Here is a 57,671-nt window from a genome sequence, read left to right on the forward strand (position 1 = left end):
GACTCGACGCTCGCCCGGCTGAGCTTCACCACCGACCTCGGCGAGTTCGCCGACCGCGACCTCGTGATCGAGGCGGTCGTGCACCCGCCGTAGGAGCCGGAGCCGGAGCCGGAGCCGGGTCAAGGGTCAGTGCGATACGCGCCGCCGGGCGCCGCCACCGGCCAGCCGTCGGCGCAGACGCCCGCGCAGCCTGCGTACGTCGCGCACCCGCCGCGTCGTCCACGTCGGGTCGGGCCTGTTGCCGGGCAGCTCCGGCATCGGGCGGTGCTGCCCGTCGACGTCCAGGACGCACGTCGGCGCACCGTCCCGCCCCTCCTCGCGGCGCAGCGTCACCGTGAGCGGCTGCGGGGGATCACCGGGCAGCTCCCCGCTGAGCACGGTCGGGGACCCGGGCCCCCTGCCGCGCAGCTGCTGGTAGCCGACGACCTTTCCGTCCACCAGGAGCTCCGCCTCGCCAGGCGACCAGTGCGCCTGAACCGTGACGGAGTGGTCGCCCAGGTCCAGGTGGAAGCGGTGACTGCGGGCCATGACCCACCTCCCGTACCGCCGGATCACTGTCCTCCGAGGATACGCACGCCCCGGCGGGTGGCGCCCGGCCTGCCGGACGCACGGGGCGGGCCTGAGGGTCCGTGACTCCCGGCCGCGCAACCCGCTGACGCCCGAGGTCATCCTCGATGCGGCGGGTCCCGTACGGTGCCGCGGACCAACCGGAACCCGCGGGACCGCGCACCGGGGGCGGATCCTGCGCGCCTGAGCACGTCGGCGGACCCTCGCCGTGGGCGAGGTTCCGCAGGCCCGGCCGTCGCCGTCTGAACGGGACGGCGCGGATTCGCGTATCTGTTCTCGTGCCACACCGTCACGACCCGAGACCGTGAGGATGAGCCCATGACCGAATCCACCAACCTTCCCCTGCAGGCACTCCCGGACGGGGGAGCCGAACTACGTCTGGTGCTCCGTCTGCACTGGGAGGACGTCGCGGCGCTCGGACAGGAGGCCGGCCGGCTGGCCGCCCAACTGCGCCGGCCGGTCAGCCTCGACGAGGCCGCCAGTCACAAACTGCGCACCCGGTCCGCTGCCGCGGCGCCCTTGGCGGCCGTGCCGGAGCGGACCGATGCGGCGGCCTCGGGGGCGACGGTGTCGGCGCTGCCGCCCAGTACGTCAGGATCGTCGAGCGCGTCCGGCGCCGCCGCCGTGAGCGCGTCCAGGGCGGCCAGCGGGTCCAGCGCGACCGGTGCGCCCGCCGCGCCCGCCTCACCCACGGAGCAGGCCCGGCACGCGATAGACCGCATCAACGGCTTCGCGGGCAAGGAGCATCCGGCTGCCGCCTCGGTCCCCTCGGCCGCGTCCGCACGCTGACGCGCGCCTCCGGCGGCCGGTGCCCGATGACGATCGGCTCCCGACGGCCATGGGCTCCTGGTGGAGCCCGCGGCCCGGAGGCACGCGACGGCCCTGCCCCCACCGCCACACTCCGGCCGCTCACGGAGTCCGCCTCCCGCCCTCACCCTGACCGGTCGTCATCCGGGCGAAGCAGGTCAGGATCATCAACACGGCGCGGGACGTCCGGTGTTCAGGACTCCGATCCGATGCCTGCAGGGTCGGTGGGCGGATCGGCACGCGTACCCATGTCCGTACGCGCGCCTACCGGGGGGCGACCCCCTGCGGACCACTCGTGTTCGTCGTTCCCGCGCGGCCACGAGAGGCCCAGGGCCGCCCCACGACGTCCGGGGGCGCCGCGGCGTCAGCGCGGCGTCGGCACCGCCCCGCACTCCGCCCAGGTGACCTCGACCCCCGGCAGGCCCTTGACCCACCGGTCGGTGATCCCGGCGAGCCGGGTCGCGTCCGGTGGCGTACGGCCGAGGCCGATCGCGTAGCGGACCGACGCCGGGCCGGACTCGTAGGGGCGGGGCCAGGCATGGGCGTCGGGGGTGCCGCCTTCTTCCAGAGCGGTGAGCAGAGCCCGGACCCGGCCCCGGAAACGGCCCACGGTCCGGTCGAAGTCCTCACCCGGCACCTGATCGACCGACACGACCGCCCATGCCGCGTGACGGCGGTGCAGCGGCGGGGGCGACAGCAGTACGGGCCACGGGTCCGCTCCTGTCCCGGCTGCCGCTTCGAGAGTGTCCCACGCCTGGTACAGCTCGTGCGCCAGCAGGTCGCGGCCACCGGTGCCGACCTGCGCGGTGCACAGGCGGACCGGTTCGGTCGGGGTCACGACCGCCACCGGCTGTGGGCCGGATCCCGTGCTGCCGGGCCCGTCGGACGCTGCGCGCACCACGACGTCGGGTGTGAGCCCGACCGGCTCCCGCCAGTCCCAGGCGGCCCAGGTGGCGAAGAAGTGCCGGAGCAGATCTCCCGCGGGCAGGTGCCCCGAGTCCCGGGCCGTACGTGCCGCGAGCACCGACCAGCCGAGACCGGGCACGGTGCCGAACGGAGCCGAGTCCAGGCCCCGCGCCCGCGCCCACGCCTTGACCTGCCGGGCCAGCCGGGCGAACGCGGCCCGATGGCCGCCGGCCGCATCCACGATCGCGTCGGCGTCGCTGACCGCGCTGAGTGCGACGGCGCCCGCGTCGCCCAGCTCGGTGCGCAGGGCCACGGCGTCCTCGGGGGAGACCGGTCCGGTGGCGACCACGACCAGGTCGACGTCCAGGTCGTCGACGGTGAACCGCAGGCCCGGAACCCGTGCGCCGGTCACCTGCCGCATCCGGGTGGCGTCCGGCACCGCGGCCGTCACCCGCGCCTGTACGTCCGCCATGTCGACGGAGCCCGGCAGGGCGGCCACGAGGTCCAGGTCGGCGTGCGCCGATGCGCAGCCCATGCGACGGGATCCCACGACGTGGACGACGCCTTCGCCGAGCGCCTGCGCGATGCGCCGGGCGACCGTCGCGGCCCGGTCCGCCCGTGCCGGATCCTCCGCGGCCGGCTCACCCGCACGCTCCGCCACGGCGGCGGCCGACAGGCCCGCTCCGGTCTCCGACGGCTCCGGCAGCCACCCCCCGGGTCCCGCCTCGAACGGCTCCGACAGCCACGTCCCCGCCCCCGTCTCGGGGCGCTCGGGCAGCCACCGCACCTCGCCCGTGCCGAGCGCGACCGTGCCCCGCGGCCGCATCGGCCCGTCGCCGCGCCGGGACAGCAGCACGAGTTCACCGACCGTCGCCGTCATCGGGCCGAGACGGGCGGAGCACTCGGCGGCGAGCCGCCGCGGATCCCGGGTCCGGCCCAGGGACAGGTGCGGGGTGAAGCCCTGGTGGCGCCCACGGCACCGGGGGAAGCGCTCCACCAGCGCGCGGTACAGGTTCGCCCACGGTGCCGCGTCGCCCGCCGCGGGGTCGAGCCACACGGTGGCGTAGTCCCGGTGCCGGAAGCTGTGCACCCCGTGCAGCTGTGCCGGGAAAGCGGTCGTTTCGGCCGCCGCGGCGGCGAGCAGCGGTGCCGCACGCTCGAAGTCGGACTCCGGTACGAAGCCGAAGAGCACGTTGACATGCGGCGGCCAGCGGTGGATCTGCGGGTCGTGGTCCCGGCGGACGTCCTGGACGGGGGCCCACAGCTCCCGGGGCGGCATCCACGCCACCGCCGTACGCGCCGTGGGGGAGATGTCGAAGACGCCCGTCGGGTCGCTCCCGCCGGTCCCGGACCGTGTCCCGGCTCCGGATCCGGGGCCCGCATTCGGGTCCGGGTTCCGGTCGAAGCCCAGATGCGCCTCCACACCGTAATGATCCGACACGTACAGGCCCTCGGGCGTGGGTGTGTCGCCCCGCAGTACTGCCCCCGTCGCGCGCAGTCCACCCGCCCGCGCGGAGCTCGCGGGGCCGCCTCCCGCACGGAGCAGGACGCGGTCGAGCCGCGAGGCACGGCCGGAGAGCGACGAGACGGCGGCCAGCGGGTTGACGCGCGGGTCGAAGGTCGGGGTCGTGTCGCCCGCCCCGTGCACCTCCGTCCAGGCGTCGCGCAGCCCGAGCGCGAGGGACGGGCCGTCCCCGCCCTCGTTGAAGTCGCCCACCAGGACCAGTTCGCCCTCCACCCCGGCGAGGCCGTCGGCGAGCTGCGTCAGCTCCGCCTGCCGCCGTGCCGGACCGTCGTCGGAATGGTCGCTGGACAGATGGGTTGCGGCCACCACGACCGGCCCCGACGCGCACTCCACGGTGAGGGCGGTGACCGCCTTGTGCGGGCCCAGCATGTGCAGCCCCGCCTCGCGTACGGGCAGCCGGCTGAGGATCAGCAGCCCGGTGTCCTCGACGTCGCCCCCGGCGGGATCGGTGCCCAGGGTGTAGCCCGCCCGGACCCAGGGCGCCTGCATCAGCAGCGCGAGCAGTTCGATCTCGACCTCCTGGAGGGCGACGACGTCCGCGTCGGCGTCCTCCAGGGCCGCCAGCAGAAGCGGCCGCCGCCGTGCGGTGTCGATGAGGTCGCCGTCGTACCGGTCCCACAGCGTGTTCCAGGTCAGTACGCGCAGGTCCGTGGCGCCGGGGACGAGCCTCCCCGCATCGTCGTCACGAGCGGACGCGGGCCGTCCGCGTACGCCGCCCTTCCCGGGCCCGGGCCTTCCGCGCACCTCGGCCGCGGGGCACCACGCACCCACCGCCGGATCCCACGCGTACGGCGTCCGTGCCGTGAAGAACGGCGCCCGCAGCCGCCGGGGCTCCCGCACCCGTCCGGCCTCCGCCGTGTCGATGCGATCCACACCCGTGGCTCGGTCCCACACCACCTCGCCGTCCGCCTCCACGAACAGCACCCGGTGCCAGGGAATGTCGCCGCCCGGCACGAACACGGGCAGCGGAATCCGCTTGGGCGAGGCCCCCCGCTGGTGGATGCCCAGCACGAACCGCGCCGGATCGAACCGCGGGTCCCAGCGCACCCGGTGGTAGATCTCCTCGCTGGTACGCATCGGACTCAGCCTTCCTCTCCGTCCAGGGTGCCGCGGACGCCCGCGCCCCCGTCCGGGTCGCCGCCGATCCCGCACCCGCCCCCGTCGAGGACCGCGTCCCCGTCCAGGACACCGTCCACGTCCTCCACCGCGCCGCCTGCCCCGACGTACCAGGTGCGATGGGCCTGTCCGGGATACGGCGGCGAGAACCGCCGCGCCTGCTCCCGGAGCACCTGCGGCGGCACCGCATGGGCACGGGCGGCGTTGCGCCGGACCAGCTCGTCCTCCTCGACGAGCATGACCACGTGCGTGACCAGCGCCTCGCGCCGCTCGGCGACCGCGTGTACCAGGGAACGCTGGTGCTCGTTCAGGGACGTGGCGTCCCACACCACCGTCCCACCGTCCGCCAGCGCCGCGTCCAGCTGCGCCAGTCCGTCCCGCAGCACCGCTCCGTTCGCCCGCTGGTCCGCCCGGGAGCCGCGGGCCGCGCGCAGCTCGTCCAGCGACACGTACGCGTCGGCACCGGCGAGCCCACCACCGAACGAGCTCTTCCCGCTGCCCGAAGGACCGACCAGGTGGACCAGCCGCGCAAACGCGCCGGACCGCCAGCGCCAGCTCGCCGCGACGGCCTCGTCGACGGTGGTGACCCGGCCCCTCGCGTACGCCTCCCGCGCGGCCGCCCAGCACCGGTCCGCCGCGTCGGCACCGAGCCCGGCGAGTGCGTCGCGCAGCCCCTCCCGCAGCGGCTCCCACGGTGCTTCGCCGAGCAGCCCCGCGTCCTCGGCGTACAGCGCCGACCACTCGACCTGCTCGCGTGCCCCGTCGGCCTCCGCGTCGGTGCGCCCGGCGAGTACCGCCCCGGCCACGGCATGCAGCACGCCGAGGTCGGCGGCGACCGCCAGCCGCCCCAGCCCACTGCGCCGCTCCTCGTCCGGAAACGGCTGCTGCAGACGGGCGTGCAGCCCCACGAGATCCGCGACACGACGCGCCGACGGCATGCCCAGCGGACCCACCAGCCGCGGCGCCAGCCGGCCCCGCTCCCGCCGCATGCCGTGCAGCAGGGCGGCCAGCACACCCGCCAGCCGCGCGTCGCCGGTCCGCCCCAGCACATCGAGCCGCCCGGACACATCGGCCACGGCCGCCTCGGCGTCCGCGAGCCCCGTGCCCAGCTCGTCCGCACCGACCCCCACCGCGTCCGCCAGCGCCCCGGCATCGGGGACCGCCCCGGAACGCACGGCCCACAGCGCGGCGGCCGGACCCAGCCCGTTCTCCACCACCGGCGCGTGCATCCAGTGCGTATCGGTCTGCACATGACGGCGGCGCACCCACTTGGCCACCCGCCGCCCGAACTCCTCGCGCTCGAAGCCCTCGACGGTCCGTACGACGTACCCCTCCTGACGTGCGGTGTCCACCGTCAGCGCCCGCAGGGCCCGTTCGTCGAAGACACCCCGCCACAGCACCCGGGGCACCGGCACCCCGACCCCGCGCAGGAACCGCACGCTACGGTCCCAGTCCAGGCACCGTTCGCCGTCCCACACGGAGAACCCGTAGAACCAGCTGTCCAGACCGTCGTACGCGAGGGAGTGCCGCGCATGCAGATTCTCCCCGCACACCCGCCACCCCGGCGGAATCCCCGGGCCGATCCGCCCCTGCAGCCCCTTCACCCAGGCCCGCGACGGATGATGCCCCGAGTCCAACGACCGCGCGTGCACCCCGTCCGCGTACAGCGTCGTGTTCTCGCCGTCGAGCTTCTCGGTGACCACGACCTCCCGGCCCCGCAGCCCCGACAACTCCCCGACCCGCACATCGTCCGACGTCGCCCCCGGCGACCACGGCAGATGCGGAGTGCGGGGATACGGCGTGCGCGAATGGCGCGTACGCATGATGACTTCCCCCGTGACGATGTTGTGCTCCCGCCACTGTAGGAACGCGAACAGGCACGATCCATCGAATTGTTGCCCCGATGGCCGCCCCCGCCGTCGGTGAGTGGACCGAACCGAAGGCTGTCGGCTTCCGGTCCGGACGGGTGTACCCGTAACCCGGAAGAGTTCATCCTGCACCGGTATCATCGAACACATCGTCATCGCGGCCCGACGGGCTTCCGCTCCGCACCTGCGGAGTTACGAGGACACGCCCCCACCCGCACGAGTTGTTTCGTGCTGCCTGGGGGCTCTCCTTGTTGTTTCGTGCGTCTGCGAAGTCGACCGCCGCCAGCGCACTTGACGGTTCACTCTTCCTCCATCTGACTGAGCAGTTTGTCCGCATGCATGGCTACCGCCCAGGGAAGTCGGAAGCCCGCTCCTGGCAACGAATCATCCCCGCCCTGACGGCTGCCCTGAACGACGGGGGACTCGGCAGCGTCGAGGTCCTGATCGAGTACGCCCTGCCGCTGAACAGCAAGCGTGCCGACGCGGTACTCGCGGGGGTGCATCCCGAAACCGGCGAACCCTCCTACGTCGTGGTCGAACTGAAGCAGTGGAGTCAGGCCGAACCGCACGAGGAGGACCCGGCCCTCTGCCACGTCGACGCCTACCCGCACCCTGTTCTCAACCCGATCGAGCAGGTGCGCCGATACTGCCAATACCTCGTCAACTTCAACGGATCGGTGGCCGCGCACCGACACCGCGTCAGCGGTGTGGCCTACCTGCACAACGCCACCGAGTTCGGTGCCGGTGGGTTGAGGGAACTCGAAGTCGACGACTGCGGGCAGTTGTTCACCGCGGACAGCCGCGGGGCGTTCATCGATCACCTCAAGACCAAGCTGAGCGACAGGCACTCGGGAGCCGGTGCGGCCGACGAGCTCATCGAGGGCAAGGCCGTCCCGTCCCAGCAGCTGATGTCCGTCGCCGCGAAGGAGGTCCGTGAGCGCGAACAGTTCGTGCTCCTGGACCAGCAGCAGGTCGCGTACCGCACGGTGCTCAACGCCGTTCGGAAGGCCAAGCACTCCGATCACAAGGAAGTCGTGATCGTGACGGGAGGTCCGGGCACGGGCAAGAGTGTCATCGCGCTCCAACTCCTGGGCGATCTGTACCGACGCGGGGTGCCCGCGTTGCACGCAACCGGCTCGCAGTCGTTCACCAAGACCATGCGCAAGGTCGCGGGAGCCAGGAAACGGGAAGTACAGGACCTCTTCAAGTACTTCAACAGCTTCATGACGGCCGAGAAGAACAGCCTCGGGGCGCTGATCTGTGACGAGGCCCACCGCATCCGTGAGACCTCGGCCAACCGATTCACCCGTGCCGCGCACCGCACCGGCAGGGCGCAGATCGACGAGCTCATCGACGTCGCGTATGTGCCTGTTTTCCTTCTCGACGAACACCAGGTGGTGCGACCGGGCGAGATGGGAACGGTGGCCGAGATCAAGGCGGCGGCCGCCCGCAAGGGCCTGGCCTGCCAGGTCGTACCGCTGGACAGCCAGTTCCGTTGCGGCGGCAGTGACGCGTATCTGCGATGGGTCGTACGTCTGCTCGGACTTGAGCCGGGCGGCCCCTTGGCCTGGGACCCCGACGACCGTATGCGGCTCCTGGTGGCCGACAGCCCCGCGGAGATGGAGGCCTTTCTCGAGGCCCGCCGCGCCCAGGGGTATGGCGCCCGTATGTCAGCCGGATACTGCTGGCCCTGGTCGCCGGAACCCAAGCCGGGGCAACCACTCCCGGCCGATGTGGTGATCGGCACGTGGAGCCGGCCCTGGAACCTGCGCGGTGACCGAGGAGTTTCCGGCGCACCGCCGTCCGCGCACTGGGCCACGGACCCGGCGGGCTTCGGTCAGGTCGGCTGCGTCTACACCGCACAGGGATTCGAGTACGACTGGTCCGGCGTCATCATCGGCCCGGACCTGGTCTGGCGGGGCGACCGCTGGGTCACCAACCGTACGGCGTCCAAGGACCCGGTGTTCAAGAAGGCCACGTCCGATGCCGACGTGGACCGGCTCATCCGTAACACCTACAAGGTGCTGCTGACTCGTGGAATGGTCGGCACGGTGCTGTACTCGACGGATCCGGAGACGCGGGACAAGCTGCGTGAACTGGTAGGCGCGGCCCGCGAGATCGCCGCGGTCTGACGGCGCGGGACCAAGGGCTGCCCCAGCTGGCCGGTGGACGCCGCCCTCGGGTCCGTGGCCGACGGTGACGCACACTGACGTGGCTCCCACCCCCGACTCGTGGCTCGTCCGCGACGAGAGTGCTGACGCACCGGACACGCGCACCCACCCCCCTCCTCCGGCATGGTGGCCGGGGTCGCCGCGTCGGCCGGGTCAGTCGTCCAGGCCGCCGCGGGTGACGAGCCGGCGGGCGATGACGGTGCGCTGGATCTCGTTCGTGCCCTCGCCGACGATCATCAGGGGTGCGTCACGGAAGTAGCGCTCGACGTCGAACTCGGTGGAGTAGCCGTAGGCGCCGTGGATGCGGACGGCGTCGAGTGCGATCTGCATGGCCGTCTCGGAGGCGAAGAGCTTGGCCATGCCCGCCTCCATGTCGACGCGCCGTCCGGCGTCCATCTCGCGGGCGGCGTGCAGGGTCAGCTGGCGTGCGGCGGTCAGGGAGGTCGCCATGTCGGCGAGATAGTTGCCGATGGACTGGTGACGGTGGATCGGTTCGCCGAAGGTCTCGCGTTCCTGGGCGTAGCGCAGGGCGTCGTCGAAGGCGGCCCGGCCGACGCCGAGGGCGCGCGCGGCGACCTGGAGCCGGCCGGTCTCCAGGCCCTTCATCATCTGTCCGAAGCCCTGGCCCGTCACACCGCCGAGCAGCGCGTCCGCCGGGGCGCGGTAGTCGCCGAAGACGAGTTCGCAGCTCTCGACGCCCTTGTAGCCGAGCTTGGGGAGGTCGCGCGAGACCGTGAGGCCGGGGCCGTGCTCGGCGAGGAGGACGGAGATGCCGCGGTGCTTCGGCTCGGCGTCGGGGTCGGTCTTGCACAGCAGCGCGATCAGCTGTGAGCGGCGGGAGTTGGTGATCCAGGTCTTGGCGCCGTTCACGACGTACTCGTCGCCCTCGCGCCGCGCCACGGTGCGCAGGGCCTGGAGGTCGGAGCCGCCGGCGGGCTCGGTGAGGGCCATCGTCGCGCGGACCTCGCCGGTGGCCATCCTCGGCAGGTAACGCCTCCGCTGTTCCCCGGTGCCGAAGTGCACGAGCAGCTTCGTGACGACGGTGTGGCCGCCCATGGCGCCCGCCAGGGTCATCCAGCCGCGGGCGAGCTGCTCGGTGACCAGCACGAAGCAGGGGGTGGACACGGGTGTGCCGCCGTACTCCGCGGGGACGGCGAGCCCGAAGATCCCGAGTGCCTTCATCCGCTCGATGAGGTCCTCGGGGTAGGTGTCGGCGTGCTCCAGCTCCCGTACGACCGGCCTGACCTCGCGGTCGACGAAGTCCCGTACCGTTTCGACGATCAGCCGTTCGTCGGCGGGGAGGGTGTCGAGGGTGCTCACCGGGCCGCCGCCCTTCCGGGTCCGTCGTCGCGGGCCGAACCGGTGGTGTCGTGGTCCGTGGAGTCGACGACTCCCTCGGCGCGCAGGCGCTCGATGTCGGCCGGGGTGCGGCCCAGGGCCGTCAGGATCCGTTCGGTGTGCTCTCCGGCGGCCGGAACGGGGTCCATCCTGGCGGTCGTCCCGGCGAGGTCCGCCGGGGGCAGCAGCGCCTGTACGGGACCGGGGGCGCCCGGCACCGAGATGTCGCGCCAGCGTCCGCGCTCGGCCAGGACGGGATGGTCCACGAACTCGGCCACGGAGTTGACGCCGGCGTTGGCGACGCCGGCCTTGTCCAGGAGCTCCATCGCGTCCTCGCCGGTGAGTTCGGCGAAGCGCGCGGCGACGAGCGCGTCGAGCTCGGCGCGGTGGGCGACCCGGTCGTCGCCGGTGGCGAAGCGCGGGTCGTCGGCGAGCGCGGGGCGCTCCAGGAACGTGGCGCACAGGGCACGCCACTCGCGCTCGTTCTGGATGGACAGCATCACCTCGCTGCCGTCGCCCGAGGTGAACAGGCCGTACGGGGCGATCGTGGCGTGGCGCGCCCCGATGCGCGGGGGCTGCGTGCCGCCGTAGCGCGTGTAGTACGCCGGCTGGCTCATCCACTCGGCCAGGGCCTCGAAGAGCGACACCTCGACGGCGGGCGCCCGCCCGGTGGTGGCCCGTGTGTAGAGGGCGGAGAGGACGCCGCTGTACGCATACATCCCGGCGGCGATGTCGGCGACGGAGATGCCCACCCGCGCGGGTTCCTCGGGCGAGCCGGTGATGGACAGCAGACCCGTCTGGCACTGCACGAGGAGGTCGTACGACTTGCGGTGCGACCAGGGGCCGCTCGTGCCGTAGCCACTGATCGTGCAGGGGATGAGCCGGGGGTGCCGGGCCTGGAGTCCGGCCGCGTCGAGTCCCAGGCGGTCGGCCGCGCCGGGGGCCAGGTTCTGCACGAACACGTCCGCGTCGGCGAGGAGTTCGTGCAGGATGTCCCGGCCGGCCGTCGTTTTGACGTCGAGGGTGAGGGATTCCTTGGAGCGGTTCAGCCAGACGAAGTAGCTCGCCTGCCCGTGCACGGTGGTGTCGTAGCGGCGGGCGAAGTCGCCGCCGCCGGGACGCTCGACCTTGATGACCCGGGCGCCGAGGTCGGCGAGCTGCCGGGTGGCGAAGGGGGCGGCGACCGCCTGTTCCAGGCTGACGACCGTGATGCCGGCGAGCGGGAGGGGTGGTTCCCCGGCCGTGCGGGGACGCGCGGCCGCGTCGTCGGACGCGTGGGGGTGCCCGGCCGGGGCGGACGGTTGTTCCCCGGCCGCGCCGCGCCGCGGTTCCTCCGGTGTGCCGGGTCCCTGCGGCTCGGTCGCGCCGGGTCGCTCGGTCATACGGTGCCCTTTCCGGGAGGTTCCGCGCGCGGCACCGCGGCGCCGGCTCACCGGCCCGCCTCGATGCCCGGCGCATGGTCGTACCGCGCCCAGTGTGCACAGTCGCAGGGTGCGGCGGTCAATGGGGCAGGCCGGGGCCGTGACGTGGTGCCTTCCCGCCGCAGGCCCACGTCCCGTGGCCGCCGTGGCGGGCCGATGGCCGGCCGCAGCGGCGACGGGTGCGGCCCGGTGCCGATCGAGGCGGCCCGGGGGCGCGTGCGCAGCGGGCGTCCGAGGACGGCGAAGGGGGGGGGCGGGGACACCGGCCGCCGTCGACCGTGCCCCGCCCCCCCCGGTGCACATCGTCCCGGCACCGGACACACCGTGCCGGTATCGGACGCACCCTCGTGGCGCCTCCTGCGCGGGCGCACATTCCTCCGGTGGCGCCCGCGCCGGTGTCTACCGCTTCAGGGCCACCGTGAAGGCCCGGTCGAGGGACACCCGTGCGGTCTTCACCGTCGTCACCCCCGTCCCCGCGTCGTAGTACCACCCGGTACCGGCTGCCGCGAGGGCGTCCGCGGAGCCCGCGCGGGTAAGGAAGCGGCCGTCGTACGACACGCGGCGGGGTGCGTGGTCGGCGTGGACCGTGAAGCGGTAGGCGCGGGCGTCCGGCTTGCCGGAGTAGCTGCCCCTGCTCGCGCCGACGGAGACGGTGACACCGTGCTCGTCCGCGTCCGCCGTCACCCGCTGGGTCGCCGACGCGCCGGAGGCGAACGCCCGCGTCACGCCGTCGTCCTCGTACAGCGTGTACGAGCTGTGTCCCTGCGGGTGCACGTCCCAGTCCAGCTCGTGCCGGTCACGGGTCTTCCACGAGGTCGTGCCCTGCGGCCACATCGGCACGATCGCGCCCGCCTTGACGAAGAGGGGAAGGGTGTCGATGGGGGCGTGGTAGCCGTTGACCGTGGTCGGGCCCCGGTAGGTCCTGCCGGTCCAGTAGTCCGTCCAGACGCCCTTCGGCAGATAGATGCCGTCACGCGTGTCCGAGTCCTTGTAGACGGGTGCGACCAGGAAGTCGGAGCCGGCCAGGTACTCGTACTTGGCGTCGTCGCCGAGCGTGCGAGGGTCGTCGGGGTACTCCAGGTACAGCGGGCGCACCCCGCCGACGCCGGTCTTCGCGGCGTCCGCGGCCAGGGTGTACAGGTAGGGCAGCAGGCGCTCGCGGAGCAGCAGGTACTTGCGGTTGACCGAGGTGTACGGTTCGCCGTCCACCCACGGCTGCTGGTCGGCCTTCTGGTGGGTGGTCAGGTCGGTGGCCCAGCCGTCCATCGTCATGATCGCCGGGAGGAACGTCTTGGCCTGGAGGTCGCGCGCGTACATCTTCGCGTCGTGGCGGAAGATGCTGCCGACGTCACCCGTGTTGTACGCGATGCCGGACATCGTGGCGCCCGCGTACGTCGGGATCTGCCAGCGCACGTAGTCCCACGACAGGCTCTGGTCGCCGCTCCACAGGACACCGCAGCGCTGCGCGCCCGCCCAGGACACCGGCAGCCAGACGAACCCGCGTGCGTCACTGTTGTCCTCGATGCCGGACTTCGCCCGGTCGCAGGCGTCCAGCGCCATGCCGTAGCCGTTGCCGACCCAGGCGACGTCGAGCTTGGCGACCCGCTGGCCGGCCTTGACCTGCTCGGCGAGCTTGTCGAGCCCGTCCTGCGTCCACAGACCGAGCTGGGCACCGCGGTTCTGGAGCCCCCCGGCGGTCTCGGGGAGGTTCTCGTAGCCGCAGCCGTAGCCGTCGTTGACCAGCATCCAGCCGAGCGGCATCCCGTGCTGCACATAGCCGTCGGCGACCTTCAGCGAGTCGAGGGTGTGGCGCTCGCCCCGGTTGGCGTTGTGCAGGTAACAGTCGGAGTCGCCCGGCTCCAGCCCGTAGACCGGCGGCATGAAGGGCTTGCCGACCAGCGAGGTGTACGCGCCGATGACGTGCTTCGCGTCGCCGGTGAAGTAGTACGCGTCCAGGCGGCGCTCCTGCTGGCCGGTGTGCACGGAGGGGCCGAAGACGTACACACCGGGCGCGAAGGTGTTGCGGAAGACGCCGTAGCCCGCCGACGACAGATAGAAGGGCTGCGAGTTGTTGTAGCCGCCCTCGTTCCAGTCGAAGCTGTTGGCGACGTACATCGTCCTGTCGCGGTGCGAGAAACTGCCGTTCTGCTCGCCCCCGCCGAAGAACTGCTCGTCCTCGCCGCGGTCGAGGCTCTGCCGCATGCCGCCGGTGGACCAGCGCAGGGGCTTGTCCTCCTGCCAGACGCGCGTCCTGTTGTCGGCCTTGTAGAGGCCGAAGCGCAACGGCTTCTTGTAGACGCGCAGGACGGCCCCGGGGGCTCGGATGCCGTAGTACGCGCCCGCGTCGAAGGACGTCGTGTGCGTCTGCGGGGCGGGCTGCTTGCGGACGATCCGCGAGCCGGCCGGGTCGCTGAAGTCGCCGGACGGGTCGGCCTGGAGCCGCAGTCCGCCGCCCTCGAGGAAGTCGGCCTTCGCCCTGAGGCCACCCGCGGCCATGGTGTAGCTGCCCTGGCCGCCGGTGAAGGAGGTCAGGTCGCCGGCGTCGGTCGTCGCGGGCAGATAGGCCTTGCCGACGAAGGAGTCGTCGTGCACGTCGTACGGGACGACCACGACGTGGTACGTGCCGTTCGCCTTCGGGATCACCGTGGCCTCGGAGTCGGCCGTGCCGGCACTGGAGGCGACCTGCTTGCCCGCGTCGTCGTAGACGTACATGTCGAAGTCGTCGGCCGGCTTCTGCCATTCGACCGAGACCGGTACGCCGCCCTCGGGGTTGTCGTCCCAGTACCCGTCCGGGACCGAGACCTTGAGGTCGAAACGGTCGCAGACCTTGCCGTCCGGGTCCTCCGACAGGGGCGGGCACTTCGCCGGGTCGCCCACGGTCCCGGCGGCGTACTCCCGGCTCCGCCAGGTCACGCTGCCGTGCGCGGCGTCCAGCACGCCGCTCCCCGGCGTCGCCGCGCTCGCCTCCTGGGCGGGGGCCGCGAGGAGCGCGGCGGCCAGGGCGGCGGCCAGCCCCGCCGCGGCGAAGGCGGCCGGGCGTGTGCCGGCCCACCGCGCGTGCAGGCGCAGTCTTCGGTGCATTCGTCGCACTGATTCCATCTCCGCTCATACCAACGGGCAGATGTTTACTGGTGCTTGAAATATTGTTGTTCCGAGCACATTCGCGCATCCGTGCAGGCATCACCTTCCGCCTTCGGGCGCGGGCATGTCAACGGAGGGGGCGGGGGTGACGGAGTGTCAGATGCGGCGCGGGGGAGGGGCTGCCGCCCCCGGCCGGCGCATCCGTGGTCCGGCGGGAGGGCACCCTGCGGCTCCACGGATTCCAGCGGCGATGTCACCGGAATGTGGCCGGATGACCGGACCCCGGTGTTCGCCCACGCGCCGGGAGGCCGTCTCGACGACGGCGTACCCGTCCCTCGCCCCAGCACCGGACGAAGCCCTGGTCGGCGTCCTCTCGTCCGACAGGGCCGTGGGGACGAGCAGATGGACCCGGACGACGCCGTGAAGGTCCTTGAAAGGGGCCGGCCGCGTGATGAGCCGGCTGCCGGACGAGCAGCGGAGCCAGCTCGCCGCACTCATCGGGACGACGGCCGCGGCGGAGACGAACCCGGTCCGACGGCAGTTCCCGGAGGGTTTCCCGGAGAGGTTCGGACTCGCCGCGGATCCGGCCCGAGGCCGGAGGGGCTTTGCGCCCGACGGGGAATCGGGTCCGGAGGACGCCCGGTCGCACCGGTGGCCCATACGCCCCCGGTCAGCGGTTCCTGGCTCCCCACAGCCACAGCACATCGCGCCCGAAGGACCAGAGCAGCAGCGCCAGCGCCGCGGCCACCGTCGCGGCCGTGACCACGTGCGGCAGGATGCCCGCCGCCGCGACCAGCAGGCCGACCCCCTGCACCACCGCCACCGTCTTGCGGGCCATGCTCGGCGGCAGGGCGCGGCACAGCCACGGCAACGGGCGGGACGCCAGGACGAAGACGTAGCGCATCGCGCCGATGAGGACCACCCACGGGCCGAGCGACGTCGCCACGTACACGCTCAGGACCAGGATGAGGAACGCGTCCACCTCCATGTCGAAGCGTGCGCCCAGTTCGCTGGCCGTACCGGTGTGCCGGGCCACCTTGCCGTCGACCGCGTCCAGGATCAGGGCCACGGTGGTCAGGGCGACGAGCAGGGGGACGGACGGCGGGTCCTGGAAGGAGTTCGCGACCAGGGCGGTGACTGCGCCGACCAGGGTCGCCCGGGCCAGCGTCACCCGGTTGGCGGGCCCGAAGGACCGGGGCCGGGTCCGGCGCACGGCGCGTGTGAGGACCGCCCAGGTGGCGAGGGTGCACGTCAGACCGGCCAGCCAGCCGGCCGGTCCGAGGCCGATCGCGGTTCCCAGCAGACCCAGCAGCAGGAGTTGGGCGCCCGCGCCGACGGTCGTCTCCTGCCGCAGCAGCCGTGTGTCGTAGGCGTTGTTCAGGGCCACTGTGCACTCTCCGGCGGTGTGACATGTCGGTCGGCGCCGCGTGGACGGTACGCGGCCCCGTAGGGTCTGGGGCACTGACGTCCAGGTCAGGGATCCGTACGTCAGTGATCTGTACGTCATTGATTGCCCGATCGTTCAGGAGCACGCCGATGGAACGCACCGCACGCGCCTTCTGGCTCCGTTCTCCCGGCCACGGTGAGATACGGGACGTCGTCCTGCCGGAACCCGCCGCCGGCGAGGTACTGGTCCGCACCCTCTGCTCCGGAGTCAGCCGTGGCACGGAGACCCTGGTCTTCCGCGGCGAGGTGCCCGAGAGCCAGTACACGGCCATGCGGGCGCCCTTCCAGGAGGGCGAGTTCCCCGCACCGGTGAAGTACGGCTACCTCAACGTCGGCGTCGTCGAGGAGGGGCCCTCGCACCTGCTCGGCCGTACCGTCTTCAGTCTCCATCCGCACCAGACCCGCTTCGTCGTCCCGGCGAGCGCCGTGACCGTCGTCCCGGACACGGTGCCCGCCGGGCGTGCCGTGCTGGCCGGGACGGTGGAGACGGCGGTGAACGCCCTGTGGGACGCCGCGCCTTTGATCGGCGACCGGATCGCCGTGGTCGGCGCCGGCATGATCGGGTGCAGCGTCGCCGCGCTGCTCGCCCGGTACCCCGCGGTCCGTGTGCAACTCGTCGACAAGGACCCGGCACGGGCCGAGACGGCGAAGGCGCTCGGCGTGGAGTTCGCGCTCCCTGAGGAGGCCGAGGGCGAGTGCGACCTCGTCGTCCACGCCAGTGCCACCGAGGGCGGACTCGCGCGCGCACTGCAGCTCGCCGGCACGGAGGCGACGGTCCTCGAACTGAGCTGGTACGGCGACCGCGTGGTCGGTCTGCCGCTCGGTGAGGCCTTCCACTCCCGGCGCCTCGTCCTGCGCAGCAGCCAGGTGGGGGCGGTGGCCCCGGCGCGGCGTGCCCGGCGCACCTTCGCGGACCGGCTCGCGCTCTCCCTGGACCTGCTCGCCGACCCGGCCTTCGACGCACTGATCGGCGGCGAAAGCGCGTTCGATGAGCTGCCGGGCCTCCTGGCGGGGCTCGCCGCCGGCGAGCTCCCCGGACTGTGCCACCGCGTGTGGTACGGCGACGGAGACCGCTAGCCGTTCGACGGGAGGAGACGCCGCACTCCCGGCGGGCGAGGACGCCGCACTCCCGGCGGGTGAGGACACCGCACCCCGGCGGGCGAGGACACCGCACCCCGGCGGGCGAGGACACCGCACCCCGGCGGGCGAGGACGCCGCGCCCTCCCTCGCGGGAGGGGACACGCACGCGGAACGGGGGACGCGAACCCCGGCGGCAGGGGATACCCGACTCCCCGGGGGAAAGGAGACCAAGCCCCTGAACACAGGGAACATCCTGCCCGTACTACACGACACGCCCCGGCCGTGGGCCGACGCACACCCCCTCGCGTCGGCCCGCGCGCCTCGAAGCGCCGCACCTGGAGGGTCATCCGTTGTTCAGTGTCACCGTCCGCGACCACCTCATGATCGCGCACAGCTTCCGCGGCGAGGTCTTCGGGCCCGCGCAGCGCCTGCACGGAGCGACGTACGTCGTGGACGCCACGTTCCGCCGCCCCGAACTGGACGAGGACAACATCGTCGTCGACATCGGCCTGGCGACGCAGGAACTCAATGCGGTGGTCGGGGAGTTCTCGTACCGCAACCTAGACGAGGAACCGGCCTTCAAGGGGATCAACACCTCGACCGAGTTCCTGGCCAAGGTCATCGCCGACCGCCTCGCCGACCGTGTGCACGCCGGGTCCCTCGGCGAGGGCGCCCGAGGCCTCGCCGGGATCACCGTCACACTGCACGAGTCGCACATCGCCTGGGCGAGTTACGAGCGCGCCCTGTGAACGCCCCGACGGTGCAGCGTGCCGACGTCATCGGGCTGTGCCCGACCCCGGTGCACTTCTTCATGCCGGGCGGTGTCGACGACCCGGCCGCGCCGAGCGGCGGCAACGTCTACGACCGCCGCGTCTGCCTGGACCTGGAGGGCTTCGGACGACAGGTCCACCGGCACACCGTCGCGGGGAGCTGGCCCCGCCCCGACGCTGCGGCCCGCACGGAACTCGCCCGCGCGCTCGGGGAGCTGCCGGACTGCACCGTCGTCCTCCTCGACGGACTGGTCGCCTGCTCCGCGCCGGAGATCGTCCTGCCCGCGGCCGAACGGCTGCGCATCGCCGTGCTGGTGCATCTCCCGCTCGCGGACGAGACCGGACTCTCCCCGGCCGTGGCCGCGGAGCTGGACGCCCGGGAACGTGCCGTGCTCAGGGGCGTGCCCGCCGTCGTCGCCACCAGCCACTGGGCGGCCCGGAGGCTCGTCGCCCATCACGGGATCTCCGCGGGCCGGGTCCACGTCGCCGCACCCGGCACCGACATCGCCCCCCTGGCAACCGGGACCGACGGTCTGTCACAGCTGCTGTGCGTGGCATCGGTGACCCCCCGCAAGGGGCAGCACCTGCTCGTGGAGGCGCTGGCGGCCGTCGCCGACCTGCCCTGGAGCTGCCAGTGCGTCGGCGGCCTCGACCAGGACCCCGAGTACACCGGCCGGACCCGCGCGCTGATCGACAAGCACGGACTCGGCGACCGCGTGCACCTCACCGGCCCGCAGTCCGGTGCCCGGCTTCAGGCGGCCTACGCCACCGCCGACCTCATGGTGCTCCCCTCGTACGCCGAGACGTTCGGCATGGCCGTCACCGAGGCGCTGGCACACGGCATCCCGGTCATCGGGACCGCCGTCGGCGGGCTCCCCGAGGCACTCGGGCGCGCACCCGACGGTACGGTGCCCGGCCTGCTCCTGCCGCCCGACGACCCGGCGGCGCTGGCCGGAGCCGTGCGCCGCTGGTTCGGCGACCCCGACCTGCGCCGCCGTATGAAGGCCGCCGCCCGTCACCGGCGCGCCACCCTCGACGGGTGGGCGACGACGGCACAGAAGCTGTCCGGCGTCCTCGACCACCTTCGCCGTTCGACCCGGAGTGCCGCATGACGACGACGGACGTGCCCCGATACGCCCCGCAGTGGCTGGAGCTGCGCGAGCCGGCCGATGCCGCGGCCCGCTCCACCGAACTCGCCGCACGACTGCACGACCGGCTGGCCGGGCGCGCGGGCCTGACCGGCGAGCTCGTGGTCCACGACCTCGGCTGCGGCACCGGCTCCATGGGCCGCTGGCTCGCACCCCGGCTGCCGGCCGGCCGGCCCCAGCGCTGGGTCCTGCACGACCACGACGCCGACCTGCTGGCCCTCGCGGCGCAGCGGACACCGCGCACCGCGGGGGAGGGCAGCACCGTCACGGTCACGACGCGGCAGGGCGACCTCACCGGCCTCACGGCCGACGTCCTGACCGACGCCTCGCTCGTGACGGCCTCCGCCCTGCTGGACGTGCTCACCCACGATCAGGTCGAGGCGCTCGCCGAGGCCTGCACCGGGGCCGGCTGCCCCGTGCTGCTGGCCCTGTCCGTGGTGGGGAAGGTCGAGATCGCACCGGCGGAGCCGCTGGATGCGGCGATCGCCGCCGCGTTCAACGACCACCAGCGCCGCGACGGGCTGCTGGGCCCCGAGGCCGTCGCCTTCGCCTGCGACGCCTTCGAACGACGCGGGGCGACGGTGCGGACGGAGGCCAGCGCGTGGCGACTCGGCCCCGCGGACCGGGAACTGACGGCGCAGTGGCTGCGCGGCTGGGTCGACGCCGCCTGCGAACAGCGCCCGGACCTCCGGGGACACGCCCAGCGCTACCTGCGCCGTCGGCTGGCGGAGTGCTCGGCGGGCGAGCTGAGCGTGGTGGTGCACCACCGTGACGTGCTGGCACTGCCGGGCGAGAAGGGCGGCGCACGGTGAGCGGGAGGACGGCTGCCGAAGGGACGCCCGCACGGCGGACCGTGAAGGGGCGGCCGGCCGCCTCGCCGGACGGCGGACGGCCGCCGCGGCGCGCCGCCGAAGGCCGGACGGACCGGCAGGTGGCCTGCGGCGTTCCCACGGGGCGGACCCGGCGGCCGCTGCGCCTGCGCAAGGCACTGCCCTGTGACACCGGGACCGCACCCCGGGCACGGCGGACCGCCGCCGTCCGGGCCCGCCTGGGGATGCTGGCGGGAGCGGCCATCCTGGGTGTCCTTGTGTGGCGGCTGGGCACGGGCGCCTTTCTCGACGGGCTGCGCCGCAGCGACGGTTCCGCCCTGCTCGCCGCGGTCGCCATCGGCGCCCTCACCACCGTCTCCAGCGCCTGGAGGTGGCAACTGGTGGCCCGCGGTCTGGGCATCCGGCTGCCGCTGGGCCGCGCCGTCGCCGACTACTACCGCGCCCTGTTCCTGAACGCGGCACTGCCCGGCGGGGTCCTCGGCGACGTGCACCGCGCCGTGCGGCACGGACAGAGCTCCGGGGACGTCGGGCGCTCCGTGCGCGCGGTCGTCCTGGAGCGGACCGCGGGCCAGATCGTCCTCCTCGCCGTGGGCCTGCCCGCGCTGTTCGTCCTGCCGGCCCCCGTCCTCGCGCAGATCCACGACCTCGCGGCATGGCCGGGGACCGTCCCGCTCGCCGTCGGCGTCGGGGCGCTCCTCGTCGCCGTCACGGTGCGGCTCCGCCGTGCACCCGGCACCCCGCGCTGGCTGCGCGCGGTGCGCGCCACGGTGGCAGAGGCACGCGGCGGATTGCTGGCCCGCGGCGCCTGGCCGGGTGTGGTCCTCTCGTCCGCCGTGGTGCTCGCCGGGCACCTCGCGACGTTCCTGATCGCCGCGCGTGCCGCCGGATCCACGGCGCCCTTCGCCACGTTGGCGCCCCTGATGCTGCTCGCCCTGCTCGCCATGGGGCTTCCGGTGAACGTCGGCGGCTGGGGGCCGAGGGAGGGCGTCACCGCGTGGGCCTTCGGCGCCGCGGGCCTCGGCGCCTCCCAGGGCCTGACCACCGCCGTCGTGTACGGCGTGCTCGCCTTCGCCGCGAGCCTACCGGGCGCCGTCGTGCTCGGCGTCCAGGGCCTCGCCCGACTGCGGCGTCCCCAGGTCCAGTTCGAAGAGGGTGTCCTCGCCGAGGAGGCCGCGCCGCGTCGGAGGACGCAGCGCGTCCCGCATCACCGGCGTACCCGCGAACCGGAGCCCCGGCACGCCGTCGCCGAGCAGGACCGGAGCGACCGTGACGTACAGCCGGTGCAGCGCCCGCTCGTGCAGGAAGCGCGACACGGTGACACCGCCGCCCTCGACCAGCACACGGCCCAGGCCGCGCCGGGCCAGCGCCCGCACCAGGCGCCCGGGCGCGAACGCGTCGGCGCGGTCCGCAAGCGTCAGTACGTCGACGCCATCCGGGACGGGCCCGCCGGGGGCGCTGCCCTCGCCCACCACCCACAGGGTGGGCGCTGACCCGTCGGTGAACACCTGGTGTCCGAGCGGCACCCGGCCGCGCGGATCGACGACGACGCGCACCGGGTTGGGGCCGGCACAGGCCCGCACCGTGAGCCGGGGGTCGTCCGCGACGGCGGTGCCCGCCCCGACGACCACCGCGTCGGTGAGGGCCCGCAGCCGGTGCAGATGGCAGCGGTCCTCCTCGCCGGTCACGTAGTCGGCGTCGCCGGTACGGGTCGCGATGAAACCGTCGAGGCTCTGCCCCAGCTGAGCGATGGTGAGGCGGGGGCCGGCCAGGCACAGCGGCAGATAGCGTTCGGCGAGCAGGTCCGCCTCGGCAGATGCGGCCTCCCCCCAGCGCCAGCCGCCGTCCGGGTCGCGGACCAGCCCGGCGGACTCGGCGTCCGCGGCCGAGCGGACGCCGAGAAGGCGCTCCCAGGCAGCGGTCTCGGACAGCACGGCGTGAGCCGTTCCGCCGTCAGGGCGGCGGCTCATCGGGCGAGCACCGAGACGTACTCGGCGAAGGAGTCCACCAGCGACGCCAGCAGTTCCTTCCCCTTTTCGGCGGAGGCCAGGGAAGGGCGGCCGACGACGCCGGACTCCGTATAGGGCCGCAGACCGAGAGTGAGGAGGTGTTTCCGTTCGTCGGCCACGACATCGGAGGATTCATGACCGGAACCGACGAGTTCGGGATGGGCGTGCAAGAGGATCGAGGTTTCCGCTTCCCCGGCGTGCATATCGCTCCGGGCGGAGGTGACAAGACCTGCTCTGGCCCGTGCCGTGTCCCAGTCGGCAGAGCCCGGGAAAAGTGCCATGCGGGTCGTGCCGGTGACGGATTCCTGAACGACGTTGCGCAGTACGTAATTTCCGCCGTGCCCGTTGACCAGGACCAGTGCGTCGATTCCGGACCGGGCGAGAGAGTCCGTGATGTCCCGTACGACGGCATGGAGCGTGGCCGCGGAAATACTGACCGTGCCCGGCCAGTCCGCGTGCTCGTGCGAGCAGGAGATCGTGAGCGGAGGAAGCAGTTGGACCGTATGCGTTGCGGCTATCTCGCGGGCGATGGTGCACGCGATGACCGTGTCCGTGATCAGGGGAAGGAAGGGGCCGTGCTGTTCGAAGCTGCCGATGGGGAGGACGGCGACCGTGGCTGCCCTGGCCCGTACGTCATCCGTCGTGCACAGCGGCAACAGGCCGGACGCCGTGCCGGGGGCGGTGACGGGTTTCGCCGAATTGCTCATGTTTCTGAGGGCCTTTCATGGTGCGTTCCTACAGGGGCCGTCGGCTGCCGGTACGGTGTCGATTCCATGCCATTCTCCATGCCCATGGCAAGGATACGGGGAGATAGGGTCGGATCATGACAGGAATTGACGGTAAGTTCGAGGACCGCGTCCGCGGCAATGTTCACGACGGGCGCCGCCCCGCCGGTGTCGAACACGTGGTGGATGTCCCTCTTTCCACCGTGCACGGAGATTTTCTCGCGGTCGGCTATCTCGACCTGGATCGCGGTGATGAGCAAATGGCTCTGATTTACGGCGATGTCGAGGGAGATGACACCCTGGTCCGCCTGCATTCGGAGTGCCTGACCGGCGACGCCTTCGGGTCCCGGCACTGCGAATGCGGCGAGCAGCTGTCGGCGGCGCTGGACGCCATCGCGGCCGAGGGGCGCGGTGTGCTCGTCTATCTCCGCGGCCACGAGGGGCGGGGGATCGGACTGCTCGCCAAACTGCAGGCGATGAAGCTCCAGTCGGAGGGGCTGGACACGGTCGAGGCGAACCTGGCCCTGGGGCTCCCGGTGGACGCACGGGACTACCGGGTGGCGGCGGAGATCCTCCATGACCTCGGCGTACGGTCCGTGCGGCTGTTGTCCAACAACCCGCGCAAGTGCGAAGCGCTTCAGCGCCATGGCATCAAGGTCGCCGAACAGGTGCCGCTGCTGACGGAGCCCTACCCGGAGAACATCCGCTATCTGCAGGCGAAGCGGGAGCGGCTGGACCATCACCTGCCCCATCTGGACCGCGTCGTCGAGCCGCACTGACACCGAGGTATGTTCTTCCCCGACGTGGCAGATTTGTTGTGGGCATGCCCGAGTGGCGGCCGGGAAGCGGTGTCGTGGTGAGTGGGACCCGGGGGACGTTCACGGAGCGGATGGCCGAGGCGCGGCGGCTCAGGCCGGGCGCCTACGCACACCTCTTCGACGGGCGTCCCAAAGTGGTCATCCGGACCACCCAGCTCCTGCCCGACCAGGCGATCCAGCTGGCGACCGCCTACGGCTACCGGCATCTGGAGACCCGCGGCACCAAGGCCGTGCGCAAGCGGGTGTTCGTGCCGGATCCCGACCCGGCCGCACGCTGGGAGGCTCTGCCGCCCGGCACCCCCTTCGAGGTGGCCGCGCAGCACCCGGCCTTCCACGGGACCAGCGCCCGTGCGGCCCGCAACCACGCCGAACTCATCAGGAACGAGCAGAAGCTGCTCAAGCTGATCCCCGTCGCGGCGCTGCTGTTCCTCGGCGTGATCGGCGGGTTCGTGGAACTGTTCACGACCGGCAAGGGCGTGCTGGCCGTCCCGCTGACCTTCTTCGCGCTGCTCGACCTCGGCCTCGTCCTGCTCATGCGGACGGCCGCGCGCAAGCGACGCGAACTGCTCGCCCGGGCGGAGGAGCTGACGCGGCAGTACCCGCCGCACGGCTTCCCGGTGTGGACGCCGGGGAACTAGCGGGGCGTCCGTCCCGGGCGGCTGTACCGGGCCCGGCCGGTTGTACCGGGCCGGGCCGGTGGTCACGAACCGTCCGGCTCCAGGAGCTCGGTGGTCACCAGAAGGCGCAGATACGCGGCTGTCCATGAGGTGGTGGCCCGCGCCGGGTCGTCCCCGGCCAGGGCGTCGCGCAGTGCGGCGACGGCGGCCGAGCAGTCGCGGAGGCCCACGTGTGCGAGCCGGACGGCCTCGTCCCGGAGACGGGACAGGGCCACAGGCGTGGTGTGCCGCAGCCCCTGGTGTGCGAGGGCGGCCAGCGCGTCGAGCGCGGGCGTCAGCGCCGAGCCCAGCGGGTCCGGCGCCCGGTGGGGGAGCGCGGGCAGCGGCACCGGCACGGTGCCGAGGGGCGACAGGTCCGGGGTGACGGTGTCGCCCGCCGCCGTGAGGAGGGACAGCGGGGTGATCGCCGTGCGTCCGCCCGTGCGGTGCAGGGTGCCCGTGACACAGCGGACCTCCCCGGAGGTCAGCGCCTCGGCCAGGGCGTCCAGCGCCTGCGGCGCCAGGGGGTTGTGGGTGGCCGTGAGCAGCGCCTCGTTGCCCGCCCCGTCCAGCACGATGGCCTCGAGGCGTTGGCCGGCCGGGTCGTAGCCGACCGCCGTCACGCCCGAGACCTCCGTCGCGTGGACCGACTCGGCCTCCACGCGAGGACGGATCGGACGTGGCGGGCGCTCGGACCAGCGGGCCGTGTGCGCCTCCAGGTCGCGGACGAGGAGGGGGCCCGGGAGGTCGAGCCAGGACCTTCCCACCGGGGTGACCGTGGTCGCGCCCAGGCGGCCCCGGGACAGGGAGAGGGCGCGGCTGGCGGTGCGCTTCGCGTTCTCGCTCACGACATTGCCGGCCGCGAGGGCCGCCAGCGTCGTGCCGAGGACCCGGCGGCCCCCGAAGGCCTGGGCGGACGGCGCACCCTCCGGCTGCTTCCACTCCTTGCGGAGAACCAGCACGACACCCGAGTCCGAGTGCGCGAAGTACACCTCGGCGACCGGGCGTTCGGCCGTGCCGGTGATGCGGGCGCCGAGCCCGGTGAGGCGCACCCGGCGCAGCGGTGTCTCGCCGGGCTCGCGGGTACCGAGCGCCTCCGGTGAGCCGGCGGCCCGTCGGCGGGCGTGCAGCTCGGCAAGGAGCTCGGCCGGCCGCTGCGGGTGGTACCGCGCCGCACGGTCCGTGTACGCCGCGAGCTGGTCCGCCAGGTCGCGGGCCGCCCCGGCGGGCCAGTGCAGCGACGCCGCCGCCAGGTCGGCCGCCGTCCGGCCGACGCTCGCCGTCAGGACCGGTCCGGCATGGGCCGTACCCTCCCACAGGATCGTGTCCGCGAGGTCGACGGCGCTGTCCAGCAGGCGCAGGGCACGGTCCGCGCCGGCCATGGCACCGCCGACGGTGACCTGGGCGACCTCCTCGCCCGGGGCCTGATCGTCGGCCGCCCGGAACGCCCAGACCGCCAGGGCCGTCACTTCGCCGCGCAGTTCCGTCGCCGCGTCCGTGAGCGCGTAGGCCATGGCTCCGGGGACCGGGAAACGTACCGTGCAGGAGGGGAGTTCCACCCAGGGGACCGGCTGTTCCGCGGTCGGGCGGTGGACACGGGCGGTGTAGCCGCGGTCCCGGGTGCGGCGCGCGGCGGACACCGCGCGGGCGCCGACGGCGGCGGTGAGGGCTCCGTCGTCGACGGCGGCCGGGGACCAGACCTGGGGGGCTTCCTCGCTCCCGTCGGAAGCGGCGGGCTCCTCCGCCTCCGACGGTGTCCGGCCCGCCGGCTTCTCGAGCGAGAGGGCCGCGCTCGACGGTGTCGCGCCCGACGGCGCCTCGCCGGAGGGGGTCCCGCTCGACTCCGCCTCGCCCGTGGGGCTCCCGGCCGGCGCCTCGCCCGGCATGGGCTCTTGCGGCGCACTCTCACCCGAGGTGTCCGTTGCCGCTGCGTCGCCGCCGGACGGATCGCCCGCGGCCTCCTGCCCGTACGCCAGGACGAGCCCGATCACATGCCGGCACACCCCTGCCGCACCACACCCGCACACCGCCGCGTCGAGGGCTGCTCCCGCCGGGAGTTCGGTGCGCGTGCCGTCGGCGTACCGGGCGAGGACCGCGCCGGACCCGTCCGCGGACACCGTCGGGCCGTTGCCGGCGTCGACCTCCCTGGCGGCCCGCTTGACCAGGCCGCGGTTGGCGATGGCGGCCAGCGTCTCGGGGGTCAGGGAGAGGAGGTCCGCCCGGGCGGCCCCGGCGGCAGCCGGCGTCTGCGCGGTCATCGGCCCAGCCTCTCCGCCACGAACGCCGCCAGATGACCCGGCGTCATGGCCCCCACCTGAGCACCCGCGTCCGCGAGACGGGAGGCGAGCTCCCGGTCGTACGCCGGGTTGGCCTCCTCGTCGAGGGCTGCCAGGCCGAGAACGGTCGTGCCCTGTTCGGTCAGCGACCGCACGGTACGGACGAGACGGTAGGCGTCCCCGCCCTCGTAGAAGTCGGACACGACGGCGACGATCGCGCGCCGCGGGTTGTCGACCAGGCCCGCGCCGTAGTCGACGGCTCGGGCGATGTCCGTACCGCCGCCGAGCTGGACCCGCATCAGCAGCTCGACCGGGTCCGTCACGTCGGACGTCAGGTCCACCACCGAGGTGTCGAAGGCGACGAGATGGGTGCGCAGGCCCGGCAGGCCCCACAGGCAGGCCGCGGTCACCGCCGAGTGGATCACGGAACCGACCATCGAGGCCGACTGGTCGACGAGGAGGACGAGTTGCCACGGCTCCAGGTGGGCACGGGTGCGGGAGCCGAAGTGGGGCCGCTCGATCAGCACACGGCGCTCGTCGGGCTGGTAGTGGACCAGGTTGGCGCGGAGGGTGCGGCGGAAGTCGAAGTCGCGGGCGGACGCACGCCGGCCGGGTCGCCGCGAGCGGGTGCCGTGGAACGCCTGACGGATCTCCGGTTGCAGCCGCTCCATCAGCTGACGTACCACCGCGTCGACGATGCGGCGTGCCAGGCGCAGCACCTCCGGGTTCATCAGGTGCTTGGTGCGCAGCACCGCCCGCAGGAGCGTCGCGCTCGGCTCGACGCGCTCGAGCACCGCCGGATCGGTGACGATCTCCTGGATGTCGTACCGCTCGACCGCGTCGCGTTCGAGACGCTCGACCGTCTCCTTCGGGAAGAGGCGGTGGACGTCGTCCAGCCAGTCCACCGCGGTGACGGCGGACGGGCCGTCGCCACCCTCGCGGGAGGCCGGCGCGGTACGGCGCACACCGCGGCGAGCCAGGTCCTCGTCGCGTCCGTACAGCCATTCGAGCGCGGCGTCGCGGGCGGCGCCCTCGGCGCCCAGCGGGCCGGTGCAGCGCTCGGCGGGGGTGCCGAGGATCAGCCGCCAGCGCTCCAGCGAGGGGTCGGGTCCGGCCGTCGTCATGGCGTGACCACCTCGTGCCGAAGTCCGTGGCGGTCGAGCAGACTGGTCACGTTCTCCTCCAGGGCACGGGCGCGGGCGATGAGCAGCGGGTCCGCCGTCGTACGCAGCAGGGTCCGCGTCGACCCCCGCACGCCGCGCAGCTCCAGCAAGTGGGCAGCGATCTGCTCGCGTTCCCGCGGCGGGAAGAAGGCGAAGGCCTGACGCAGGGCGGGCAGGGCCGTCAGGAAGTCGGACTCGCTCATCCCGCCGATCAGCGTGTCCAGTACACCGGTCAGCGGGCCGACGTCGTCACGGGTCACCGCGAACAGGCCGGCCAGCCAGTCGCCGAGGGTGTCGGGTACGGCCGTGGTGAGCAGGGCGGCCGGGGCGGGCGCGGTCCCCGGACCCACGGGCTGATCGACGGCACTGCCCGAGGACGGACCCAGGACCCGCCACAGTCCGAACGCCGCGCCCCGCAGATCGGCCGGCGCCGCCGGGTCCGCGCTGATCCGGCGGGCGGCCTCGGTCACCGCGGTGCGCGACACCGACAGGAGGTCCTCCGCGTGCAGTACGGCGTCCCTGAGCGCCGCGACCGCGCGCAGCCGGGCGAAGTCGGCCCCTGCGGACGGGCCGTGCGCGCCGTCCAGCAGCCACAGCAGGCGGCCCGCCGCGCGATCCACGACCGAGGCGAGCAGCGGGTCCCGGGCGACTCCGTACACCCGGTCGTGCCGCCACAGCCCCAGCGCGGTCGCGAGCACCTGCCCCAGGGCGCCGGGCTCGGGCAGGGACGCGACGCGCGCGGCCACCGTGCCGAGCAGCCGCTCGCCCAGCGCACCCGCGCCGCACAGCACCGCGTCGAACAGGACGCGTGCCACGTCGTCCGCCGCACCGCCGGCCCTACGGGCGCGTTCGTCGAGGGCGACCGCGGCGGCCTCCTCGACGCGCGCCCCGAAGGCGCCGGCTTCGATCAGCGCGGCCTCGCGGCCGAGGTGCGGGCGTGGCTCCCAGCGCTCCGTGAACACGGGGTCCGCCGCCGCTCCGGGGCCCGCCGTCCGCTCGTGTCCGGGGATGCCGAGCACGCGCAACCGGTGGAGCAGACGGCTGCGTTCCAGGCCGTCCGGGGTCGTCAGGTCCAGGGTGACCGGGGCGTCCTTGCCGAGCCCCAGGCGCGTGAGTTCCGCGACGACGTCGTGCACCAACGGGGGCACGGGCGTGTCCGGGTGGAGCCGCCCGGTGCGGTCGCCGCCGCACGCCGCGAGCATCTCGACGACGACCGGATGTGCACCGGGCGCGAGGGTCTCCCGGGCCGTCCAGGGCAGCGGCTGCTCCAGGTCGTCCTTGATCAGCGCGCCGGCCAGGCCGTCCAGCACGTCGGTGCGGGCGGTGGTGCGGTGACCGCGCAGCGCCGTCAGACCCTCCGTCAGGGTGCGCGCCGCGACCAGGTCCGCAGTGGAAACCGGGTGTTTACGGTGACGCAGCCGCTCGGCCACCGAGCGCAGCAGTCCGTCCGCCGCCGCCTCCGGGCCGTCCTCCCAGACGCGCTGGTAGTACTCCGGCGACGGCATCCCGGACTGGTACCCGGCGAAGGAGTCCAACTGCCGGAAGGAGTAAGGCACGAGGTAGCTGCCGGCGAGCGCTCCCTCGGGCGGCCGGGGCACACCGGGCCACTCGTCCGCACCCGCGTCCCGGCGGGACGCGGCGCTGCCGCCGTCATCCGTACGGCCATCCGTCTCCGTACAGGCATCGGTCTCCGTACTGCCACGGGCACCTGTACCGCCACGCGCACCCGCGACGGCACCCGCACAGCCCCCGGCATCCGAAAAGGCCCCCGCACCCGCGACGGCACCCCCACCCGCCGCCAGTCTCCGCAGCGCCGGCTGATGGAAGCCGCCCGTCACCACCAGCACCGGCCGGCCGCCGGCGGCGCGCACCGCCGCGCGTACCCAGGAGGTCATGTACGCCTCGCGCGCCGCGTCCCCCTCGTCGGCCTCCGCGTCGCCGCGAACCAGCGCGAAGTACGCGTCGAGCCGTTCGGCCAGACCTCGGTCCGACTCGGTCTCGAAGAGGCGGTCCCACAGCGTGTCCACCGAGTCGGCGCCGAAGTGGCGGCACAGGCGTGCCGTGGCCTCCTCGTAGCGGGACTCCGCGTCGGCGTAACGGTTGGTGCGCCGGCCGAACGCCGGGTGCCAGGCGGGCAGGTCGATGAAACGCACATCGGCGCCCGCGGCGCGTCCCGCCCGGAGGGCGACCCACTCCGGCGAGTAGTCGCACAGCGGCGTCCATGACGTGGCCGCGCGCTCGCCGTCGCGGTAGTGGCTGAACACCGCGACGGGCAGCTCGTGGCCCAAGGAGAGTTCCGCCAGCCGGTCGTTCATGTCGGCCGGACCCTCCACCAGGACGTACGCGGGACGCAGTGCCTCGATGGTGCGTCCCACCAGGCGCGCGCACGCGGGGGAGTGGTGACGCACCCCCAGGAACACCGCCGCCGGCGCGGGAGGTTCGCCGGTCTCCATCAGCCGCCGCCGTCCAGCAGATGACGCGCCTCGTACAGCGCCTTCCACGCCGGGCCGCTGCGGCGCTGCACCCGCTGCTCCAGGTAGCGGCGCAGCCGGGCCAGGTCCTCGGGGCTGTCCTTGGCGGCCGCGCCGGCGATACAGGCGACCACGTCGGCCGCGCTGCCCGCCTCGCCGCGCAGGAACCAGCCCCGCACGCCCACGGCATGCGCCACGGACACCGCCTCGGCCGTGCTCATCACCGCCGAGAGCCGGTCCCCGGCGGGAGTCCCCCCGCTCGGGCCGGGCCGCGAGTGGGAGAGGCCGCCCTGCCCCGTCCCGGCTCCGGCGCGCAGATCACGGAAGGTGCCGACCAGGACCTCCAGCACATCCCGGTCGGGGGCCTTCTCGACCCCGGAGCGGCGCAGCAGGGCCGTCGCCTCGGCCTCGACGAGCGCGAGTTCGGTGTCCAGGTCGGGGATCGGGAAGACTGTCTCGAAGTTGAAACGGCGCTTCAGCGCGGCACTCATCTCGTTGACACCCCGGTCGCGGGTGTTGGCCGTCGCGATGACGTTGAAGCCCTGCCGGGCGAACACCATCCCTTCCGGGCCGTCCAGTTCGGGAATGGCCACCACCCGCTCGGAGAGCAGCGAGAGGAGGCAGTCCTGGACCTCCAGGGGGCACCGGGTGATCTCCTCGAAGCGGACGATGCGGCCCTCGGCCATGCCGCGCACCATGGGCGCGGGCACGAGCGACCGGGTCGACGGTCCTTCGGCGACCAGCAGGGCGTAGTTCCAGCCGTACTTGATCTGGTCCTCGGTGGTGGCGGCACCGCCTTGCACGGTGAGCGCCGATGTGCCGCTGACGGCCGCCGCGATCAGTTCCGAGAGCAGGGACTTGGCGGTGCCCGGCTCGCCGACCAGCATCAGCCCGCGATCGGTCGCCAGGGTGACCAGGGCGCGGTCCACGAGCGAAGGGTGACCCACGAACTTGCGGCGGATGCCGGCGTCCTCGTCGCCGACGACGAAACGGCGGACCGCACGCAGGCTCAACTCCCAGCCGGGCGGCCGCGGATCGCTGTCGGCCGCGCGCAGCGCCGCCAGCTCGTCGGCGTAGCGCACCTCGGCCGGCGGTCGCTGCATCGATTCCGGGGCGTCCGCGCCGGGGCCGGTCAGCGCCCCGGCGCGGTCGGAACGGCGGCTCACTCGGCAGCCCCTTCGGTCAGCTCGGTCAGGTCGGCCAGCACCTCGCAGACGATTACCGGGTCCAGGTCGGCGAAGCGCAGCGGATACGTACGACTGCCCCGGAAGTCGCCCGGTTCGGTGTCCAGCCAGACGGTGTCCAGCCGCTGGTTCTCGAACAGGTCGACGTATCCGGCGGCTATGCCGTCGTCGAGCGCGATGACGACATAGCGGTCGGCGGCGAGCCGACGCGAGATCCAGCGCTCCACACCCGCGTCCTGCGGCACTCCGCGCTGCCAGCCGCGCCGCTCCAGGCCCAGCACCCTGCCGGTCGGCACCGTGATGCCCTCGAAGCGGGTCAGCCGTGCACCGCCCTCGTCCTCCCCGAGCCGGAAAACCGCCCGGCCGAGCTGCGGGAACGGCTGCAGGATCTCGTAGTCGGCGAACAGCTCGGCCCAGTCGGCCAGTCGGCTCTCCAGATGCAGCGGGTGCGCCAGACGCACCGTCGCGTCGTCCGGCAGGGTGTACGTGGCGTCCTCGACATCCGCGAAGGTACGGTCCTCCGCCACCCGGAACGCCGTCACCTCGCCGCCGTGTTCGCTCAGCCACACCAGTCGGCGGACCAGATGCCACAGCAGTGGATGGCCGACGAACAGCTCGCGGAACTCGGCCGCCGGCCACGAGCGGCTCTCCACCATCGCCGACTCCAGCCGCCGCACCTGGTCGCCCGCGATGGTCCGCACGTCCTTCTTCAGGGCCATGAACCGCTTGCGCTCGGCGGGCGCGAGCTCCGCGTCGTCGCGCGCCCCCGGCTGCGGCAGGTCCTTGCGGCGCTTGCCGTCCTCGTCGAGCACATACGGCCGCAGCTGTTCGTCGAAGCCGACGGTGAACCGGCGGCTTCCGTAGTCCACGACCGTGGAGCCGCGCTCGTCAAGACCCAGGTCGGGCACCAGCCGGTCGGCCAGCTGCGCGCCGGTGAGGCCCAGGCCCTCGGCCACCTCGGCGATCTTCTCCTGTGCGCGGACCTTGAGTGCCTTGAACTTCACGCGCTGTGCGATGCCGTGCAGATGCATCAGCGCCACGTCGGTGCCGATCGCGGCGAGCACGTCGAGCCCTTCCACCGCGCGGTGGTGTGCGCCTTCGCCGGGCCAGGAGCGCAGCAACGGCGTCAGCCTCCGCACCGTGGCGTCGTCGCCGAGCAGCCCCAGGGCATGCAGCGCCCAGCTCTCCTTGTTCGGCATGCCGGCGAGCCGCCACTGGTCGAACACGGCCCAGGCGAAGGCGGCCAGCGAGTCCTCGGTGCACAGTTCCCGTACGGTCGCGAGACCCGGGTAGGGCTCGCCCGGCCTGGACAGCGCGAGCATCGTCACCACGTGCCGGACCGCCGCGTCGGGGAGCGCGTCCCCGGAGCGTACGAGCGGCTGGGGCAGCAGCACCGGGTCGGCCCACTCGACGGGCTCGGGCATCCTGGCGGGCAGCGAGGTCTGCAACGGGTCCGCGGCGAGCAGTTCGTCGACGGCCGCCACGGCCTGCGCCCCGTAGGCCTCCGCCGCGGCTCGCACGACCTCCGGGCCGTGGCCCTCGGCGATCGTCCGCAGGGCCTGCTCGGCATGGCGCCGGGCCGGGCCCGCCTTGCCGACCGCGTCCGGCACCAGCAGCCGGGCGGCCGTCGCGCCGTGCCGTGCGAACCAGGCGCGCACCGTGGACCGTGTCGACTTGAGCCGCACCGCCCAGGCGGCCACCAGACGGGCCACCTCGGTGCCGGCGAACGGCAGCAGCAGCGGCGCGAGCTGGCCGGGGTGGCTCGGTGCAAGACGCAGCACCAGCCCGAGGGCGCCCGACCCGAACCGCGCCACGACCGGCTTCAGCACCGCCTCGCCGTCCCAGAGGTCCGTGGGTGTCCAGTCGTCGAGCAGCGGCCCGACCAGGTCCTCCGGCTCGGTCACGAACAGCGAGGCCGTGCGGATCGATCCCTTTGCGATGGAGTCCCGCAGCACGCCCGGATCGTTGGACCAGTCCCTCGACCTGCCCCAGGTCGTCAGCCAGGAAGGGGTGTCGGCCCATTCCTGACGCTCACCCGGCAGCCACACCTCGGACACTTCGGCAGGCGGCGTCAGACCGGTCACGGTACGGGTCTTGCCCTGCGGACGGGGCCGTGCCCACGGCGGGCTCGTCAAAAGGAGCGGCAGGGTTTCGGAGGGCGCCTCCGGCAGCCGGTCCCGCGGGGACAGCAGCGACTCGACGACGGCCGCCGACTCCGGTGGCAGCGACGGCAGCACCGCCTTGGCGATGTCCCGGTGCGCGGACACATGCACCACCAGGGCGTGCCGGACCTGCGCGGCGAGCGGGCCACCGCGCAGCGTGGCCGCGGCCAGCAGCCGCAGCGCGCGCACCGGGTACCGGCGCGCGGCCTTCGCCACGGGGGCGTGCGCCCACTTCTCGTCGAGGCGCGCCACCAGCAGCTCGAACGCCTCGTCCGTGGGGATCTCGGACAGCACCCCGGTCACGTGCTTCACCATGTCGGATCCGGCCTGCGAACGGCCCAACTGCTCGGCGACGAGCGGGGCGACGGCTGTGCCGATGCCCTCGGCGACGGTCGCGACCGTCGACATCGGCCAGCCGTTCCAGCCGAGACCGGCCACTCCTCCGACCTGGGCGACCTGTGCCGGGTCGTCCAGCGAGCAGAACAGCATCGACCGCAGGACGGCGTCCCGGCGCCCGGCCACCGCGGGGTCGGCGCAGGTCTCGGCCAGCCACTGCGACTCCGTGGGCACGAGGTAGGAGACGACGATCCGCGGGCGGGTGCCCTTGCGGTGCCCGGCCAGCGCGGCGACCGCGGCCCGGTACGTCTCCTCGTCGGCCGCCGCGAGCAGCGCGCGGACGCGGTCGGCCGCCCCGCGCGCCAGCCAGGCGCCGTGCGTCGTGTCCACGTCGGGCAGCCGGGCGACGGACTGGTCGGAGCGCTGCAGGCCGTGCTGTCGGTAGTGCACCTCCACCTCGAACAGCTCCGCGACCGCCTCGGCCGCGAACGGCAGGCCGTACGACGCCACCCAGGCGTCGACGCGGACGGCCCCGGACCGGTGCTCCGGTGTGATGGCCGCGAGGACCGCCGCGCCCAGGGGGTCGGGCTCACCCGCGCGGTGCGCGGACGCGGCCCGCACGAGCTGCTCGTCGCTCCCCGGGGCGTCGAGGACGGACTGCACCCAGCCCGCCTGGTCCCGCAGCTGCCGCTCGGCCCAGCGGACGGCGTCCTTCACCGGTGCCGCCGGTACCCGGCGGATGCCGCAACGACGGGGGTGCACATGGCGCCGCCAGGCGCTCGGCACGACGAAGGTGTCCTCGTCGGGCAGCACGTCGCCGCCATGGCCGCCGCGGTCGGCGCCCAGGTCGGCGACCGCCCCCGCGACGGCCGCCGTCGTCCCCGCGCCGGTCGCCCCGGGAGCCGGGGCGGCCTGCGCCGACGCCACCTCCCGGTATCCCTTGCGCTCCTTCTCCGCTATCGCCTTGCGCACATGGGCCTCGGCGGCCTCGGCCGTCCCGCAGTCCTTCACCTGCGTACGCCCCTCCGTGCCACAGCGTCCGTAACGGACCGTCACCGCTCCGCCCTCGGACTCCACCGCCCAGAACTTCGACGATCCGTCGCCGACGAACTCCCAGCGCCGCACTGGCCCCCGCCTCTCCCCACCGGTTCGATCAAGTGGTGTCACAGTAACGGCGGCCACTGACAACGCCGGTCGCTCGGGGGCGGGCGCGGGGGGAGACGGTGAAACCGCTGGTGGTCCGGGGCGCGCGAGAACAGCCCGGACCGCCCGAGCCTCCGGGAGGCAGCGGGCGGACGGGCGCTCACCGTCAGGCGGTGGCCAGTTCGTCCTCCAGCCAGGTGCGGCCGCGGGTGCGCGCCGCGAGGCGCACCCCGCCGAGCAGCCCGGCCATCCGCGTGGCCTCGGTCTCCACGGCTGCCCGCGCATCGGCGCCCACGTCTTCGAGGAACCGGCAGACGACGTCGCCCTTCCCGTCCGTCGCCCAGCCGCCCACGATCCGGCCGTCCCACCACAGGGAGGGGCCGATGTTCCCGGCGCGGTCGAACAGCTTGGGGCCGTGGTCGCCGAGAAACCATGCCCGGCCGTGCCAGCCCATGGGCGTGGAGTCGAGTGCGGGCAGCAGCGCCGCCCACGGTTCGGGTGCGGGCGTGCCGTCGAGGTCGTCCGGGAGCAGCAGGCCGACGCCACCGTCCCCCATGTCGGCCTCGACCGGCCGCAGTTCGGCGAGCACTCGCTTGACCTGCGTCTTCGTCCAGCCGGTCCACCACTGAAGATCGTCCGCGGTGGCGGGGCCGAAGGCGCGCAGATAGCGGCGTGCCAGCTCCGTCTCGGCCTCCCGGGTGTCCCGGTCCGCGAGTCCGCCGGGCGCCCAGTCGGTGAGCAGGGACCAGCGGTACTGGTGCGAGGTCCACGAGCCGCGCGGGCGGCCCCGTACGACTTTGCCCTCGGCGGCGAGCAGCAGCAACAGCCTGCTGGCCACGTTCTGCCGGCCCTCGTAGCTCTTGCCACGGGACAGGACGATCTGCGTGCTCAGTTTCGGGTCGTCCCCGGCCAGTTCGGCCGCCGTCGCCTCGCCCCGCGCGGCGAGCGAGCGCAGGGCCGCATCCTCGGCCTCCGCGAGCCACCCGGTCACCCCGGACCCGGTGCCGGCGACGCCCGCCTCGGTGAGGAACTGGACGAGTTTGCGGCGCTCCCTGGCGGCCACGGCGCGCGAGCACGCGGCCTGCACCACCGGCGCCACGTCGAGGGTGGTGACGAAGACGGTGCGGCGCATCGCGAGGAGCCGGATCAGCGTGCGGTCCTCGTACAGGGCGCGGTCGACGGTGGCCACGTCGCCGTCGTGCATACGCACCCATGCGCCCACGTACACCGAGGACGGGTCGGTGCCGTGCAGCGCGACCATGTCATGGGCCACCTCGGCCGGATCGTCCGATCTGGCCCCCGGGGCCAGACGGTGGCGCAGGGCCAGCCGCGCCCGCCGCTCGGTCACGTCGATCATCTGCACCGCGCCTCCCTTAGCACTGCGGTGGGACCATCCGCACCACCCTGGGCGTCCCGGAGCCTAGCCGGTGTCTTGTGGATCACGCCGGGCCCGCGGGGCCTGGCACGCTCCCCCATTGCCTCGAGGGCGGGGGACCCAGCCCCAGCCGGGTCGTCGTCGGTTCGCGGCGCCCGGCCCCCGCCCGCACGGGGCTACCCGCCCTCCTGCGGGCACCACGTCCGCAACAGCGCGAAGAACTCCGTCTCGTTGCCCGCCAGGCCCGCCTCCCGCAGGGCCTCTTCGGCCTCTGCCAGGACCGGCGCCGGCACGATCGGCGGTCGCTGAGCGCTCTCCCCCACGTCGAACGCGGCGCGGACCGTGTGCATCAGCCGGAGGTAGGCCCGGACGGCGGTGCGCTCGTGGTCGGTCAGCAGGGCGGTGGGCATCGGACGTCTCCACTGTCGGGCTGTGCGCCGTCCGGTCCGTCACCGACCGGGCGACCTCGCTGCGTTTGCCGCGTACCGACCAGCTTGCCCCTCGCCACTGACAATCCGCCCGTGGCGGCACCATTCACCGCTGGGACGAGGGCGCTTCCTCCGTGGGCCCGTCCACCACGGCGCGCTCCGGCACGGTGAACGGCGGTGCCGCCAGGGCCGCCAGGCCCGGCCCGCGCAGCACGGCGAGCGCGACCGCAGGAGCCACCAACGCGGTCGGCAGTGCCTCGAGCATCATCACGTCGTTGAGCGCCCGGGCCACCCGGGGGTTGCCGATGGCGGTGAGCATCAGCCGGTCGACGTAGCGGGACATCAGGCGGTCCGCGGGTGTGGGGCGCCGTCCGTGCGCACCGAGCACGAAGACGTCCTGTCCGATGGCGAGCCTCCACGCCGTGTCGACCGGCACGCTTGCCGCCCGCTGCGCACGTCGAGCGACGCCCGGCGCGGCGATGCCGGACGCGGCGACCTCGTCGCGCAGCGCGAGCGCGCCCAGCGCGGCCACCGACATCCCGTGCCCGTACACGGGGTTGAACGCCGCGAGCGAGTCGCCGAGCACCACGAGACCCTCCGGTCCGCCGCGGGACTTCTCGAAGTGCCGGCGCCGGTTGACGGTGCTCCGGGTCACCGACACGCCGGACACCGGCTCGGCCCGCGCGATGAGGTCGGCGACGACCGGATGGCGCATGCCGCGCGCGAAGAGTTCGAAGGCGTCGGCGTCGGACGTGGGATGGCCGCCGACCGTGCCCGACAGGGTGACCAGCCAGCGGCCGTCTTCGATGGGCAGGATCGTCGCCGTGCGCGCGGGGTGCCGTTCGCGCACCCTGGCCTGCACATTGACGAGTGGCCAGTCCGGGGTGTCCGTGGGGGCAAGGAAGGTTCTGCTCGCGTAGACGAGCCCGGTGTCGAGGGTGATGTCACGCACGGGCGGGACGCCCAGGTCCCGCAGCCAGGCGCAGACGCGTGAACCGCGCCCGGACGCGTCGACCACGAAGTCGGCGTCCAGTACCTGTTCGACACCGGAGGAGTCCCGTGTCCGCACCCCGGTCACCCGGTCGGCTCCGCCGGCCAGGCCGAGCACTTCCGTGCGTTGCCGCACCGTGATGCCGGGGTCCCCGGCGAGCTGGTCGCGCACCGTCCAGTCGATCAGGTCGCGACTGCACGCGATCAGGAAGTGGGTCTCCGGCCAGCGCCGGAACCAGCCCTGGGGCGAGAGGGACACGACTCCGGAGGGCAGCGGTATGCGATGTGCTCCGGCCTCCCGGAGCCGGCGTATCGAGCCCGGGAGCAGCGCATCGATCGCGCGGGCGCCGCCCGACCACAGCACGTGCGCATGCCGGGCCTGCGGCAGGCCCTTGCGCGGAGTCGGGCCGGCCGGCAGCGCATCGCGTTCGTGCACGGTCACTTCGTCGGTGTACGCGCGTAGAGCTGCGGCTGTGAGCATGCCGGTGAGGACGCCGCCCACGACGACGGCACGGCGCGCTTCGCCGCGATCGCTTCTATCGGATTCGCTCGTGGGGGCTGCTCTCTGGCCGGGCCGCGCCGCGGCGGAGAGCGTGGGCGACGGGGGACTGGCGCAGGGCTCGCGAGATGCGGACGAGATCTCGCTGCAGGGGCGGACGTCCCGTGTCACGGGCTTCCGCCGCGACGAGCACCTCACCGGAGGAGTCGGCGGCCCGGGTGGTGATCGCGGCCGTGATCGCCGCAGCCTCGGCGAGGGCACGTGCCTCGGAGGTCGGGACCCCGGCCGCGAGCGCGGCTGCCCATGCGCTCTCGCGCACCGCGGGATCGAGATACGGCTCGAGGGCCAGGAGGGCGTCGTGGATGTCCGCCTCCCGCTGGGTGAGCCGGAGACTGGGCGCTGACCACCAGGGGATCGGGACCGAGGCGCCGGGCCGGGGGGCGGCGCGGCGCAGGGTGTCCCAGAGGGCTCCGAGTCGGTGGTACGAGGCCCAGTTGCGCCAGGTCTCCGTCAGACGCTGGCCGGTCAGCGGGGTGATGAAGCCGACGGCGACGATCATCGCGGCCAACGAGGCGAGCGGCGGGGCGGCGTCCGTGCTCAGCGTGTCCCAGTTGTGCCCCGTCCACCGTGCGACCACTGCTGCGAACTTCGCCGTGTCGAATCCGAGGTCGAGGACATAACCGATGACGATCAGCACCACGCCGGCCCGCAACCAGCCGTGCACCTCCAGGGACCATCGTCGGCACAGGACGGCCATCACGGTTCCGGCCACGGTGTGGGCCAGCAGGTACAGCACGATCATCTCGCGGATGAACGGGGTGTTCGCGTAGTACGTGTCGAGGTCGCGCAGCCGCTCCACGGGCGCGTCGCCCAGTGCGAACAGCACGATGAGCAGGACCGTGACGACGCTGTACGCGCCGATGAACCACAGGGACGCGCGGCGCGTCCAGTCGGCCGGTCCGCCGCGCCAGTTGACGATCAGCAGGATGCAAGAGGCGCTGAACACCGACAGGACGCAGTAGGTGAGCGGAGCGGAGAAGTTGGGCACGCCCGTCCAGCGGTTGACCGCGGCGATGGTGGGCGGCGCGGCGAAGCAGAACACCGCGCTGCCCATGAGCAGCAACAGGCACACCGAGCGGAGCAGCGGATCGTGCCGGGCGCGCAGCATCCCGGGCATCTTGAACACGAAGGCCCCGAACAGAACCGACGCGGGGACGTAGAGGCTGAGGCCGCCGTTCACGGTCAGCCCTGTGGTCCCCGATATCCGAGCGAGGCCTCGATACGGCCGGCGACGGCGCCCCGTCCCGCCGTCGCCGCACCGTCAGCGGCCAGCCAGAAACGGCATTTGCTGGCCAGCAACAGCCCGAATGACTCGGCCTCCTCCTCGTTGGAGACGTCGAACTGCGTGCGTGCCGCGACCTTCAGCACGGTGGCCTGGAGGTCGGCGCCCTCCGCGAGCAGTCTGGCCGCGACACCGGCGCCGTCGACGTGATGGCTGCAGGTTCCGGCGTTCATGTGCCACAGCTCGTGGCCGAGGATCACGAGCTGGTGGTCGGGTGCGGTCCGCTGCTCTACGACGACGATGTCCTGGTCCACCATGTCGAGCCACAGCCCGCTCGCCGTGCCCGGTGGGAAGGAGGCGGTCCGGTAGGCGACGGGGCGTCCGCGGCGACGGCTCATCGCCATGCACAGCGCCGTGCTCAGCGTGGCGGAGTCCGTGGGGCCGGGCAGGTCCAGCTTCCCCACCAGTTCGCCGCACAGGCGCCGCATCTCCCTGCCGATCCGCCCGCGCCTCATGAGGCGGTCGGTCCGGCCGACGGCTTGACGCTCTCCAGGAGCATGTCGAGCCATTCCGTGACCTTGTCGCGGTGCTTGTCGGTGGGCAGCTGGGCGGCGCGCCAGGCGATACCGCGGACGCCGTGGTCCTGGAGCAGCCTTTCGAGCGCGTCGTCCGGCTGCGGCGCCGCGGCGGCCGTCTCGCTCTCGTGTGCCGCGAGGCGTTGGAGGAGTTCCTGCTCGGTGAGCTGGAGGGCGTAGCCGAGGGCGTCGGAGTCCTCCGCGGTCAGGAACCCCGCGTGGACGCCGAAGAAGCGCTGGATAGCGGCGCAGTGCTCCATCGTGGGGCGTCGGTCGCCGTTGATGAGGGCGCCCGCCTGCTGCCGGGACATCCCGGCGCCGTCGGCGATCTCCTGCTGGGTGTACCGGCGGCCGTTGGGCTTGAGCCGGGTGCGGCGCAACAGGTCGAGGCGCTGCAGGAAGCGGGCCTGGAGGTCGGGTTGACCCGCGGGGTGGCCGTGCAGGAGTGCCTTGACGACGTTCTCGGGGACGCCGGACTCCGCGGAGAGACGGGCGAGGTCGAAGACCTCGTCGTGGCGCACGCCGAGCCGGTCGGCCAGTGCGGCGACACGGGCGGCGAGGGCCGGGAGCAGGTCACAGTCCACCGCGCCGGGAACCGAGAAGCCGTCCGTCACCGACAGGTCTCCTGCCTCGAATGTCGTGCATACGTCGAATACCGCATGCCGCGCATGCCGCGCATGCCGCCTACATCCCTCGAACAGCCCGGAGACTAAGCCTCGGTACGGCTCCCAGACCAGATATCACCACAACTGTGGCGCGAATCCATCGCGAACGAGCCATAAATGCCACGATAGTTGACACGCTCTAGGGCGGGTAGCAGGATCGCCACGCGGCGTGCAGGCCGCAGCGGTAGAGGGGTGGCCACCCGATGGCATACGAGGCACCAGGGTATCGCCCCGCACCGGGCATCACGCCTGAGAAGTTAGCGGCGCGGGACGACCGTGAGGCGCGTGCTTATCTCGAGGACTACTCCGCGCTCCTCGAGGCCGTGCCCTTCCCCTCGGTGGTCTTCGACCACTGCTGGGACGTGGTGCTGGCCAACTCCGCGTTCGACGCACTGTTCCGCGGCGTGGGACCGCACCCCTCGGCCATGCCGCACGACAACTTCCTGCGCTTCGTGCTGTTCCACCCCGACGCGGGCACCGTGCTCGCCGAGCACGAGTCGAGCTGGTGCCTGCCGATGCTGGCCCACTTCGCCGAAGCCGTGCGGTGCAACGGCCAGGACCACGGACTCCGGTCGATCCGCCAGGAGATCGCCCGGGACCCGATCATGGACGCCGCGTACCGGCAGGGCCTGCCGCGCTGGATCCGTGCCGCCGGCGCGGACGCCGTCGCGCACGACGGGGCCGTACGTCCGCTGTGGCACCCGGACCCCCGGTGGGGCCGCACCTCGTGCCGCGTCGTGGGGGAGACCCCGAGGACCCTGCAGGAGCTGGGGTACACCCGGATGACCCTGGTCCTGCGCGAGCCCCGCCGGGTGGCGGGCCCTGCACGTCGGCGTGTCCGACGCGGTGGCGGGCACCTCAGGGCGGTGCCCGCCACCGACATCTGAGCGCCGGCGCTACGGCCGCGACACGACCAGGACCAGCGGTACCCCGTCGCACGGGTACAGCTCCCGGCCGCTCCGCCGTCCCGGACGCGCCCGCCCGTCGAGCAGCGCGGCGAAGTCGGCGCCCTTGGTGAGGGAGCCGGCGAGATGGCGCGAGTCCGCGGACGCGGCGACCCGGCCGCGTGCGTTGACGAGGTGGGCGGGGCCCGGCAGGCGTTGCAGCAGGGGCATCACGGCGCCTTCGAAATGGCGCAGGTACACGTCCACCGCCGCGACCCCGACGAACCGCCCGCCGCTGCGGACGGGCGCGGACAGGGTCAGGCTGTACTCGTCGGAGCAGAGGTAGTCGACATAGGGCCCGGCGACCGCGCGCCGCCCGGTGTCGCGCGGCAGCGCGTACCACTCCCAGTGCGTGTAGTCGGCGTAGGCCGACCGCTCCGGCGTGAGATCGAGCAGCAGCGGCCGTACGCCCCCGTCGGTGCCGGTCTGCCACCACTCCAGCCACGCCGGTACGTCCCTCAGCAGACCGGGCGCCGCGACGAACCCGATGCCCGAGACGAGCGGGTGCCCGGCCAGCCGGGCGTGCAGGGCGGGGCGCAGCGCGGCGAGGTCGTCGGTCGTGGGGTCGGCCGCAAGGCCGTCGAGCAGGGCGGCGGTGTCGGTGGCGGTGTCCGCCACCACCGCGAACACGCCCTCCAGTGCGTCACGGACCCGGGCGGCCACCAGCTGCCCCGCCACCCGGTCCTGCGACGGTGCCGCCGTCGCCGCCCGGCCCTCCTCGGGGAGCCTCGTGCTGCTGACCATGCATGCCCTCCTCGGAACCCGGACCGTGGTGGTGCGCGTCGGCGGACAGGGCGAGCCGGAGCGCGATCAGGCGGGCCACGGAGTCCCGTACGCAGTGCTCGGCGAGCCGTCCCGCCGTGTCGTCGGCCCCATCGTGCACGGCCGAGATCACGGCGCGATGACGATCGGCCACCTCGTCGACGTACCCGTCGTCACCCAGGACGAGACAGAGCAGGACGCCCACTTCACCCTGGAGGGTGATCTGTTCGCGGGTGAGCCGGGCGGACTGGGCGGCGGCGGCGAGCTCGACGTGGAAGCGGCCGTAGAGCCGGCCCCGGGCCGCGGGGTCGACCGCGGCGGTCAGGGCCTCGACGGAGCGCCCCAGTTGACGCAGGTCCCCGGGCTCCGTGCGGTGTGCGGCGAGGCGTGCGGCGGCCCCCGACAGAGCCGCCCAGTGATCGCCCAGGTCGCGCAGTTCCTCGGTCGACCAGTCGACGAGCCGGCCGTGCAGCCGGTCGGCCGCGGGCCCCGCCGGCAGGGTCACGAAGCTGCCACCGCCGCGCCCGCGTCGTGTCGTGACCAGGCCCTGCCTGCGCAGTACCGTCAATGCCTCGCGCAGCGTCACGGTGGACACCCCCAGCTGCGCCGACAGCTCCGTCTCGCCGGGCAGTTGCTCCCCGTCCGCGAGCAGCCCGAGCTCTATGGCGTCGCCGAGCCGCCGTACGACCGTGTCCACCCGCGCGCGGGTGTCGACGGGTGTGAACACCGCGCGTCGCGCCCCGCCCGAGCCCCGGACACCGCTCGCGCCCGCGCCCGCCGCCGCCCGGTCCGGCCCGGCGGGCCGGACCTCTGCCGCGTCCGGGACGCCGTCCCCCGGTATCCCGTCGCAGGAGTCCTGCGCCCCGGTGGCGCCCTCGTCTCGCTCCCGTATCACCCGATTCACCGCAACTGCCCTGCTCCGTATGTGTGTTCGTTGACCCAACCTTTGCTTCGAGGGGGCCTTGAGCTTTGAACTATGGCTTCATATGTTTACCGCTGCGCACGATCAACGCTCGACGGCACCAGAAAGGTTCCCGCCCATGGAGGGAAGGGCAGCCGCCCCCGCGGCGATCCGGCTGCAGGGGCTGCGCAAGGCCTTCGGACGGACCGAGGCCGTCGCCGGTATAGACCTGGAGATGGCGGACGGTGAGTTCTTCTCGATGCTGGGTCCCTCCGGCTCGGGGAAGACCACCGTGCTGCGCATGATCGCCGGATTCGAGAACCCGACGGCCGGGACGGTCGAGCTCGCGGGCCGGGACGTCACCCGCCTCGCCCCGTTCGAAAGGGATGTGCACACCGTCTTCCAGGACTACGCGCTGTTCCCGCACATGACGGTCGAGCAGAACGTCGCCTACGGCCTGAAGGTCCGCAAGGTGCCCAGGTCCGAGCGGCTGAACCGGGCCCGCGAGGAGCTGGCGCGCGTGCGGCTCGACGGTTTCGGCGGACGCCGCCCCGGGCAGCTCTCCGGCGGGCAGCGCCAGCGCGTCGCGCTCGCCCGCGCCCTGGTCGGCCGCCCCCGGGTGCTACTGCTCGACGAGCCGCTCGGCGCGCTCGACCTGAAGCTGCGCGAGCAGATGCAGGTCGAACTCAAGGCCATCCAGCGGGAGGTCGGCATCACCTTCGTCTTCGTCACGCACGACCAGGAGGAGGCGCTGACCATGAGCGACCGCATCGCCGTCTTCCACGAGGGCCGCGTCGCCCAGGTCGGCACCCCGGCGGAGATCTACGAGCGGCCCGCGACGCCGTTCGTCGCCGGGTTCGTCGGCACATCCAACCTGCTGTCCGGAGAGGCCGCCCGGCAGGTCGTCGGCGACGCGGGGACGTACAGCATCCGCCCCGAGAAGATCCGCGTCCTGAAGGAGGCCGCCACCGCCGACGAACCGGACCACTCCACCGCCACCGGCACCGTCGCCGAGGCGGTCTACCTGGGCGATGCCACGCGCTTCCTGGTCGACCTCGACGCGGGCGGCCGCCTCACCGCCCTCCAGCAGAACCTGGAGACCTCCTCAGAGGACGTCGACGCCTTCCGCGGTGCCCGCGTCCGGCTCCTGTGGCACGACCGCCACACCTTCCGTGTGCCGGACACCGCCTGAGCGCACCGCCCACCGGCCCGCCCCGCACCACCGGCACGTTCCGTCCCCCCACTACGTCATCCCCCCAACACGTATGGAGAAGCTCGTGCGTCCGAACCGGACCCTCAAGGCAGCGGTCGCCGTCGCGGCTCTGCTCGTCGCCACCGCCTGCGGTTCCTCCGACAAGGGCGGCGCCACCGCCGGGTCGGGGCTCAACCCGCCCCATCTCAAGGCGCTCCAGAAACTCGGCAAGGGCGAGGGGAAGGTCAATCTGATCGCCTGGGCCGGATATGTCGAGGACGGCTCCAACGACCCGAAGGCCGACTGGGTCAGCGACTTCGAGAAGCGGACCGGCTGTCAGGTCAACGCGAAGACGGCCGCGACCTCCGACGAAATGGTCAGCCTGATGAAGACGGGCGACTACGACGCGGTCTCCGCATCCGGCGACGCCTCGCTGCGCCTGATCGCATCCGGTGACGCCGCGCCCGTCAACACCAAGCTGGTGCCCAACTACGCCGATGTGTTCGCCGGACTGAAGAACCGGCCGTGGAACTCGGTCAAGGGCGTGACCTACGGCATCCCGCACGGCCGCGGCGCCAACCTCCTCATGTACAACACCCGGAAGGTCACGCCGGCCCCGGACTCCTGGTCCGCCGTCTTCGACGACGCGGGCGCGCACAAGGGCAAGGTCACCGCGTACGACTCACCGATCTACATCGCCGACGCAGCCCTCTACCTGGAGGCCACCAAGCCGTCGCTGGGCATCAAGGACCCCTACGCGCTCGACCAGAAGCAGTTCGACGCGGCCGTGGCCCTGCTGAAGAAGCAGAACGCGGACATCGGCGAGTACTGGAGCGACTACCTCAAGGAGATCTCCGCCTTCAAGAGCGGCGACTCGGTGGTCGGCACCACCTGGCAGGTCATCGCCAACCTCGCCGCATCCGAGGGCGCCAAGGTCAAGGCCGTCCTGCCCAAGGAGGGCTCGACCGGCTGGTCCGACACCTGGATGCTCTCCAGCAAGGCCGAGCACCCCACCTGCGCGTACAAGTGGATGGACTGGATCATCTCGCCGAAGGTGAACGCGCAGGTCGCCGAATACTTCGGTGAGGCGCCGTCGAACTCCAAGGCGTGCGCCGAGACCGCCGACAAGAACCACTGCACCGTCTTCCACGCCTCCGACGAGCCGTACTGGAAGAAGGTCCACTTCTGGACCACTCCCATCGAGCAGTGCCTCGACGGCCGCAGGAACGTCAGGTGCGTGCCCTACGCGAAGTGGGTCCAGGCCTGGAACGAGATCAAGGGCTGAGGACGTCGATGAGTGACACCGCGCCGGCCGCCGGAGCACTCCGGCGGCTCGCCGGGAGCCTGCACCGCAGTCCACGGCTGCGGCTCTCCCTGCTGCTCACCGCACCCCTCCTCTGGCTGGTGGTGGCCTACCTCGGCTCACTGGCCGCGCTGTTCCTGTCGGCGTTCTGGACCACCGACTCCTTCACCTCCGAAGTGCTGAAGGTCTGGTCGACGGACAACTTCCACGCGCTGCTCACCGAACCGCTGTACCGGCAGGTCGCGCTGCGCAGCATCGGTGTCGCGCTCGCGGTCACCGCCCTGTGCGCCGTCATCGCCTTTCCGATCGCCTTCTACACGGCGCGGGTGGCCCGCCCCGGCGCGCGTCCGTTCCTGGTCGTCGCGATCCTCACCCCGCTGTGGGCGAGCTATCTGGTGAAGGTGTACGCCTGGCGGCTCATCCTGTCCGAGGGCGGCCCGCTCGACTGGCTGCTGAAGCCGCTCGGCCTGGGCGGCCCCGGGTACGGGCTGCCCGCCACGGTCCTGGTCCTGACCTATCTGTGGCTGCCGTACATGATCCTCCCGCTGCACGCCGGACTCGAACAGCTCCCCGACAGCCTCCTGGACGCCTCCGCCGACCTCGGCGCCCGCACCTGGCGCACCTTCCGGTCCGTCGTGCTGCCGATGGTGTTCCCGTCGATCGCCGCGGGATCGGTGTTCACGTTCTCGCTCAGCCTCGGCGACTACATCGCCGTGCAGATCGTCGGCGGCAAGACCCAGCTGATCGGCAACCTCGTCTACTCGAACGTCACGCTGAACCTGCCCCTGGCCGCCGCGCTCGGCACCGTGCCCGTCGTCGTGATCGTGCTCTATCTGCTCGCGGTGCGCCGCACCGGCGCCCTGAGCAGCCTCTAGGAGGCGTCGTGCACCTGTCCCGCTCCGCCCGGATCGCGCTGCGCACCGCCGCCGCGCTCGGCTTCGCGGTGATCTATCTGCCGCTGATCCTGGTCCTGGTGAACTCGTTCAACCCGGACCGCAGTTCGAGCTGGCCGCCGCCCGGCCTCACCTTCCGCTGGTGGTCGGCGGCCTGGCACGACGACGGCGCGCGCGGGGCCCTGTGGACGTCGGTGCAGGCGGGTCTCGCGGCCACCGGGATCGCGCTCGCCCTGGGCACGCTCATCGCGTTCGCGGTGCAGCGGCACCGGTTCTTCGGGCGAGAGGCGATCTCGTTCGCCGTGGTGCTGCCGATCGCGCTGCCGGGCATCGTCACGGGCATCGCCCTCAACTCAGCCTTCAAGACCGTCCTGGAGCCGCTGGGCGTCGGCCTCGGGCTGTTCACCGTCGTCGTCGGCCACGCCACCTTCTGCATCGTCGTCGTCTTCAACAACGTCGTGGCCCGGCTGCGCCGGATGCCGGGCTCGTACGAGGAGGCCGCGATGGACCTGGGTGCCCACACCTTCCGGGCCTTCGCCGACGTGACTTTCCCGCTGGTGCGCTCCGCGCTGCTGGCCGGCGGTCTGCTCGCCTTCGCGCTGTCCTTCGACGAGGTCGTCGTCACCACCTTCACGGCCGGGCCCGGCGTCCGGACCCTGCCCCTGTGGATCTTCGACAACATGACACGTCCCCGGCAGGCCCCGGTCGTCAACGTGGTGGCGGCCGTGCTCGTGCTCCTCTCCGTCCTGCCGGTCTACGTCGCCCAGCGGCTGTCGTCCGACACGGCGTCGGGCAGCCGGGTGTAGGAGGTGTTCCGCCGGTCACGCCGGGCTCGTGCGTCGCCCGGCGGCCCGCGCGCGGCTCATCGGTCCAGTTCCCGGTGCGCGGTCTCCGGCAGCCGCAGGTACACCGCCGCGGAGACCAGGCACAGCACGGCGACGTACCACGGGAAGAGACCCGGGCTGCCGATCTCCTTGAAGAGGGTGCCGACATACGGGGCGGTACCGCCGAAGAGGGCCACGGTCAGCGAGTACGGGAAGCCGATGCCGGCGGCGCGCACCCGAGCCGGGAAGACCTCCGCGTTGACGGCGGCCGACACCGAGGTGAACCCGGTGAGCAGGACCATGCCGGCGCACTGGACCAGCAGCAGTCCGGTGAACGAGCCGTGCAGGGAGCGCAGCAGCGGCACGCTGAGCAGCGCGAACCCGACGCCGAAGAAGAGCAGCGGGGGACGGCGCCCGAACCGGTCCGACAGCAGGCCGCCCACCGGTTGCAGCAGTCCGAAGAACGCCAGCGAGAGCGTGCCGGCGAGCAGGGCGTCCGACTTCGTGACGCCCGCGTTCAACTGGGCGTAGGTGGGCAGATAGGACGTCCAGGTGTAGTACGCGAGCGTGCCGCCCGCCGTGATGCCGCCGATCAGGAGCGACGCGCGGGGATGGTGCCGCAGTGCGTCGAGCAGACCCGGACGCGGTCCCTGCCGTCGCTCCTCGCCCCGCGTCTCGGTCGCACCGCGCCGTATCCAGAACCCGACGAGACTGAGCGCCGCACCCACCAGGAACGGCACGCGCCACCCCCACGTCTCCATCGCCGCGTCGGAGAGCGCGCCGACGAGCGCGGCCGAGATGCCCGACGCGACCAGCTGGCCCGCCGTCGTCGACACGTACTGGAAACTCGAGAACAGGCCGCGGCGCCCCGGCCGCGCCGACTCGACGAGGAAGGTCGTGGACGCCGCGAACTCGCCGCCCACCGACAGACCTTGGGCCAGTCGTGCGACCACCAGCACCAGCGGACCGAGGACGCCCGCCGACGCATAGGTGGGCGTCAGCGCGACGAGCAGGCTGCTGCCGCCCATCAGCAGGATCGTCACGGTGAGCGCGGCCCGTCGCCCGCGCCGGTCGGCGACCGCGCCCATCAGCAGGCCGCCGACGGGCCGCATGAAGAATCCGACCGCGAACACGGCGAAGACCGACAGCAGCGGGATGAGCGAACTGCCGGAGCCCTTGGGGAAGACCTGGTCGGCGATGTAGGTGGCGAGGAAGGTGTAGGCGTACCAGTCGTACCACTCCACTGCGTTGCCCACGGACGCGGCGAACAGCTGGCGGACGGGGCGTGTCACCGGGGTGACGGCATCGGGGCGGGGGTCAGCATGTGTCATGGCCGCGACCATCCCCAGCCCGGCGTGACCGCACACCTCCCGCATGCCTTCCGCGCACCTTCCGTGCCGGACGCGGGTGTTGTCCCGGCTCGCCCGTTCGTCTTGTGTACCGGGGACTTTCAGCCACGCGCCACATGACCCTTCCCTGACGTTTGCTGCTCTTGGAACACTCCTTTCGCTCATGTTCCATCAGTCACCTGTCTGGACAAGAGGTCACTTCCGCATGGCAGAACTCAACCGGCGCCGCTTCCTTCAGCTCACTGGAGGGGCGGCCGCCTTCTCGGCACTGTCCACCAGCATCGCCCGAGCCGCGTCCATCCCGGCCCAAGGCGCCTCCGGCACGGTGGACGACATCGAGCACATCGTCGTCCTGATGCAGGAGAACCGATCCTTCGACCACTACTTCGGCGCGCTGAACGGCGTGCGCGGCTTCGGTGACCCGCGCCCCGTGACCCTGCCGAGCGGCAAGTCGGTCTGGCACCAGACCGGCGGCGGCAAGGAGGTGCTGCCGTTCCGCCCGGACGCGGACAACCTGGGTCTCCAGTTCATCCAGGACCTCAACCACGACTGGGCCGGCACCCACCAGGCCTGGAACAACGGCAAGTACGACCAGTGGATAGCGGCGAAGAGCGCCACCACCATGGCGTACCTCACCCGTGAGGACATCCCCTTCCACTACGCGCTCGCGGACGCCTTCACCATCTGCGACGCCTACCACTGCTCCTTCATGGGGTCGACGGACCCCAACCGCTACTACATGTGGACCGGTTACACCGGCAACGACGGCACCGGCGGCGGTCCGGTCCTCGGCAACCAGGAGGCCGGCTACAGCTGGACGACCTACCCGGAGCGGCTCGAGCAGGCCGGGATCTCCTGGAAGATCTACCAGGACATCGGCGACGGCCTGGACGCCGCCGGCGGGTGGGGCTGGATCAACGACGCCTACCGCGGCAACTACGGCGACAACTCGCTGCTGTACTTCGACAACTACCGCAAGGCCGCGCCCGGCGACCCCCTCTACGACAAGGCCCGCACCGGCACGAACGCCAAGGCCGGCGACGGGTTCTTCGACGTCCTCAAGGCGGACGTGCAGGCGGGCCGGCTGCCGCAGATCTCCTGGATCGCCGCCCCGGAGGCGTTCACCGAGCACCCCAACTGGCCCGCCAACTACGGAGCCTGGTACATCTCGCAGGTGCTGGACGCGCTGACCTCCGATCCGGACGTCTGGGCGAAGACGGCGCTGTTCATCACCTACGACGAGAACGACGGCTTCTTCGACCACGTCGTGCCGCCCTACCCGCCGTCCTCGGCGAACCAGGGCCTGTCGACCGTCGACGTCGGCCCCGACCTGTACAAGGGCGGCGTCGGGTACGCGGCCGGTGCCTACGGCCTCGGCCAGCGCGTTCCCATGCTCGTCGTCTCGCCGTGGAGCAAGGGCGGCTACGTCTGCTCCGAGACCTTCGACCACACCTCGATCATCCGGTTCATGGAGCGCCGCTTCGGCGTGCACGAGCCGAACATCTCGCCGTGGCGGCGTGCCGTCTGCGGCGACCTGACCTCCGCGTTCGACTTCACGCGCGGCGACAGCGAGCCGGTGTCGCTGCCCGACACCTCGGCGTACCAGCCGCCGGACCACGACCGCCACCCCGACTACGTGCCGACGCCGCCCGCCAACCCCGTCCTGCCCAAGCAGGAGCGTGGCTGCCGCCGGGTGCGCCCGCTGCCGTACGCCCCGTACGTGGACGGCGTCTCCACCCCGTCGACCGGTCGCTACACGCTCACCCTCAGCGGCGGCGACGCCGCGGGCGCCGCCTTCTACATCACCTCGGGCAACCGCACCGACGGCCCCTGGACGTACACGGCCGAAAAGGGCAGGACGGTCTCCGACACCTGGAACTCCGCGTACTCGAAGGGCGCGTACGACCTGACCGTCCACGGGCCCAACGGATTCCTGCGCACCTTCCGCGGCCCCAACAAGGCCGCGGGCCCCGAAGTCACCGCGCGGCATGTCGCGAGCAGCGGCACCCTCGCGCTGACGATGAAGAACGCCGGTACGAGCGACGTCAACCTGACGGTGAGCGACGCCTACGGCGGCTCCCGCCAGACCTTCAAGGTCCGCGCGGGGGCCACGGTCACCTACTCCGTGGATCTGCGCGCCGGCAAGCGGTGGTACGACGTCACGGTCGTCTCCGACGCGGACAAGACCTTCCTGCGCCGCTTCGCAGGCCACGTGGAGAACGGTCAGGCAGGGACGAGCGATCCGGCGATCCTCACGGCGTGACGCCCCTCAGGGCGCCTCGGGAGGGCCGAGTCCCGGGGCGCCCGGTCGCCGGTCACGCCTCGGGCGTGCGGGTTCGGTGCACCGTGGCGCGCGCCGCGCGCAGGGTGCGGGCCGGCGCCGGGCGGGCACGACGGGATCCGTCGCTTCGTACGACATCCCGGGACCGTGCGGCCATCTCGACACCGGCGCTCGTCCTCATGGGATCTCGCGGTAGTGTGCCCCGGTGACTACGCATTCGAACACTCCTGCAGGGTGGTACCCGGACCCGCAGGGCACGCCCCAACTGCTGCGGTGGTGGGACGGCTCCCAGTGGACCCAGCACACCAGCCCCGGCCAGGGAGCGGCACCGGGTCACCAGGCGCAGCAGGCCGCGCAGATTCCCCATCAGGGGCAACCTGTTCAGCAGCCGGGCGTACAGCAGCAGGCGGGACAGCCTGCCCAGCAGCAGTTCCAGCAGCCGGCGGGACAGCCCGCCCAGCAGCAGTTCCAGCAGCAGGCTCCGCAACAGCAGTTCCAGCAGCAGGCCCCGCAGCAGCAGGGCTTCCCGCAGCAGGGCTTCCAGGGGCAGGTGCCGCAGCAGGCTTCGCAGACCGACGCGGCCCGCGTGCAGCGCCAGGTGCAGCAGCAGGCCGGCGTCGCGTCCGCCGGTCAGGGCGGCGGAACGCTGTTCACCGAGCCCGTGCTCGTGGTGAACCAGAAGGCCAAGCTGATCGAGGTGACGAACGAGTACAGCGTCTTCGACCAGAACGGCAACCAGATCGCCTCGGTCGCCGAGGTGGGGCAGAGCACCGCGAAGAAGGTGCTCCGCGTCCTGTCCAGCCTCGACCAGTACATGACCCACAAGCTGGAGATCCGCGACGCCTACGGTCAGCCGCAGTTGCTGCTGACGCGTCCCGCGAAGTTCATCAAGTCGCGGGTCGTCGTGGAGCGTCCGGACGGTACGCCGGTCGGTGAGATCGTGCAGCAGAACGCCATCGGGAAGATCAACTTCTCGATGCAGGTCAACGGCCAGCACGTGGGCGCCATCAAGGCCGAGAACTGGCGTGCCTGGAACTTCGCCATCACCGACCACGCGGACAACGAGGTCGCCCGGATCACCAAGACCTGGGAAGGCCTCGCGAAGACCATGTTCACCACGGCGGACAACTACGTCCTCCAGATCCACTACCAGCTGCCCGACCCCCTGCTGAGCCTCGTCGTCGCGACGGCCCTCACGGTCGACACGGCGCTCAAGCAGGACGCCCGCGGTCTGGGCTGACCCGCCGGAATGCTCCCCGGGCCCGTACGGCCCGTCGGTCCCGGAAGGCCATCGGCCTTCCGGGACCGCGCCGTTTCGTCCCCCGGGACCGCGTGGCCGGCGGCGCGGTCCCGACGGCCACGGTCGGTGCCGGGTGTGCTGCGCGGGTCACGGCAGACGCATCAGATGCCGGCGCCCGTCCTGCGGTGGGCGGGGCGGCGGGACGCACGCCTCTGGCAGATCCGCCAGATCGTCGGGGACCGGAACGTGCGGCCCTGTCGGCTCCTTCGCGGGCCGCGCGAGGACGACCACACCGCGGCCCGCCGCCAACGCACCGCCCAGCGCGAGCACAGGACCCACCGGTCCGCCCTGGAGCTGCTCCCCGAGCAGCGTCAGTCCGATCACGGACGCGGCGACCGGGTTGGCCAGGGTGACCACGGCGAGCGGCGCGCCGAGCCCGCCCCGGTAGGCGGTCTGCGACAACAGCAGCCCGCCCACCGCGAATCCGGCGACCAGCAGCGCCACGACGATCACGCGAACGCTCAGCACAGGACCCGAACGGTCCGTCGCGGCCACCGTCACCGTCTGCGTCAGTGCCGACGCCACACCGGACGCGACGCCGGACGCCGCCGCGTGCCGCAGTCCCGGCCGTCCGCCCGGGCGGCACAGCACGCCGATCAGGAGCGCCGTCGCCGCCGTGACCTCGAGTGCCTCCGCCAGTGACAGCGTGTCGTCCGGTGCCGGTCCCGAGGCCGTCAGCAGCAGCGCGCCGAGCCCGACCAGGGTCAGGGCCGTACCGCGCCACTCCACCTCGGTGACCCGGCGCCCCGCCAGGCGGGCACCGAGCGGCACCGCCGCGACCAGCGTCAGCGCGCCGAGCGGCTGCACCAGGGTGAGCGTGCCGTACTTCAGTGACGCCACATGCATCAGGGCGGCCCCCGCGTTCAGCAGGACCGACCACCACCAGGCGGTGGTGCCCAGCAGCCGCAGCACTCCGCCGCCGGCGTCCGCGGAGCGTGCGGCCAGCCGCTCCTGGGCCACGGCGGCGGCCGCATAGGCGCACGCGGACAGCAGCGACAGCGCGACGGCGACGACCGTGGCGTTCATCGTGCGGCCCCGGAGCGTGCGAGACCGTCGGCGTCCGGCCGGGCAACGCCGTCGGCACCCGGCCGGACGACGGCGCCGGAGCGCGCGACCCCGTCCGTCCCCGCGCGGACGACGGTGCCGGCCGGTACCAGGCGGGACGCGGCTGTCGGCGGCCCGGGCGGCGCGCCGGTCCCGGCCCGTGCGCCGTGCGCCGACTGCGCGGGGATCGCCGCGGACGCCGGGCGGCCCCGCCCCGGTGCGGCGCCGGCGCCCCCGCGTCGTACGACCCGGGAGCGGGACGCCGCCGCGCGCGGCGTCCCGACCGCCCACAGGGCGACGCCGAGCAGCGCCGCGGCCACGATCGAGTCGAGCCAGTAGTGGTTGGCGGTGGCGACGATGACCAGGAGGGTCAGCAGGGGGTGCAGGAGCCAGAGCCACCGCAGACGTGAACGGGTCGCCGCGATCAGGCCGATCGCGAGCATCAGGGCCCAGCCGAAGTGCAGGGACGGCATCGCCGCGAACTGGTTCGCCAGTGTGTCGCTGCCCGGCTTCGCCCCGTACACCGTCGGCCCGTACACCCGTCCCGTGTCCACGAGTCCGGCGTCGGCGAGCATGCGCGGGGGTGCCAGGGGGAAGGCGAGGTGCAGCACCAGGGCGGCCGAGGTGAGCGCCGCCAGCGCGCGGCGCGTCCGTATGTAGTGGTGCGGGCGCCGCCAGTACAGCCACCCCAGGAACAGCAGCGTCGCCGGGAAGTGCACGGCCGCGTAGTACGTGTTCGCCAGCCGGACGACCGTCTCGCTGTGCAGCATCACGTGCTGCACGGCGCCCTCGCCGGGCAGATGGACGGCCCGTTCCAGCTCCCACACCCGGTGCGCGTTGTGGAACGCCTCGTGGGTGTGGCCGTTCGCCAGCAGCCTGCCGCCCTTGTAGACGAGGAAGAGCCCCAGGACGAGCAGGAGTTCACGGACCAGCGGCGGTCGGCCGGTGACGGTGTCCGGCTCCGCCGCGGCAGGCTCGGTGCGGGCTTCCATCCCCGGCCCCTTTGCATGACGGATGGGTGGTGGTGCGGGTGACGAGCGGGGTCCCGCGCCCTTGCGACGGAGATCCCCCGCTTCCCGGCCGGGGCCGGGGAGCGGGGGGAGGTCCGGACGGGGGAGGTCCGGACCCAGCTCATCGATACGACAGTGTACCGATACGCCACTGTACCGATACGGGCGCGTTCCGGTACAGTGGCGTATCGGTACACTGGGTACCGGCCGGTGGCCACGGACCGACGAGCGAGGGAGCAGCGCCATGACGTCGCAGGAAGCAGAGGCGGGTCCCTCGTCGCGCCGCTCCAAGATCACGCCCGAGCGGGAGCGGGAGCTCTACGACGCGGTCCTCGACGAGCTGCGCGAGAGCGGGTACGAGGCGCTGACCATGGAGGCCGTCGCCGCCCGCACCCGGTGCAGCAAGTCCACGCTCTACCGGCAGTGGAAGGCCAAGCCGCAGTTCGTCGCCGCGGCCCTGCGCGCCACCCGCTGTGTGAAGTTCGCCGACATCGACACCGGCACCCTCGCGGGAGACCTGCGCGCCGCGGCCCGGGCCGCGGGCGAGCGCTCCGGCAGCGACACCAAGCTGGTGCACGCGCTCGGCCACGCCGTCCTTCAGGACGCCGAGCTCCAGCAGGCGCTGCGCGAGGCGCTCGTCGAACCGGAGGTCGCCGCGGTGAACGCCATGCTCGACCGCGCGGTCGCCCGGGGCGAGCTCCCGGCGAACCACCCGGCCGCGGAGTTCGTGACGTCGCAGCTTCTCGGCGTGCTCCGCGTCCGGCCCGTCCTCGAGGGGATCTACGCGGACGCGGACTACATGGCCCGGTTCGTCGAGGCCGCGGTGCTGCCCGGTCTCGGCCTCACCGGGTCCACCTGATCGTCAGGCCGCCGTCCGACGGATGACAGGACGGCGGCCCGGCCCGCGCCGCACCGTGGGGACGGGGACGGCGCGCATCCCCGGCCGGGCGGGGCTCCCTTCGAGCGGCGGGAGCCCTGCCCGGCCCAGTGCTTCCCGGGGGCGGGCCGACGGGGCCGCCGGCCCGCCCCCTCATGTCTCCTGGCCGCGCTCCGCGGGCGCACCCGCGCCGTCCGCCTCCTTGATCCCCCGCGTGATCTCGTCGATGACCGACACCTTCGGCGCCCCGGCTCCGATGTCGATACCGAACCGGACGAGGACCAGGCGACGGCCGGCGGCCGGGGACGGGAAGGCGAGTGACTCGACGTACCCCTCGGCGCCGCGGGCCGTGGTGACCTTCCAGCGGACGAAGTACCCCTTGCTGCCCGCCACTTCCACCGCGCCCGACGCCACCTCGTGGTGTGCGCGGATGCTGCCGTAGGCCTTCGTGCCGTACGACTGGCGTGCGTTGTTCGCGATGTCCTCCTCGGCCGCCGCCCGCGCCGTCGTCCCGGTCACCTTCAGCTCCGCGGCCGGGGCCGAGTCCGCACCGCCGCGCACGCACTGCTGCGCACGGTCGCCCGGGCACGGATACGGGTCGGCCGACACCCCGGCACCGGCCAGCCCCGACTGTCCGGTCCAGCCGTCCGGCACCGGCAGACGGATACCGCTCGCCAGGTCCGTGGCGTAGCCGTCCCTGACGGATGGTGCGCCGGGCCGGCCGGAGGGACCGGGAGATCCCGGCACACCGCCCCGCCCGTGCCGCGGCCCGGTCCGGGCGGCCCCGTGGCGTGCGTCGGCGCGTCCACCGTCGGACGAGGCCAGCGCGTGCAGACCCGCGCCGATCCCCGTCAGCACCACCAGGACCACGGCGGCGGCGATCCCGCGCAGCCGCCTGCTGCGCGAGGCGGTGGGTGCCTGCGCGACCGCCCGGGTGTGGACGGTCCACACCCGGCCGTCCCACCAGCGTTCGCTGCGCGGGCCGTCGGTTGCCTGCCCCGGATCGGGGTACCAGCCGGGAGGAGTCACCTGCGTCATGGGGCAACAGTACGAGGGGTGCGTGAAGGGCGGATGAGAGCCGGGCCGGGACGGCGCCGGCGCCCGCCCGTGCCGGACGGTGGACGTCCGCGTCAACCATGTCACCCATCAAGGCAATTGGTGCTGCGAGACCGCACCACTGAGCGCTTGCTCCGGCTAGTCTCGGGGCGGTACGTGGATGGAGCGACCTGGGGAGGTAGCGGGATGACGCAGGCCAGGCCAGAGCGAGCCGCCTCGTCCTCGCTGTGGGAGCGCGACACGGAAATCGCCGAGGTGGCACTCGCACTCGACGCAATGCGCGACGGTGCCGAATCCGGCAGTCTCCTCGTGTTCAGCGGTGAGGCCGGCATCGGCAAGACCGCTCTGCTCGGCGAGGTGCGACGTCTGGCACACAGCCGCGGCCGCATCACGGTGTGGTCCGTGCGCGGCGGCGAGACCGTCACGTCAGTCCCGTTCAACGTCGTACGCCAACTCCTCCAGCCCGCCCTCGTGTCGATCACCTCCGAGGAGGCCCGCGAGTACTTCGGCGACTGGTACGACATCGCGGGCCCCGCGCTCGGCATAGCCGAACCGAGCGGGCGGCAGGCCGACCCGCAGGGCGTCATCGACGGTCTGGTCGCCGCGGTGCGCCGGCTCGCCCGGCTGAACTGGCCGCTGGTGCTGCTCATCGACGACGCGCAGTGGGCCGACCCGGAGACGCTTCGCTGGCTCGCCGCCTTCGCCGAACGTCTCGACGACCTGCCGGTGCTCCTCGTGGTGGCACACCGCACCGGTGAGGCCAAGGGCGACAGCGCCCGCTGTCTCGAACGCGTCGGCAGGGCCGCCCGCCCGCACACCACCCTCCACGCGCTCACCCCCGACGCCACCGCCGGACTCACCCGCCTCACACTCGGCGAGCACGCCGACGCCCCGTTCTGCCGTGAGGTCTGGGCGGTGACCGGCGGCAACCCGTACGAAACCGTGGAACTGCTCGCCAAGGTCCAGGACAGCGACCTCGACCCCGTCGAGGCCTCGGCCGGCGAACTGCGGCCCCTCAACAAGTCGGCACGCGGCCGGGGACTCGTCGACCGCCTGGAGAATCTCGGCACGGACGCCACCCGGTTCGCCTGGGCCGCGGCCATTCTC

Annotated in this window: 43 protein-coding genes and 2 pseudogenes (1 of these 45 running past the window's edge); 19 read left to right on the plus strand and 26 right to left on the minus strand. The window is 73.0% G+C overall.

The features are described from left to right. Positions 1 to 81: pseudogene (locus tag ACWCP6_RS32030) on the plus strand (3-hydroxyacyl-CoA dehydrogenase NAD-binding domain-containing protein); the annotation flags it as partial. A 45-nt stretch (positions 82 to 126) separates the two neighbouring features. Here ACWCP6_RS32030 and ACWCP6_RS32035 read toward each other — a convergent pair. Beyond that, a complete protein-coding gene (locus ACWCP6_RS32035; RefSeq protein ID WP_450936113.1) occupies positions 127 to 528 on the minus strand; it encodes a hypothetical protein in 402 nt (133 codons plus the stop codon). A 357-nt stretch (positions 529 to 885) separates the two neighbouring features. Between ACWCP6_RS32035 and ACWCP6_RS32040 the strand changes: the two genes are divergently transcribed. Beyond that, a complete protein-coding gene (locus ACWCP6_RS32040) occupies positions 886 to 1,356 on the plus strand; it encodes a hypothetical protein (protein WP_450936114.1) in 471 nt (156 codons plus the stop codon). A 382-nt stretch (positions 1,357 to 1,738) separates the two neighbouring features. Here ACWCP6_RS32040 and ACWCP6_RS32045 read toward each other — a convergent pair whose 3' ends face one another. Both ACWCP6_RS32045 and ACWCP6_RS32050 read right to left on the minus strand, forming a co-directional pair. Next, the gene (locus ACWCP6_RS32045; RefSeq protein WP_450936115.1) at positions 1,739 to 4,882 is read right to left on the minus strand and encodes a poly(A) polymerase; all 3,144 of its coding nucleotides are present in this window, start codon (positions 4,880 to 4,882) and stop codon (positions 1,739 to 1,741) included. A 5-nt stretch (positions 4,883 to 4,887) separates the two neighbouring features. Further along, a complete protein-coding gene (locus ACWCP6_RS32050) occupies positions 4,888 to 6,744 on the minus strand; it encodes an RNA ligase family protein (protein ID WP_450936116.1) in 1,857 nt (618 codons plus the stop codon). Between the two features lie 293 nt (positions 6,745 to 7,037). Here ACWCP6_RS32050 and ACWCP6_RS32055 point away from each other — a divergent pair, with 293 nt between their 5' ends. Then, positions 7,038 to 8,921 (plus strand): DNA/RNA helicase domain-containing protein, encoded by a 1,884-nt coding sequence (locus tag ACWCP6_RS32055; protein ID WP_450936117.1) that lies wholly within the window; start codon positions 7,038 to 7,040, stop codon positions 8,919 to 8,921. Positions 8,922 to 9,113: 192 nt separating this feature from the next. Here ACWCP6_RS32055 and ACWCP6_RS32060 read toward each other — a convergent pair whose 3' ends face one another. The 4 genes from ACWCP6_RS32060 to ACWCP6_RS32075 all read right to left on the minus strand — a co-directional run bounded on the left by ACWCP6_RS32060 (position 9,114) and on the right by ACWCP6_RS32075 (position 16,187). Beyond that, positions 9,114 to 10,280, minus strand: coding sequence for an acyl-CoA dehydrogenase family protein (locus ACWCP6_RS32060; protein ID WP_450936118.1), 1,167 nt, complete (start codon positions 10,278 to 10,280; stop codon positions 9,114 to 9,116). Then, a complete protein-coding gene (locus tag ACWCP6_RS32065; protein ID WP_450936119.1) occupies positions 10,277 to 11,680 on the minus strand; it encodes a CaiB/BaiF CoA transferase family protein in 1,404 nt (467 codons plus the stop codon). The genes ACWCP6_RS32060 and ACWCP6_RS32065 overlap by 4 nt, the downstream gene beginning before the upstream one ends. A 438-nt stretch (positions 11,681 to 12,118) precedes the next feature. After that, the gene (locus ACWCP6_RS32070; protein WP_450936120.1) at positions 12,119 to 14,800 is read right to left on the minus strand and encodes a TIM-barrel domain-containing protein; all 2,682 of its coding nucleotides are present in this window, start codon (positions 14,798 to 14,800) and stop codon (positions 12,119 to 12,121) included. A 670-nt stretch (positions 14,801 to 15,470) separates the two neighbouring features. Then, positions 15,471 to 16,187: a CDP-alcohol phosphatidyltransferase family protein gene (locus tag ACWCP6_RS32075; protein ID WP_450936121.1), complete on the minus strand. Its 717-nt coding sequence runs from the start codon at positions 16,185 to 16,187 to the stop codon at positions 15,471 to 15,473. Positions 16,188 to 16,336: 149 nt separating this feature from the next. Here ACWCP6_RS32075 and ACWCP6_RS32080 point away from each other — a divergent pair, with 149 nt between their 5' ends. From ACWCP6_RS32080 to ACWCP6_RS32100, 5 genes and pseudogenes are all read left to right on the plus strand, one after another. Continuing rightward, positions 16,337 to 17,323, plus strand: a complete 987-nt coding sequence (locus tag ACWCP6_RS32080) for a zinc-dependent alcohol dehydrogenase (protein WP_450936122.1) — start codon at positions 16,337 to 16,339, stop codon at positions 17,321 to 17,323. Between the two features lie 353 nt (positions 17,324 to 17,676). Beyond that, positions 17,677 to 18,075 carry a 6-pyruvoyl trahydropterin synthase family protein gene (locus tag ACWCP6_RS32085; RefSeq protein ID WP_450936123.1) on the plus strand — a complete coding sequence of 133 codons (399 nt, stop codon included), beginning with the start codon at positions 17,677 to 17,679 and terminating at the stop codon, positions 18,073 to 18,075. Continuing rightward, a complete protein-coding gene (locus tag ACWCP6_RS32090; RefSeq protein WP_450936124.1) occupies positions 18,072 to 19,208 on the plus strand; it encodes a glycosyltransferase family 4 protein in 1,137 nt (378 codons plus the stop codon). Before ACWCP6_RS32085 ends, ACWCP6_RS32090 begins: the two co-directional genes overlap by 4 nt. Further along, complete coding sequence (locus tag ACWCP6_RS32095; RefSeq protein WP_450936125.1) at positions 19,205 to 20,056, plus strand: methyltransferase domain-containing protein; 852 nt, start codon at positions 19,205 to 19,207, stop codon at positions 20,054 to 20,056. The genes ACWCP6_RS32090 and ACWCP6_RS32095 overlap by 4 nt, the downstream gene beginning before the upstream one ends. 242 nt (positions 20,057 to 20,298) lie before the next feature. Beyond that, positions 20,299 to 21,252 (plus strand): annotated as a pseudogene (locus ACWCP6_RS32100) (lysylphosphatidylglycerol synthase transmembrane domain-containing protein); the annotation flags it as partial. On the opposite strand, the gene ACWCP6_RS32105 reads toward ACWCP6_RS32100, so the two are convergent. Continuing rightward, on the minus strand, positions 21,154 to 22,041 hold the full coding sequence (locus ACWCP6_RS32105; RefSeq protein ID WP_450936126.1) for a RibD family protein: 888 nt from the start codon (positions 22,039 to 22,041) through the stop codon (positions 21,154 to 21,156). The pseudogene ACWCP6_RS32100 and the gene ACWCP6_RS32105 sit on opposite strands and share 99 nt — an antisense overlap. Beyond that, positions 22,038 to 22,787 carry a creatininase family protein gene (locus ACWCP6_RS32110; RefSeq protein ID WP_450936127.1) on the minus strand — a complete coding sequence of 250 codons (750 nt, stop codon included), beginning with the start codon at positions 22,785 to 22,787 and terminating at the stop codon, positions 22,038 to 22,040. Before ACWCP6_RS32110 ends, ACWCP6_RS32105 begins: the two co-directional genes overlap by 4 nt. A gap of 116 nt (positions 22,788 to 22,903) precedes the next feature. Here ACWCP6_RS32110 and ribA point away from each other — a divergent pair, with 116 nt between their 5' ends. After that, positions 22,904 to 23,584, plus strand: coding sequence for a GTP cyclohydrolase II (gene ribA, locus ACWCP6_RS32115; protein WP_450936128.1), 681 nt, complete (start codon positions 22,904 to 22,906; stop codon positions 23,582 to 23,584). 77 nt (positions 23,585 to 23,661) lie between these two features. Continuing rightward, entirely contained in the window at positions 23,662 to 24,261 is a 600-nt protein-coding gene (locus ACWCP6_RS32120; RefSeq protein ID WP_450936129.1) for a hypothetical protein, read from the plus strand. Between the two features lie 62 nt (positions 24,262 to 24,323). Here the strand turns inward: ACWCP6_RS32120 and ACWCP6_RS32125 are convergent, their stop codons facing one another. From ACWCP6_RS32125 to ACWCP6_RS32175, 11 genes are all read right to left on the minus strand, one after another. Further along, on the minus strand, positions 24,324 to 26,537 hold the full coding sequence (locus ACWCP6_RS32125; protein WP_450936130.1) for a hypothetical protein: 2,214 nt from the start codon (positions 26,535 to 26,537) through the stop codon (positions 24,324 to 24,326). After that, complete coding sequence (locus ACWCP6_RS32130) at positions 26,534 to 27,679, minus strand: VWA domain-containing protein (RefSeq protein ID WP_450936131.1); 1,146 nt, start codon at positions 27,677 to 27,679, stop codon at positions 26,534 to 26,536. The genes ACWCP6_RS32125 and ACWCP6_RS32130 overlap by 4 nt, the downstream gene beginning before the upstream one ends. Beyond that, positions 27,676 to 30,171: a DUF5682 family protein gene (locus tag ACWCP6_RS32135; RefSeq protein ID WP_450936132.1), complete on the minus strand. Its 2,496-nt coding sequence runs from the start codon at positions 30,169 to 30,171 to the stop codon at positions 27,676 to 27,678. The genes ACWCP6_RS32130 and ACWCP6_RS32135 overlap by 4 nt, the downstream gene beginning before the upstream one ends. Beyond that, entirely contained in the window at positions 30,171 to 31,292 is a 1,122-nt protein-coding gene (locus ACWCP6_RS32140; RefSeq protein ID WP_450936159.1) for an ATP-binding protein, read from the minus strand. The genes ACWCP6_RS32135 and ACWCP6_RS32140 overlap by 1 nt, the downstream gene beginning before the upstream one ends. Before the next feature lie 59 nt (positions 31,293 to 31,351). After that, positions 31,352 to 34,996, minus strand: a complete 3,645-nt coding sequence (locus tag ACWCP6_RS32145; protein ID WP_450936133.1) for a WGR and DUF4132 domain-containing protein — start codon at positions 34,994 to 34,996, stop codon at positions 31,352 to 31,354. Positions 34,997 to 35,180: 184 nt separating this feature from the next. Next, positions 35,181 to 36,371 (minus strand): winged helix DNA-binding domain-containing protein, encoded by a 1,191-nt coding sequence (locus ACWCP6_RS32150; protein WP_450936134.1) that lies wholly within the window; start codon positions 36,369 to 36,371, stop codon positions 35,181 to 35,183. A 194-nt stretch (positions 36,372 to 36,565) separates the two neighbouring features. After that, the gene (locus ACWCP6_RS32155) at positions 36,566 to 36,799 is read right to left on the minus strand and encodes a hypothetical protein (RefSeq protein WP_450936135.1); all 234 of its coding nucleotides are present in this window, start codon (positions 36,797 to 36,799) and stop codon (positions 36,566 to 36,568) included. Between the two features lie 124 nt (positions 36,800 to 36,923). Continuing rightward, positions 36,924 to 38,288: an FAD-dependent oxidoreductase gene (locus ACWCP6_RS32160; RefSeq protein ID WP_450936136.1), complete on the minus strand. Its 1,365-nt coding sequence runs from the start codon at positions 38,286 to 38,288 to the stop codon at positions 36,924 to 36,926. Positions 38,289 to 38,343: 55 nt separating this feature from the next. Further along, on the minus strand, positions 38,344 to 39,546 hold the full coding sequence (locus tag ACWCP6_RS32165) for an MAB_1171c family putative transporter (protein ID WP_450936137.1): 1,203 nt from the start codon (positions 39,544 to 39,546) through the stop codon (positions 38,344 to 38,346). A 2-nt stretch (positions 39,547 to 39,548) separates the two neighbouring features. Then, on the minus strand, positions 39,549 to 40,076 hold the full coding sequence (locus tag ACWCP6_RS32170; protein ID WP_450936160.1) for a toxin-antitoxin system, toxin component: 528 nt from the start codon (positions 40,074 to 40,076) through the stop codon (positions 39,549 to 39,551). Between the two features lie 23 nt (positions 40,077 to 40,099). After that, positions 40,100 to 40,777 (minus strand): helix-turn-helix domain-containing protein, encoded by a 678-nt coding sequence (locus ACWCP6_RS32175; RefSeq protein ID WP_450936138.1) that lies wholly within the window; start codon positions 40,775 to 40,777, stop codon positions 40,100 to 40,102. Between the two features lie 254 nt (positions 40,778 to 41,031). Between ACWCP6_RS32175 and ACWCP6_RS32180 the strand changes: the two genes are divergently transcribed. Next, positions 41,032 to 41,715, plus strand: a complete 684-nt coding sequence (locus ACWCP6_RS32180; RefSeq protein ID WP_450936139.1) for an MmyB family transcriptional regulator — start codon at positions 41,032 to 41,034, stop codon at positions 41,713 to 41,715. A 9-nt stretch (positions 41,716 to 41,724) separates the two neighbouring features. On the opposite strand, the gene ACWCP6_RS32185 is transcribed toward ACWCP6_RS32180, so the two are convergent. Both ACWCP6_RS32185 and ACWCP6_RS32190 read right to left on the minus strand, forming a co-directional pair. Further along, positions 41,725 to 42,516, minus strand: coding sequence for a cache domain-containing protein (locus tag ACWCP6_RS32185; protein WP_450936140.1), 792 nt, complete (start codon positions 42,514 to 42,516; stop codon positions 41,725 to 41,727). Further along, positions 42,416 to 43,261, minus strand: a complete 846-nt coding sequence (locus tag ACWCP6_RS32190) for a FadR/GntR family transcriptional regulator (RefSeq protein ID WP_450936161.1) — start codon at positions 43,259 to 43,261, stop codon at positions 42,416 to 42,418. Before ACWCP6_RS32190 ends, ACWCP6_RS32185 begins: the two co-directional genes overlap by 101 nt. A 313-nt stretch (positions 43,262 to 43,574) precedes the next feature. Between ACWCP6_RS32190 and ACWCP6_RS32195 the strand changes: the two genes are divergently transcribed. From ACWCP6_RS32195 to ACWCP6_RS32210, 4 genes are all read left to right on the plus strand, one after another. After that, complete coding sequence (locus ACWCP6_RS32195) at positions 43,575 to 44,627, plus strand: ABC transporter ATP-binding protein (RefSeq protein WP_450936141.1); 1,053 nt, start codon at positions 43,575 to 43,577, stop codon at positions 44,625 to 44,627. Positions 44,628 to 44,712: 85 nt separating this feature from the next. Further along, entirely contained in the window at positions 44,713 to 45,912 is a 1,200-nt protein-coding gene (locus ACWCP6_RS32200) for an ABC transporter substrate-binding protein (RefSeq protein WP_450936142.1), read from the plus strand. 8 nt (positions 45,913 to 45,920) lie between these two features. After that, positions 45,921 to 46,805 (plus strand): ABC transporter permease, encoded by an 885-nt coding sequence (locus ACWCP6_RS32205; RefSeq protein ID WP_450936143.1) that lies wholly within the window; start codon positions 45,921 to 45,923, stop codon positions 46,803 to 46,805. A gap of 8 nt (positions 46,806 to 46,813) precedes the next feature. Continuing rightward, positions 46,814 to 47,629 (plus strand): ABC transporter permease, encoded by an 816-nt coding sequence (locus tag ACWCP6_RS32210; RefSeq protein WP_450936144.1) that lies wholly within the window; start codon positions 46,814 to 46,816, stop codon positions 47,627 to 47,629. A gap of 56 nt (positions 47,630 to 47,685) precedes the next feature. Here the strand turns inward: ACWCP6_RS32210 and ACWCP6_RS32215 are convergent, their stop codons facing one another. Beyond that, positions 47,686 to 48,990, minus strand: coding sequence for an MFS transporter (locus ACWCP6_RS32215; RefSeq protein WP_450936162.1), 1,305 nt, complete (start codon positions 48,988 to 48,990; stop codon positions 47,686 to 47,688). 211 nt (positions 48,991 to 49,201) lie between these two features. Here ACWCP6_RS32215 and ACWCP6_RS32220 point away from each other — a divergent pair, with 211 nt between their 5' ends. Both ACWCP6_RS32220 and ACWCP6_RS32225 read left to right on the plus strand, forming a co-directional pair. Further along, the gene (locus ACWCP6_RS32220; protein WP_450936145.1) at positions 49,202 to 51,259 is read left to right on the plus strand and encodes a phosphocholine-specific phospholipase C; all 2,058 of its coding nucleotides are present in this window, start codon (positions 49,202 to 49,204) and stop codon (positions 51,257 to 51,259) included. A 223-nt stretch (positions 51,260 to 51,482) separates the two neighbouring features. Then, positions 51,483 to 52,517: a phospholipid scramblase-related protein gene (locus ACWCP6_RS32225; RefSeq protein ID WP_450936146.1), complete on the plus strand. Its 1,035-nt coding sequence runs from the start codon at positions 51,483 to 51,485 to the stop codon at positions 52,515 to 52,517. Positions 52,518 to 52,664: 147 nt separating this feature from the next. Here ACWCP6_RS32225 and ACWCP6_RS32230 read toward each other — a convergent pair whose 3' ends face one another. Then, positions 52,665 to 53,603 (minus strand): DMT family transporter, encoded by a 939-nt coding sequence (locus ACWCP6_RS32230; protein ID WP_450936147.1) that lies wholly within the window; start codon positions 53,601 to 53,603, stop codon positions 52,665 to 52,667. Beyond that, positions 53,600 to 54,613, minus strand: a complete 1,014-nt coding sequence (locus tag ACWCP6_RS32235; protein WP_450936148.1) for a phosphatase PAP2 family protein — start codon at positions 54,611 to 54,613, stop codon at positions 53,600 to 53,602. The genes ACWCP6_RS32230 and ACWCP6_RS32235 overlap by 4 nt, the downstream gene beginning before the upstream one ends. Before the next feature lie 262 nt (positions 54,614 to 54,875). On the opposite strand from ACWCP6_RS32235, the gene ACWCP6_RS32240 reads away from it, so the two are divergent. Continuing rightward, positions 54,876 to 55,490, plus strand: coding sequence for a TetR/AcrR family transcriptional regulator (locus ACWCP6_RS32240; RefSeq protein ID WP_450936149.1), 615 nt, complete (start codon positions 54,876 to 54,878; stop codon positions 55,488 to 55,490). Positions 55,491 to 55,661: 171 nt separating this feature from the next. On the opposite strand, the gene ACWCP6_RS32245 is transcribed toward ACWCP6_RS32240, so the two are convergent. Then, the gene (locus tag ACWCP6_RS32245) at positions 55,662 to 56,546 is read right to left on the minus strand and encodes a DUF2510 domain-containing protein (protein ID WP_450936150.1); all 885 of its coding nucleotides are present in this window, start codon (positions 56,544 to 56,546) and stop codon (positions 55,662 to 55,664) included. 204 nt (positions 56,547 to 56,750) lie between these two features. Between ACWCP6_RS32245 and ACWCP6_RS32250 the strand changes: the two genes are divergently transcribed. Further along, a protein-coding gene (locus ACWCP6_RS32250; protein WP_450936151.1) for an ATP-binding protein crosses the window boundary here: on the plus strand, positions 56,751 to 57,671 show its 5' end (the start). Its footprint extends 1,764 nt past the window's final position; 921 of the gene's 2,685 nt are visible here — the first part of the coding sequence; the start codon lies at positions 56,751 to 56,753; its stop codon lies beyond the right edge, outside the window.

The organism is Streptomyces sp. NPDC002004, from assembly GCF_053593975.1.

Coding starts and splice junctions, on each gene's coding strand:
- ACWCP6_RS32035 (WP_450936113.1), bottom strand. CDS start 528: ATGGCCCGCAGTCACCGCTTCCACCTGGACCTGGGCGACCACTCCGTC.
- ACWCP6_RS32040 (WP_450936114.1), top strand. CDS start 886: ATGACCGAATCCACCAACCTTCCCCTGCAGGCACTCCCGGACGGGGGA.
- ACWCP6_RS32045 (WP_450936115.1), bottom strand. CDS start 4,882: ATGCGTACCAGCGAGGAGATCTACCACCGGGTGCGCTGGGACCCGCGG.
- ACWCP6_RS32050 (WP_450936116.1), bottom strand. CDS start 6,744: ATGCGTACGCGCCATTCGCGCACGCCGTATCCCCGCACTCCGCATCTG.
- ACWCP6_RS32065 (WP_450936119.1), bottom strand. CDS start 11,680: ATGACCGAGCGACCCGGCGCGACCGAGCCGCAGGGACCCGGCACACCG.
- ACWCP6_RS32070 (WP_450936120.1), bottom strand. CDS start 14,800: ATGCACCGAAGACTGCGCCTGCACGCGCGGTGGGCCGGCACACGCCCG.
- ACWCP6_RS32080 (WP_450936122.1), top strand. CDS start 16,337: ATGGAACGCACCGCACGCGCCTTCTGGCTCCGTTCTCCCGGCCACGGT.
- ACWCP6_RS32095 (WP_450936125.1), top strand. CDS start 19,205: ATGACGACGACGGACGTGCCCCGATACGCCCCGCAGTGGCTGGAGCTG.
- ACWCP6_RS32105 (WP_450936126.1), bottom strand. CDS start 22,041: ATGAGCCGCCGCCCTGACGGCGGAACGGCTCACGCCGTGCTGTCCGAG.
- ACWCP6_RS32110 (WP_450936127.1), bottom strand. CDS start 22,787: ATGAGCAATTCGGCGAAACCCGTCACCGCCCCCGGCACGGCGTCCGGC.
- ribA (WP_450936128.1), top strand. CDS start 22,904: ATGACAGGAATTGACGGTAAGTTCGAGGACCGCGTCCGCGGCAATGTT.
- ACWCP6_RS32125 (WP_450936130.1), bottom strand. CDS start 26,537: ATGACCGCGCAGACGCCGGCTGCCGCCGGGGCCGCCCGGGCGGACCTC.
- ACWCP6_RS32130 (WP_450936131.1), bottom strand. CDS start 27,679: ATGACGACGGCCGGACCCGACCCCTCGCTGGAGCGCTGGCGGCTGATC.
- ACWCP6_RS32135 (WP_450936132.1), bottom strand. CDS start 30,171: ATGGAGACCGGCGAACCTCCCGCGCCGGCGGCGGTGTTCCTGGGGGTG.
- ACWCP6_RS32140 (WP_450936159.1), bottom strand. CDS start 31,292: ATGCAGCGACCGCCGGCCGAGGTGCGCTACGCCGACGAGCTGGCGGCG.
- ACWCP6_RS32150 (WP_450936134.1), bottom strand. CDS start 36,371: ATGATCGACGTGACCGAGCGGCGGGCGCGGCTGGCCCTGCGCCACCGT.
- ACWCP6_RS32155 (WP_450936135.1), bottom strand. CDS start 36,799: ATGCCCACCGCCCTGCTGACCGACCACGAGCGCACCGCCGTCCGGGCC.
- ACWCP6_RS32160 (WP_450936136.1), bottom strand. CDS start 38,288: ATGCTCACAGCCGCAGCTCTACGCGCGTACACCGACGAAGTGACCGTG.
- ACWCP6_RS32170 (WP_450936160.1), bottom strand. CDS start 40,076: ATGCGGCGCCTGTGCGGCGAACTGGTGGGGAAGCTGGACCTGCCCGGC.
- ACWCP6_RS32180 (WP_450936139.1), top strand. CDS start 41,032: ATGGCATACGAGGCACCAGGGTATCGCCCCGCACCGGGCATCACGCCT.
- ACWCP6_RS32185 (WP_450936140.1), bottom strand. CDS start 42,516: ATGGTCAGCAGCACGAGGCTCCCCGAGGAGGGCCGGGCGGCGACGGCG.
- ACWCP6_RS32195 (WP_450936141.1), top strand. CDS start 43,575: ATGGAGGGAAGGGCAGCCGCCCCCGCGGCGATCCGGCTGCAGGGGCTG.
- ACWCP6_RS32205 (WP_450936143.1), top strand. CDS start 45,921: ATGAGTGACACCGCGCCGGCCGCCGGAGCACTCCGGCGGCTCGCCGGG.
- ACWCP6_RS32215 (WP_450936162.1), bottom strand. CDS start 48,990: ATGGTCGCGGCCATGACACATGCTGACCCCCGCCCCGATGCCGTCACC.
- ACWCP6_RS32220 (WP_450936145.1), top strand. CDS start 49,202: ATGGCAGAACTCAACCGGCGCCGCTTCCTTCAGCTCACTGGAGGGGCG.
- ACWCP6_RS32230 (WP_450936147.1), bottom strand. CDS start 53,603: ATGAACGCCACGGTCGTCGCCGTCGCGCTGTCGCTGCTGTCCGCGTGC.
- ACWCP6_RS32235 (WP_450936148.1), bottom strand. CDS start 54,613: ATGGAAGCCCGCACCGAGCCTGCCGCGGCGGAGCCGGACACCGTCACC.
- ACWCP6_RS32240 (WP_450936149.1), top strand. CDS start 54,876: ATGACGTCGCAGGAAGCAGAGGCGGGTCCCTCGTCGCGCCGCTCCAAG.
- ACWCP6_RS32245 (WP_450936150.1), bottom strand. CDS start 56,546: ATGACGCAGGTGACTCCTCCCGGCTGGTACCCCGATCCGGGGCAGGCA.